The organism is uncultured Pseudokineococcus sp. (assembly GCF_947495735.1).
GTDB lineage: Bacteria > Actinomycetota > Actinomycetes > Actinomycetales > Quadrisphaeraceae > Pseudokineococcus.
Map to the genome: position 1 here is coordinate 57462 of NZ_CANMAA010000011.1, position 55594 is coordinate 113055.

Sequence of the window (55594 nt, forward strand, 5' to 3'; positions counted from 1 at the left end):
GCGGCGCCGCCCCGCGCCCCGGGTCAGCGAGCGGGCAGGGCGTTGTCCGCCGCGACGCCCGAGTACCAGCGGGCGCTGTCCTTGGGCGTGCGGACCTGGGTGTCGTAGTCCACGTGCACGACGCCGAAGCGCTTGCTGTAGCCGTAGGCCCACTCGAAGTTGTCGAGCAGCGACCACACGAAGTAGCCCCTGACCGGCGCACCGCCCTCGACGGCGTCGCGCACCGCGGCGAGGTGGTCGTGCAGGTAGGCGATGCGGTCGTCGTCGTGGACGACCCCGTCCTCGCCGACGACGTCGGGGGCCGCCATGCCGTTCTCGGTCACGTACAGGTCGACGCCCGGGGCCTCCTGCGCCAGGCGCAGCAGCAGCTCGGTCATGCCGCGGGGGTCGATGGCCCAGCCCATCTCGGTGCGCGGCCCGGGCAGCTCGACGAACTCGACGTCCTCGCACGCCACCCACGGCGACCCCGTGCCGTCCCCGTGCCCGTCGGCGCTCTCCTTGGCGCCCTCACCGCTCCAGCGGCGGACCACCGTCGGCGAGTAGTAGTTCAGGCCCACGGCGTCCAGCGGCTGGCGGATGATCGCCGTGTCGCCGTCCTGCACGAAGGACCAGTCGGTGACGCCCGCGGTGTCCTCGAGCACGTCGGCGGGGTAGGCGCCGCGCAGCATCGGGCCGAGGAACACCCGGTTCTGCAGGCCGTCGACGCGGCGCGCGGCGTCCCGGTCGCCCTCGGAGGACTCGTCCTCGGGGCGGAACCACCCGAGGTTGAGGGTGACGGCCACCTCGGCCCCCGGCGCGTGCTCGCGGACCGCCTGCGCCGCGAGGCCGTGCGCGAGGTTGAGGTGGTGCACCGCGGCGAGCGCGGCGGCGGGCTCGGTGCGCCCCGGGGCGTGGACGCCGGCCGCGTAGCCGAGGTAGGCGGCGCACCAGGGCTCGTTGAGCGTGATGAAGGTGCGCACCCTGTCGCCCAGCGCGCCCGCGACGACGGCGGCGTACTCGCCGAAGCGCTCCGCGGTGCGCCGGTCGGTCCAGCCGCCGACGTCCTCGAGCGCCTGCGGCAGGTCCCAGTGGTAGAGCGTCACGGCGGGGGTGATCCCGGCGGCGACGAGCTCGTCGACGAGGGCCGAGTAGAAGTCGAGGCCGCGCTGCTCCACCGAGCCGAGCGCGTCGGCGCTCACCTGGGGGGTGATCCGCGGCCACGCCACCGAGAAACGGTAGGACTGCAGCCCCAGCTCCTTCATGAGCGCGACGTCCTCGCGGAACCGGTGGAAGTGGTCGTCGGCGACGTCACCGGTGTCCCCGTCGAGCGTCTTGCCCGGGGTGCGGGAGAACGTGTCCCAGATCGAGGGCGTGCGGCCGCCCTCGTCCACCGCCCCCTCGATCTGGTAGCTCGCGGTGGCGGACCCCCACAGGAAGCCGTCGGGGAAGGCGGTGGTGTCGGACGTCGTGGCAGGCACGAGGACTCCTTCGTCGGTGGGGCACGGCGCCGCGAGGTGGCGACGCGCACGATCTTGCCGGGACGGCGCGCGTCGCCGCCAGCGCTCAGCGCCCGCCCTGCGGGTTCTCGCGCATCCGGGCGCTGTGGGCGGTCATGAGCTCGGCGACCGGGCTCGGGTAGACGACGCGGTGGCCGTCGTAGTCCGGGTAGGGGGTTCCGTCGTCCTGCCGGGCGGTGAGGATCCAGAACTGGCTGCCCTCCCCGCCGTCCTCGACCGCCGACGTCCAGACGGGCGCCGCCTCCTCGAAGGCGCCCCCCAGCCCGTACTCCTCCAGGACGACCGGCTTGCGGACCGACCGGTCGTCGATGTGACGGCGGATGTACCGCTCGCCCCAGGCGATCTGCTCAGACGTCGACAGGTCGCCCTTCCAGTACTCCGGGTACAGGTGGAGCGTCCCGTAGCTGATGAAGGGCAGGTTGGTCAGCTCCGCCCAGCGGGCGCCCTCGTAGTCGGAGTACGGGTAGTCCGCGCTCCCCGTCTCGCCGAGGAAGCCCTCGTCCCCGACCGCGACCATCTGGCGCGGGGCGAGCCGGGCGATGAGCCGGCTCGTGCGGTCGACGAAGGTGCGCAGCGTGCGACCGCTCTGGTCGGACCGGCAGCGCGGCTCGTTGGCCACCTCCCAGGTCATGACGGCCGGGTCGTCGACGTAGCGCACGCCCGTGTAGCGGTTGGTGCGTCCGACCAGGTGGCGCACCCACGCCTGGAAGCAGGCCTGGATCTCGGGGTCGGTGTAGAAGAGGTCGTGCGAGGCGCCGCCCGCCTCGGCGACGTCCACGCCGCGGAACCACTGCACGTACTGCGCCATGCCGCCGTAGTCGTCCCAGTTGTTGACGACGGGCAGCACCATCCGGATGCCGAGCTGGCCGGCCTTCATGACGGCGTAGTCGAGGCTGTCGAAGGCCTCCTCGTCGTAGACGTACGGCTCCGGCTGCAGCGCGCGCTCGGTCCGCTCCGTGCCGTCGGCGAACGCCCACGCACGCACGACCTGCAACCCCATGGCCCTCGCGTCGTTGAGGACGCTGTCGACCATGTAGTGCGACTTCTGGTGCAGGTAGTAGCAGTTGGTGCCCCCGAAGCGCCACGGACGGCCGTCGAGCAGGAAGCTGCTGCGCCGGCTCGTGACGAAGGAGGTCACCTGGTCGCGGTAGGGGCTGTCGGCGAGGGCGGCGGGGCGCCCGCCGGGCGCGGCGGCGGCCGGGGTGGCCGCAGCAGCGGCCGCGAGCGGGTGGGCGAGGCCGCTCAGCCCCCCGGCGACGGCGCCGGCGGCGCCGCCGGCCCCGAGGAGCAGACCTCGTCGTGACGGGGCGCCCGTCCGGGCGCCGTCCCCGGGGCTGCGCCGGGGCTCGCTGCGGCCGCGCTCGGTCATGGACATCTCCTTCGACGTCGGACCCTCCGTCGGCGGTGACGGCGGGGTGGTGCAGCACGGGCGAGCGGGGACCTGCGGGCGGCGCCCTGCCGATCCGCCGCGGGTCGCGTGCGCGACCCGCGGCCTTCCGACCTCAGCTGGGGCGCTGCTGCGGGGCGTTCTGCGCCGTGCGGCCCGGGTCGGTGACGACGGCGTCGCCGAGGGCCTCGTCGATGCGCGCCATGACGTCGGCGGGGATCTCCACCCCTGCGGCGGCGGCGTTGTCGGCCACCTGCTCGGGGCGCGAGGCGCCGATGATCGCGGTGGCCACGTCCTCGTTCTGCAGCACCCAGGCGATCGCGAGCTGGGCCATGGACAGGCCCAGGTCGCCCGCGACGGGCTGCAGCTCCTGCACGCGGCCGAGGACGTCGTCGGACATCCAGCGGGCGATCATGTCCTTGCCGCCCTTGGCGTCCGTGGCGCGCGAGCCCTCCGGCGCCTGCTGCCCCGGGCGGTACTTCCCGGTCAGGACGCCCTGCGCCACCGGGGAGAACACCACCTGCGAGATGCCGAGCTCGCGGGAGGTCGGCACGACCTCGCCCTCGATGACGCGCCACAGGGCGGAGTACTGCGGCTGGTTGGAGACGAGCTGGAAGCCCAGCTGGCGGGCCAGCTCGTGCCCGGCGCGCAGCTGGTCGGCGGTCCACTCGCTCACCCCGACGTAGAGCGCCTTGCCCGACCGGACGACGTCGGCGAAGGCCTGCATCGTCTCCTCGAGCGGCGTCTCGGTGTCGTACCGGTGCGCCTGGTACAGGTCCACGTAGTCGCATCCCAGCCGGCGCAGGCTGGCGTCGATCGACTCCATGACGTGCTTGCGGGACAGCCCCGAGTCGTTGGGCCCGCCGGGGCCGGTCGGCCAGTAGACCTTCGTGAGGATCTCGAGCGACTCCCGCCGCTCCCCCTGCAGGGCCCTGCCGAGGACCGTCTCCGCGGCGCCGTTCGCGTAGGCGTCCGCCGTGTCGAACGTGGTGATGCCGGCGTCCAGCGCCGCGCGCACGCAGGCGGTCGCGGTCTCGTCCTCGACCTGGGAGCCGTGGGTGAGCCAGTTGCCGTAGGTGATCTCGGAGATCTTCAGACCCGAGCGGCCGAGGTGTCGGAAATGCATAGCTCGCACCCTAGGCGCCGCCCGCGCCGAGGAGCAATACCGGTTCAGCGATCGATTTCTCGACGCTGGCGCAGAGCCGTGGCGAAGGACGGGTGCAGCGGGAGGTCGCCCACCAGGCACGCCTGGAGGGCGTGGTAGACGTCGGGCTTGCCCGACCAGGTGGCGCTGGACGGGCGGTTGGCGGCGTCGAGCTCGTGGCGCCAGGACCCGCGCTCGTGGTCGACGACGACGTCGTCCACGTAGGCCCACCAGCGGTCGGTCCAGCGCCGCCACACCGGGTCACCGGTCGCGCGCTCGAGCGCCACCCCCGCCCCCAGCGCCTCCGCGACGACCCAGTGCATGCGGTGGCGGACCACGGGGGCGCCCTGCCAGTCGGTCGTGTAGACGAACCCGGGGGCGCCGTCGACCTCCCAGCCGTCGGCGACGGCCCGCTGCGCCAGGGCGGTCGCGGCCTCGACGGCCCAGGGCAGCCCTCCCTCCCCCGCGGCGCGCAGGGCCGCGTCGACCTGGAGGACCAGGCGGGCCCACTCGAGGGCGTGCCCGACCGTGGCGCCGTAGGGCCGGAAGGGATCCGCCGGCGCTCCGACGTTGTGCTCGAGCAGCGGCTCCCAGCGGGCGGTGAAGTGCTCCGGGACGCGCCAGTCGTTCGCGCGCGCCCAGCCGTGCACGACCCGCCTGGCGATGCGGGCGGCCCGCCGGCGCCACGCGCCGTCGCCCGTCACGTCGCTCGCGGCGAGGTAGGCCTCGACCGTGTGCATCGCGCCGTTCACGCCGCGGTAGTCCTCGCAGGTGCCGAAGGACCGGTCCCAGGCCTCGCGGACCAGCCCCTCCCCCTCCTCCCAGAAGTGGCGCTCCGAGACCGCGAGGGCCTCCTCGAGCAGGAGGCCCGCGCGCTCGTGGCCGGCCGCCGCCGCGCTCGAGGCCGCCAGCACGACGAAGGCGTGGCCGTAGCCATCCTTGCGGTCGGAGGTGGCCGCCAGCGACGTCCGCGACACCGCCGCGTACCACCCGCCGTGCTCGTCGTCGCGCAGCGGCCCGAGGAGGGCGTCCAGGCCGTGCTCGACGAGCGCGGCGCACGAGGGGTCGCCCAGCAGCTCCCCGAGCGCGGCGCAGTGCGTCATCCGGCAGGTGATCCACAGCTGCACGTCGCGGTCGGTGGGGCGGCCGTCGTCGTCGAGCCAGGCGCTGCCCCCCGGCACCGCCGAGGCCCGGGAGAAGTCGACCAGCGCGGCGGCGTGGGCCCGCAGGTCCGCGCCGCCGACGCGGGGCTCGCCGCCGCCGCCCGCCCGGCCGTCCGTCCTGCCGCTCACGCCCGTCCCCCCGTCGTGGCGCGCGGTCGGACGGGCCCGCCCGGAGGCGGGCCGGAGCTGGCCCGCTCGTGCAGCCGGGGGGTGTGCGCGAGGACGGGGTCGGGCGGGGACCCGTCCAGCAGCTGGAAGAGGCGCTCCGCCACGGCCGCCCCGTAGGCGACGACGTCGTGCCCCACCGCGGACAGCCTCGGGTGGGTGACCCGGCACAGCGCCGAGTCGTCCCACGCCAGGAGCGTCACCTGCTCCGGGACGGAGACCCCGGCCTCGTTCAGCGCGGAGAGCCCTGCGACGGCCATGAGGTCGTTGTCGTAGAGGACCGCCGTGGGCGGGGAGTCCCCGAGCACGAGGTCCTTGGTCACCTGCCCGCCCTGCTGGCCGGAGAAGTCGGTGTGCAGGGTGAGCGCGCTGACCCCGGCGGCAGCGGTCGCCGCGGCGAAGGCCAGGTCCCGGATCTGGACGTGCCCGAGGTCGGCGCTGCCGGCGACGCGCGCCAGCCGCCGGTGGCCGAGCGCGACGAGGTGCCCGACCGCCTCCTCTACCGCGGCGGCGTCGTCGGTCCACACGCAGGGGAGGCCCCCGGCGAGGGATGGGTCCCCGACGACGACGGCCGGCAGCCCGAGCTCCCGCAGCAGGGGCACCCTCGGGTCCCCCACCCGCAGGTCCACGACGACGACCGCGTCGACCCTCCTCTCCGCCGACCACGTGCGCAGGGTCGTCATCTCGACGTCGAGGTCGTGGGCGACCTGCAGCAGGAGGGCGTGGCCGCGCGGACCGAGCACGCGCTCCAGGCCCGCGACGAACTGCATGAAGAACGGCTCGTTGCCCAGCGTCTCCGGCTGGCGGGTGAGCACGAGGCCGAACGTCGCCGTGCGGGCGCCGGAGAGCATCCGCGCGGCGCTGTTGGGGCGCCAGTCGAGCTCGGCGGCGACCTGGAGCACCCGGGCCCGGGTGGCCTCGGAGACCCCCGGGCGACCGTTCAGGGCGTAGGAGACGGCTCCCTTGGACACGCCCGCCCGCTGGGCGATCTCCTTGATGGTCACGCGCGGCACGGGGACCTCCTGGTCCAGGGGAGCTGGGTTGTGGTCGACTATGCCACTGAACCGGTCAAGCACAGCGAGTCGTCGAGGAGGGGCATGACCGTCGAGCCGGACGCACCGCGCACCCGCGTCGTCCTGACGGGCGACAGCATCACCGAGACCGGCCGGCACGAGGACGCGTCCGGCCTCGGCACGGGCTACGCCCGCCTCGTCGCCGAGCGGCTGGCCGCCTCCGCCCGGGCGCGCGGGGGCGACGTCCCGCACGTGGTCAACACCGGGGTCGGCGGTGACCGCCTCGTGGACCTCGAGCGACGCTGGGACGAGGACGTCCTCGCCCACGAGCCCGCGCTCGTGTCCGTGCTCGTGGGGATCAACGACACCTGGCGCCGCCACGACGGCGGGGAGCCCTCACCGGCGGACGCCTTCGAGGCACGGCTCGACGGCCTCCTGCGGCGGACCACCGCAGCGGGCGCTCGGCTCGTCCTGCTGGAGCCCTTCGTCGTCCCGGTGGAGCCCGGCCAGGAGCGGTGGGAGGACGACCTCGGGCCGCGACGGTCCGCGCTCCGCGCCGTCGCCGACCGGCACGGGGCCGTGCTCGTCCCCACCGCTGCGGCCGTCGCCGAGGCTGCCGGCAGGCGCTCCGCCGTCGCCGTCGCCGCCGACGGCGTGCACCCGACGCCGCTCGGCCACCGGGTGCTCGCCGACGCGTGGGTGGCGTCCGTCGAGCGCTCGGGGCTGCTGGACGCGCTGCTCGGCGCTCGGTCCGGATCACCGCGATGACCGAGGGCGGGGGTGCCGCCGCTGCGGCCGGACCGCCCGGGGCTGCTGCCCCTCGAGCGGGTGCGACGGACGAGCCTGATGACGCCGCCGCCTCGACCCGGCGCGCCTGGGAGCGGGCGTCCGCGAAGCACGTCCGCGAGCACGACGAGCTGCTCCAGGAGGCGCGCCGCGCCCGGCTGCTGCCGGTGGAGGAGGCGCTCCTGGCCCCCGTGCTGCGGGCGCGACCGCGGGTGCTGCACCCGCAGAGCGGGCACGGCGTCGACGACCACGCGCTCGCGCGAGCCGGCGCGCGGGAGGTGCTGGGCCTCGACTACAGCCCGACGGCGGTGGGCGCCGCGCAGCGGCGCGCCGACGAGCTGGGCGCGTCCTGCCGCTACCGCGTGGCGGAGCTGCCCCCGTTCCCGGTGCCCGACGGCGGCCACGACCTCGTCTACACCGGCAAGGGGGCGCTCATCTGGCTGCCGGACCTCGACGGGTGGGCCGCCGAGGTCGTCCGGGTGCTGCGCCCCGGTGGCCACCTCTTCCTCCACGAGGCGCACCCGCTGGTGCCGCTCTGGGCCTGGGACCCCGACGAGGCCCGCGTCCGACCCGACCGCAGCTACTTCGCCGCGCACCACGTCAACGACACGTTCCCGGCGCTGGGCGCCGTCGAGCACCAGCACCCGCTCTCCGACGTCGTCATGGCCGTCACCCGGGCCGGCCTGGCCCTCCTCGAGCTCGTCGAGCACCCGGACCCGTTCTGGCGGCCCGCCGACGTGCGCGCCGCGGCCTGGGACGGGCGGCTGCCGAACAGCTTCAGCCTGCTGGCCCGCCGGCCCTGAGGGCGCGGCGCGCTGACGGAGCGCGCCACGCCCTCAGGGGCCGCTCAGAGCAGGTCGTTGGCGCAGCGCAGCACCGGCATGCGCACCAGGGACCGCTCGTCGAGCTCGTCGGACGTCACCCGGAACACGTGCCGCTCGCCCGCGACGAGCGTCACCATCCCGGTGCCGACCCGGGCGGCCGGGTCGAGGCGGTCGGGGAACAGGCACAGGTCCTTGACCAGCGCCGACGCCTCGACCGTGACCTCGTAGCCCTCCGGCGTCCGCGCCGCCACGGCCGACAGCGCCTGCGGCGGAGCGAGCACCTGCAGCCGGGTGTCCTCGACGAAGTACCAGAACGCCGCGTCGGCCGTCCCGTCGCACGTCACCTGCAGGAGCTCAGCGGTCTCGTCCCCCGGTCGGCGCACGTCCTCCCCGAGGGGGAGCGTGACCGCGCCGCGCGCGGGCACGTCGAGGACCAGCACCTGGCGGGCCAGCTCGGGAGAGCCCGCGCCGGTGCCCCGCCGCGTGACGACGAGCTCGCCCGCCCACGCCTGCGCGGAGTCGTTGTGCACCACCACCGCCGGGGCGCCGTCCCGCGGCTGGACCGTGACGAGCCGGTCGGCGAAGACCCGCCGGAGGCTGTGCCACAGCGGCTTGCGGATGCCGCACCCGTCCACCGCCGCCCACGAGACCACGGGCCAGTTGTCGTTCAGCTGCCAGACGACCGCTCCCGTGTTCAGCGGGGACAGGCTCCGGAAGTGCTCGATGCCGTACGCGACCGCCCGCGCCTGGTTGAGCTGGGTCGCCCAGTGCCAGCCGTCGACGTCGGACCACCGGGGCAGGTGGTCGCCGAGCCCACGCTCGAGCTTGCCGTTGCCGTCGTCGGCCTTCTGGTGCACCAGCATCTGCGGGCCGAAGGGGTCCAGCGGCTCGTCGTGGACGACCCCGGCGAGCGTCGACCAGGCGGGCGGGCCCTGGAAGCCGAACTCGGCGACGAAGCGGGACCGGTAGTCGCGGTAGACCGTGTAGTCCACCTCGTTCCACACGTCCCAGATGTGGGTCGTGCCGTGCCGGGGGTCGTTCGGGTGGATGAAGTCCCCGTAGGAGAAGGGGCTGCCCTCCGAGTAGGGCGTCAGCGGGTCCAGCTCGGCCACGACCCCCGGCAGCAGGTCGGTGTAGTAGCCCGCGCCCCACGTGCGGCCGGCCAGGGGCGCGCGCCAGCCCCACTCCACGTACCCCCAGATGTTCTCGTTGCAGCCGTTCCACAGCACGAGGCTGGCGTGCTGGGACAGCCTCGTGACGGCCTCGCGCGCCTCGGCCTCGACCTCGCCGCGCAGCGGCTCGTCCTCGGAGTAGGCGGCGCAGGCGAAGAGGAAGTCCTGCCACACGAGGACGCCCTGCTCGTCGCAGGCGCGGTAGAGGTCCTCGCTCTCGTAGATCCCCCCGCCCCAGACCCGCAGGAGGTTCATGCCGGCGTCGACGGCGTCGGCCACGGACGCGGCGTACCGCTCCGGCGTCATGCGGGTGAGCAGGGCGTCGTCCGGGATCCAGTTCGCCCCGCGCACGTAGACCGGCTCGCCGTTCACCGAGATCGTGAAGGGCGTCCCGTGCTCGTCGGGAGCCGTGTCGAGCTCGACGGTGCGGAAGCCCACCCGTCCGCGCCACCCGTCCGACGCGGGGGCGCCAGCGGTCGCCAGCGCGACGTCGACGTCGTAGAGCGGCTGCGCGCCGTGGCCCCGCGGCCACCAGAGGTCGGCGTCGGGGACGTCGACGCGCACCACGGCCGAGGTCCGGCCGGCGTCGACCACGACCTCCCGCCGACGACCCGCGACCTCGACGGAGACCGTCGCGGACGAGGTCGTGGGCGCCGCGGTCCAGGCCAGGTCGACGTGCGCCTCGAGCACGCCCGCCCCCGCCTCGACGCGGGCCAGCGGGCGCACCGCCGCGATCCGCACGTCGTTCCAGGACTCCAGGTCCACGGGGCGCCAGACGCCGGCGCCGGCCACGTCGATCCCCCAGTCCCACCCGTAGCTGCTGGCCATCTTGCGCAGGGCGTTGAAGGGGTGCGGGTTGACGTGCGGCCGCCGGCCGGTCTCGACGTCGAGGCGCTCGGCGGCGTCGACCGGGGCCTCGACCTCGACGACCAGCTCGTTGGCCCCCTCGACGAGCACGTCGGTGACGTCGAAGCGGTAGGTGCGGTGCTGGTTCGCGGTGCGGCCCAGCTCGGTCCCGTTGAGCCGGACCGTCGCCATCGTGTCCAGGCCCCGGGCCACCAGCTCCTGGCGCGCACGACCGTCCGCGCTCCAGGCGAAGGAGGTCGAGAAGCTCCAGGTCGTGCGGCCGATCCACGCGAGGAGGCTCTCGTTGTCGCCGTCGAAGGGGTCCGGCACCAGCCCGGCGGCCATGAGGTCCGTGTGGACCTGACCGGGCACCGTCGCGACGAGGCCCTCCGCGAGGTCGCCGGCCAGGGCGTCGGGCACGGGACCGCCGACGGCCCGCACGGTCCACTCCGCGCCGGCGCCGGTGGTGAGGGAGGTGCGGACCAGGGCGGTGGTCCCCGCGTCGGCGCCGTCCGCGCGAGGGTCGGTGGAGAGCTGGTGGAGGCTCACGTGGCAAGTCTCTTCTCGGGGTTGGGCGAGGCGTCCAGCAGCAGACGCGTGTACTCGTGCTGGGGGTCGAGGATGACCCGGTCGGAGGGCCCGCGCTCCACCACGCGACCGTCGAGCATCACGAGGATCTCGTCGGAGAAGTGGCGGGCCGTGGCCAGGTCGTGGGTGATGTAGAGGACGCCGAGGTCGCTCTCCCGCTGCAGCGTCGCCAGCAGGTTGAGCACCCCGAGCCGGATGGAGACGTCCAGCATCGACACGGGCTCGTCGGCCACGAGCACCGACGGCTGCGGCGCCAGGGCGCGCGCGATGGCCACGCGCTGGCGCTGGCCGCCGGAGAGCTCGTGCGGCTTGCGCTGCGCCACGACCGCGGCGGGCTCGAGCCGCACCCGCTCGAGCAGGTGGTGGACCTCCCGCTCGACGTCCTCGGCCGAGCGGGCCCGCCCGTGCAGCCTCAGCGGTCGCTCGAGGTGGTGGGCGATCGTGTGGAAGGGGTTGAGCGAGGCGAACGGGTCCTGGAAGACCATCTGGACCGCGCTGCGGTACTCCCGCAGCGCCCGGCCGCGCCGGCCGACGGGCCGCCCGTCCAGCAGCACCTGGCCGGACGTCGGCCGCTCGAGCTGCATGAGGATCTTGGCCACCGTGGACTTGCCGCTGCCGCTCTGGCCCACGAGCGCGACCGTCTTGCCCGCCTCGAGGACCAGGCTCACCCCGTCCACGGCTCGCAGCGTGCGCCCGCGCAGGCCCTCGCCCCTCAGGCGGTACTCCTTGGTGACGTCGCGGAGCTCCAGGACGCTCATCGACCGACCTCCTCGGTCGTCGGGACCACGTCGCGGTCCATGTCGTCGAGGGAGACGTCCTCGCCTCCCCGGATGAAGTCGCCGCGCTCTCCCGTGAGGCTCGGGAAGGAGGCGAGCAGCCGCTGGGTGTACGGGTGCTGGGGCCGGCTGTAGACGTCAGCCGCCCTGCCCAGCTCCACGATGCTGCCCTCGCGCATGACGGCGATCCGGTCGCTGATCTCGAGGAGCAGCGGCAGGTCGTGGGTGATGAAGATGACGGCGAACCCGAGCTCCGCCCGCAGGCGGGTCACCTCGCGCAGGATTTCCCGCTGCACCACGACGTCGAGCGCGGTGGTCGGCTCGTCCATGATCATGACCTGGGGTCCCAGGGCCATCGCCATGGCGATCATCACCCGCTGGCGCATCCCGCCCGACAGCTCGTGCGGGTAGGAGCGCAGCCGGGAGCGGTCGACGCCGACGCGCTCGAGCAGGTCGCCGGCGGTGCGCCGTCGCTCCTGCTTGCTCATCTCCGGGCGGTGCGTGGTGAAGATGTCCTCGAGCTGGGCCCGGATGCTGATGACCGGGTTGAGGGAGTTCATCGCCCCCTGGAAGACCATGGAGATGCGGTCCCAGCGGAAGGCGCGGAGGTCATCGCCCTCGAGGGCGCCGAGGTCGACGTCGAAGCCCTCGCGCGAGTGGAAGACGGCCCTGCCCGAGACGATCCTCGCCGGTGGCTTCAGCAGGCGGGTGATGCCGTAGGCGAGGGTGCTCTTGCCGCAGCCGCTCTCCCCGGCGAGCCCCAGGATCTCGCCCCGGCCGAGGACCAGGTCCACGTCCTTGACGGCGTGCACCGTCGTCTCGGCCTCGTAGTCGATGCTCAGGCCGTCGATGGTCAGGACGGCGCCGACGCCGCCGGGGTCGGGGTCGACGGTCCGGTGCGCGCCGCTCACGCCCGGGCCCCCGCGCCGCCGGAGGACCCCACGTCCGACGGACGGCGCCAGCGCCGGCGCGCCGCCCTCGTCTGCAGGCGCAGCTTCGGGTCGATGATCTCGTCGATCGCGAAGTTGATCATCGCCAGGCCGGCGCCGAAGAGCGCGATCATCAGGCCCGGGGGCACGAACCACCACAGCGCGCCCAGGCGCAGCGCGAGGCCGTTGCCAGCCCAGAAGAGCATGGTCCCCCAGGTCCAGGAGCCGCTGGCGCCGAGGCCGATGAAGGCCAGGCCCGCCTCGCCGAGGATGGCCCCGATCACGGCGAAGATGAACAGCGAGGCCAGCAGCGGCACCAGGTTGGGCAGGATCTCGACGAGCAGGATCCGCCACGTCCTCTCCCCCGACACGCGGGAGGCCGAGACGTAGTCGCGGCTGCGCAGGCTGAGCGTGACGCCCCGCAGGACGCGCGCCCCGCCCGCCCAGCTCGTGAGCGCGAGCACGAGGGCGATGAGCCAGATGCTCTTGTCCGCGACGTAGCTCGAGATCACGATGATCAGCGGCAGGCCGGGGATGACGAGCATCACGTTGCTGAACAGCGAGAAGCCCTCGTCCACCCAGCCCCCCGCGTAGGCGCCGATCACGCCGAAGACCGCCGCCAGCCCGACGGCCAGCAGGCCGACGACGAGGCCGATGACCAGCGAGCCGCGGGTCGCCCAGGCGAGCTGGGCGAAGACGTCCTGGCCGGTCTGGGTGGTGCCCAGGAGGTACCCGCCCCCGGGGGGCGCCAGCCCGACGTTGTCGACCGCGTCGGGATCGCCGACCACGAGGGGTCCGACGAGCCCGAAGAGCGCGATGAGGCCGCAGATGGCGAGGCCGACCCCGAGCTTGGGCGAGGGGAGCCGCAGGCCCCGCCGCCGGCGTCCTCGGCCCTCCGGCAGCGCCCGCGCGACGACGTCCGGGTCGGTGGCCGTGGTGGTCATGCGTGCTCCTCGGCAGGTGCGCGACGACGGCGTCGCGGGGCGGTCGATGGCGACCCCGGTCGGGTCATGCCCGTGCTCGCGTGCGCGGGTCGATCAGGCTGTAGAGCAGGTCGACGGCCAGGTTGGCTCCCAGCACCGAGACGGTGATGACGAGGAAGATGCCCTGCATCAGCGCGTAGTCGTTGTTCTGCACGGCGGACAGGAGCGTCTGCCCGATGCCGGGGTAGGAGAAGACCTGCTCGGCCACGATCGACCCGGCGACGACGAAGCCGAGCGTGATGGCGAAGCCGGACAGGGACGGCAGCACCGCGTTGCGGGCCGCGTACGTCGTCATGATGCGTCGCGGCCGCAAGCCTTTCGCCTCGGCGGTCGTGATGTAGTCCTCCGACAGCGTGGACACCATCATGTTGCGCATCCCCAGCATCCAGCCGGCCACCGACGAGAGGACGATCGTCAGGGCGGGCAGCGTGCCGTAGTAGACGGCGCTGCGCAGGAACGGCCAGTTGAGCCCCGGGGTCGTCCCGTAGACGTCGTACCCGCCGTTCGTCGGGAAGACGGCGAAGACGCTGGAGAACAGGTACAGCAGCACCAGGGCCAGCCAGAAGTACGGCACGGCCTGGAACATGGTCGCCACCGGGATCAGGTTGTCCAGGAAGGACCCGCGCTTCCATCCCGCCAGCTGTCCCAGTCCGACCCCGACGACGAAGGAGATCACCGTGGCGATGCCCATCAGCGCGATCGTCCACGGGAGGGTCTGGGCGATGGTGTCCGTCACCGTCTGCGGGAAGTACGTGACGGACAGCCCGAGGTCGCCCGTGAAGACGTTGCCCAGGTAGGAGAAGTACTGCGAGATCAGCGACTGGTCGGTCTCGGTGCCGAGCAGGAGCGCGATGCTCTGGCGCGCCTCGGGTGTCACCGGCCCCCGGGCCGACAGCTTGGACAGCAGGATGTCCACCGGGTCGCCCGGCATGAGCCGGGGCAGGGCGAAGTTGATGGTCAGCGCCGCCCAGAGTGCGACGGCGTAGAACCCCAGCTTCTGGACGTAGTACCTCACGACTCACGCACCTCCTCGTCCTGCCCCGGCCCCCGCCTCACTCCGGCGCGACCAGCTCGAGGTTCTTCAGCACGATCCCGTTGTCCCAGCTCTTCCAGCTCGCCGGGAAGGCGTAGGTGTCCTCGTCGGTCGGCCAGCCCGTCGCCCGTGCGGTGCTGAACTCGGTGAGGGTCGAGCCGATCACCACGGGGATGTAGGGGAGGTCGGTGGCGATCTGCTCCTGGATGACCGCGTACTGCTCCGCCTTCACCGCCTGGTCCTCCGTCCCCGCAGCCGTGGCGACGGCCTCGTCCACCACGGGGTTGCTGTAGCGGGAGAAGTTGTTCGAGCCGACGGACTCCCCGACCGGCAGCGTGTTCGCCGTCGTGTACTTGGGGAAGTACGTGTAGTAGGGGTCCGTGGAGGGCGTGAAGCCGATCGAGTCCATCGACAGCTGGAACGTCCCGTTCTGCTGGTTGGCGTTCCACTCGTTGTAGGCGAGCTGCGTCGAGGAGAGCTCGATCCCCGCGGCTGCGAGCTGCTGCGTCATCGCGTCGATGGCGGAGATGAAGTCGCTGTAGCCGCTGACCACCTGGATCGTCATGCTGAGGCGCTCGCCGTCGCGCTCGTAGATCCCGTCGGCGCCCTCGGTCCAGCCGGCGGCCTCGAGCGTGGCCCGCGCCGCCTCGACGTCCGGGGTCTCGGGGGCGAGGGTCGCCTCGGGGTCGGCGATCCACTCCTCGTCGCGGTCGGGCAGCAGCATCGTCGTCGACGGCATCTGCGCGATGCCGGCGAAGGCGAGCTGGTTGAGCTGCTCGCGGTCCAGCGCCTGGTAGATCGCCTGGCGGACCGCCGGGTCGCTCTGCGGCCCCTCGCAGCCCAGCTCGGCGTTCGAGCAGGTGTGGATCGTCGTGGTCGCGCCCGGCGTGTTGATCCACGAGAGGTCGGGCTCGTCGGCGAGCACCTCCTGGAAGCCGGGGAAGAAGGCGCTCATCCAGTCGACCTCCCCGGCCAGCAGCGCCGAGCTGGCGGCGTCGGCCGTGGCGAGGGCGATGTACCGCACGTTCTGCACCTCCGGTGCACCACCCCAGTAGTCCGGGTTGGCAGCGAGGGAGTAGCTCTGCGGGCTGAAGGTGTCCACCGTGTAGGCGCCCGTGCCCACCGGGTCCGTGTTGATGTCCGTCGCCGGGTCCGCCTTGTCGGCCCAGACGTGCTCGGGGACGATCGCCTGGTTGCCCAGGATCTGCGCCTCCTGGACGAAGGACGTGGTCGGGAACGTGAAGACCACCTCGGTGTCGCTGGTGGCCTCGGCCTCCGCCTCGATCCCGGAGGTGTTGAGCTCCGGGGTGCCCCACAGCAGGTTGAAGGTGAACGCCACGTCGTTCGCCGTGAAGGGCTCGCCGTCCGACCAGGTCACGCCCTCGCGCGTGACCACCGTCAGCTGCGTGCCGTCCTCGTTCCAGGAGAAGCTCTCCCCGAGCAGGGGCTCGGGGTCACCGCCCGCGGCGAGGTTGTAGTAGAAGAGCGCCTCGTGGACGACGCCCAGCGTGGGCTGGAGCGCGGTCGGCGAGAACGGGTTGAAGTTCTCGGCGACGGTGCCCGTCGAGCCGTTGAAGACGGTGATCGCCCCGTCACCCCCCGCGGGCTGCGGACCCCCCGCACCGCCGGAACCGTCGCCGCCCCCGGAGCAGGCGGACAGCGCGAGAGCCGCACCGGCCATGGCCGCCACGAGAGCGCGGCGGGACGTGCGAGGGCTGAACTGGTTCATCCGAGAACTCCCAGGGTTGTGTGCGTCACGACGTCGTGATCGCACCGCGCAGCGCGCGGCGACCAGTCCGCTCCTTCTCCACATCGAGTGGCGGCTGGTCTGGCGGACGTTACTGTACCGGTTCAGCACATGTCCACCCCTCCCGTCGGCAGCGGCGGGCCGTGATCACCAGGAGGCCCCGTGGGGCGCGAGCTCGTCACCCGAGACGCCACCGAGGGAGCGCGCGAGCTCCTCGCCCTGCTCGAGCACCTCGACGGGCGAGCCCTCCTCGCCGGGCAGCACAACCAGCCGGTGCACGGCTCGGCGTGGACGGACTGGGCCACCGGGACCGGGGGCGCCGTGCCGGCGCTGTGGGGCCAGGACATCGGCTTCTCACCGCCGGGGACCCTGGACGGGATCGACCGCCGCGGGGCCAACGTCGAGGAGGCGGTCGCCTGGCACCGGCGGGGAGCGGTCGTCTGCCTGACCTGGCACGCCGTCTGCCCGCTCGACGACGAGCCCGTGGAGTTCGAGGGCGGTGTCCTGCGGTCGGTGGACGAGGGCGTGATCGAGGAGGTGCTGCGCCCCGGGTCGGCCCTGCACGACCGGTGGGCCGCGCAGGTCGACGTCGCGGCGCGCTTCCTCCTCGACCTCCAGGAGGCCGGGGTCCCGGTCCTGTGGCGGCCCTACCACGAGATGAACGGCCCCTGGTTCTGGTGGGGAGGACGGCCCGAGCCGCTCCGCGCGCTCTGGCGGCAGCTGTTCGACCGGCTCGTCCACCACCACGGCCTGCGGAACCTGGTGTGGGTGTGGAACCCCAACTCCGCCTACGACAGCGCCCTGCCCTTCGCGCCCTTCTACCCGGGCCACGACGTCGTCGACGCGCTCGCCGTCGACACCTACGGGGGGCACTGGGAGCAGGAGCACTACGAGGAGCTGCTCCGGCTCGCGGACGGACGCCCCGTCGGCCTCGGCGAGGTGGGCGAGCTGCCGTCCGCGGCCGTCCTCGAGGCGCAGCCCCGGTGGTGCTGGTTCATGGCGTGGCCCGACGTCGTCGCCGAGGCCAACGCGCCCGAGCAGGTGCGGGCCCTGTACGAGCACGAGCGCGTCGTGGACCTCGAGGCCCTCCGCCGCCACCGAGCCGGCTGAGGCACCACCTCCGGGGGAGGCGGCGGCCCCGCGCGGGGCGCTCGCGCGGGGTCGCGGTGGGCCCGCGGTGCTGGCGGCGGTGGGCGGCGGGGCCGCCCACCGCCGTCAGCCCTTGACGGACCCGGCGAGCAGCCCCCGCACGAAGAAGCGCTGGAGGCCGATGAAGACGACCAGCGGGACGAGCATCGTGAGGAAGGCGCCGGCGGAGAGCAGGTACCACGCGTTGCCGCGCGTCCCCGCGAGGTCGGCCACCGCCGCGGTGAGCGGCGTCGCGTCGTTCGAGGCGAACGTCAGGGCGACGAGCAGGTCGTTCCACACCCACAGGAACTGGAAGACGCCGAAGGCGGCGATCGCCGGGACCAGCAGCGGCAGGAGCACCTTGAAGAAGATCGTGACGTGCCCCGCGCCGTCCATCCGCGCCGCCTCGACGAGCGAGGGCGGCACGTCCTTCATGAAGTTGTGCAGCAGGAAGATCGCCAGCGGCAGGGCGAACATCGAGTGCGAGAGCCACACGGTCCAGAACGACCCGGCGACGCCGGCCCCGACGTAGAGGTTGAGCAGCGGCACCAGCGTGACCTGGATCGGCACGATCTGGAGCGCGAAGACCGCCACGAAGAGCGTGTTGCGGCCGCGGAAGGGGATCCACGCGAACGCGTACGCCGCCAGCAGGGCCAGCGTGATGGGGATGAGGACGGCCGGGAGCGTGATGGCGAAGCTGTTGATGAAGTTGGAGGCCAGGTCGCTGTCGACCAGGGCCGCCCGGTAGTTGAACGGCGAGAAGAGCGGGTTGGTGACGGCCGTCCACCACCCCGACCCCTGGATGTCGTCGACCGTCCGGAAGGACGTGACGAAGAGCCCCAGCGTGGGCACGCTCCACAGCACCGCGATGATGATCGCGATGGTGGAGGCCGCCGGCTTGGAGAGGCGCTCGGCCGCCGCCTCGGCGCGCCGCTGCCGGCGGCGCGAGCGCCAGGACCCCTGGACCGGTGCGTCGATCTTCCCCGTCGCGTTCGTGACGGTGCGCTGGCTGACGTCGCTGGCGGTCAACGGATCTCCTCGGAGAGGCGCAGCTGGCGCACGTTGTAGGCGATGATCGGCACGACCAGCACGAAGAGCAGGACGGCGAGCGCGGCCCCCAGGCCCTCGTTGCCCTGGCGGAAGGTCTGCGAGTAGAACTCGTTGGCGATCACCGAGGTGCCGAACTGGCCGCCCGTCATCGTGTAGACGATGTCGAAGACCTTGAGGGTGGAGATGGCCACGGTCGTCAGCACGACGACGAGCGCCGGTCGGATGCTCGGCACGGTGACGTAGCGGAACATGCCGATCCCGGAGACGCCGTCCAGGCGCGCGGCCTCGGTGATGTCGTCCGGAATCGCCTTGATGGAGGCCGAGAGCACCGTCATCGCGAAGCCGGCGTTGATCCAGATCATCACCGCGATGATGAAGAAGGTGTTCTGCGGCTGGTTGAGCAGGAACTGCCGCGGCTCGAGCCCCACCCACACCAGCAGCTGGTTCAGGAGTCCGATCTGGTTGATGCCCGCCTGGTCCGGCCGGTACTCGTAGACGAACTTCCAGATGATCCCGGCGGCGACGCCGGAGATCGCCATCGGCAGGAAGACGAGCGCCTTGGCGAGGTTCTCGAACCGGGTGCGGTCCACGAGGTAGGCGTAGACGAGGCCGAACAGGGTGGCCACGAGCGGCACGAGGACCACCCACAGCACGGTGTTGCGCAGCACGAGCAGGAGCTCGGGGTTGGTGAAGACCGCCGCGTAGTTGTCGACACCGACGAAGTCCTCGCCGTCGCGGCCCTGGAAGCTGCCCACGAGGGTGCGCAGGGCCGGGTACACGAGGCCCACCAGCAGCAGGAGGACCGGCGGCCCCAGGAAGCCCAGCACGACGACCCACTGGGGCACCCGCTTGGGCTTGTCGACGGCGAAGAGGATGGCGCCCATCACGAGGGCGAAGAGGGCGATGGCCAGGACCATCAGCGCGAGCTTGTGCGCGGTCGTCTCCGCGTCCAGGAACCAGTCCACGAGTCCTCCGAGAGGTCCGGGAGCCGGGCCCAGCGAGCACCCCGCACCGCGCCCGGCGCCGACCGGGGGTCGGTCGGCGCCGGGCGCGGTGTCAGCGGGGCGTCACTGGGGCCAGGCGGCCTCGATGTTGGCGAGGGTCACGTCGTCCGGCTGGTCGCTGGCGATCCAGTCGGTGAGCTGCTGCCACTCGGCGTCGGAGCCCACCTGCGCGGGCATGAGGTCGGAGGCGTCGAAGCGGAACGTCGACTCCGGGTCCTGCAGCTGCTCGACGGCGAGCTGGTCGATCGGGCTCTGCAGGTTGCTCGCGTCGAGCTCGAGGTTCGCCGAGAACCAGCCGGGCTGGGACGCCTGCGCCTTGAGGTTGGCCCAGTCGCCGGTGGACAGCCAGTACTGCACGGCCTGGGTGGCCGGCTCGTCGTTGAAGGCCGCGACGAACTCGCCGCCGCCGACGATCGCGCTGCCGACGCCCTCGTCGATCACCGGCGTCGGGAAGGCGAAGACGTCGCCCTCCTCGGAGACGTCGGTGCCCGCGGGCCAGTTGGCCTGGTAGAAGCTGGCCTGGCGGTGCATCCAGCAGTTGCCGTCGAGGATCGGCAGGCCCGCGTCCTGGAACTCCGTCGAGGCGATGGAGCGGACGTCGCCCAGGCCGCCGTTGACGTAGTCCGGGTTCTTGAGGATGCCGCCGGCGGTGGCGAGCGACTCGGCGATGGCCGGGTCGTCGAAGGGGATCTCGTGCGCGACCCACTGGTCGTAGACGTCGGGGCCCTGCTGGTGCAGGACGACGTCCTCGAGGAAGTCGGTGGCCGGCCAGCCGGTGGCCTCGCCGGAGCCGATGCCCGCGCACCACGGCTTGCTCTCGGGGTGGTCGGCGACGATCTGGTCGGACAGCGCGAGCATCTCGTCCCAGGTCTCGGGGACCTCGTAGCCGGCCTCGGCGAAGGCGGTGGGCGAGTACCACACGAAGGACTTGACGTTCGCGCCCAGCGGCGGGGCGTAGAAGGTGCCGTCGACCGTGCCGTAGGACTTCCAGTCCTCGCTCCAGAACTCGTCGACGTTGTCGACGACGGCCTGCGCGGGCTCGGCCACCTGCCCGGTGGCGACCATGCGCTCCAGGAGGCCCGGCTGCGGCAGGAAGGCGATGTCGGGGGCGTTGCCGCCCTCGACGCGCACGGGCAGCTGCGCCTCGAACTGGCGCGAGCCGTTGTAGTTGATCTCGACGTCGGTGCACTCCGTGAAGGGGCCGAAGGCGTCGATGAAGGACTGCGACTCGGGGTCGACGATGGTCGTGTAGACCTCGACCTCGGAACCGGCGATGTCGCCGAACTGCTCGAACTGCTCGCAGTCGATCTCCGAGCTGGCGATCTCCGCGCCGGCGGTGTTCTCCGAGGTGGCGACGCCGGCCTCCTCCTGGGAGGCGCAGCCGGCGAGGGCGACGATGAGGCCGAGCCCGCCGGCCACGGCCGTCGTGCTCCTCTTCCGCGTACGGGGGGACATGGTTCTCCTCTCGGGGCGGCGTCGTCGCCGCGCGCCAGGGGATGACAGCACCCGGCCAGCCCGCCGATCAACTCGGGCCGGTAACGATCAGGCCTCGGGCGCCGGCGCGTCCCGTCAGCCCGCCGCAACTCGGACGTGTGAGCGCGCACCTCCGGGGGACGTCCGCGGCGGCGGGGCCGAACGGGTGACGGTCCCGCCGCCGCGGCCCTGGAGGAGGGGGGGCCGGGCGGGCGCGTCAGCGGCGCGCGGCCCGGCGCTCCCGCTTGACCTCGTACATGCGCTGGTCGGCCTCGTGCAGCAGGTCGCCGAACGTCGAGCCGTCCCCGGGGTGCACGCCGATCCCGACGCTGGCACCCACCGCCAGCTGCCGCCCGCCGAGGTCGACGGGCCTCGACAGCGACCCGGCGATGCCGTCGGCGACGCGCTGGGCGTCCTCCACGGCCCGCTCGGGGTCGAGCGCCGGGAGCGCGACGAGGAACTCGTCCCCGCCCAGGCGCGCGAGCAGGTCGGTGCGCCGCACCGTCTCGCGCAGCCGCTGGGCCAGCACCACGAGCAGCTCGTCGCCGACCGCGTGGCCGTGGCGGTCGTTGACGGCCTTGAAGCCGTCGAGGTCGCAGAACAGCAGGGCGAGCGAGTGGCCGCCGAGGCGGGCCTCCCACAGGGCGGCCTCGACCCGCTCCTCCAGGCGCCGGCGGTTGGCCAGCCCGGTCAGGGGGTCGGTGTAGGCGAGGCGCTCGATCCGCTCGAGGTAGGTCTGCGCGCGGTCCCGCTCCTGCTCCAGGGCGCGCTGGGCGTCCACCCGCGCCGTGACGTCGTTCTGGACGCCGATGTACTGCAGCACCCGCCCGGCGGCGTCGAGGACGGGCGCGAGGTAGATCTCGTTCCACCACGGCTGCCGCTCGGGCCCGCGGTGGTTGAGCAGGGTCGCCCGGAACTCCCGGCCCTCCCGGATGGCCGACCGGATGGCGTCGACCACGCCCGGGTCGGTGTCCGCGCCCTGCAGGAAGCGGCAGTTGCGCCCCAGGACGTCCTCGGCGCTCATGCCGGACAGGTGCTCGAACGCGTTGTTGACGTAGATCAGGGGCTGGTCGGGGCGCCGCATGTCGGCGATGGTCACGCCGCTCGTCGTGGCGGCGAGCGCCCGGTGCAGGAGCGCCTCGCCCGCGGGCGTGGTGCGCACCTCGGCCGTCGAGCGCGCCGGGACGCCCGTGGGGTGGTCGTGGCCGCCGAGGACGCGGAGGTCGGCGCCCGCCACCGGCGGCAGCCCGGTGCGCGGCGCCACGCGCGACAGCAGGCACCGGGCCGCGTCCACGACCGTGCTGCGCTCGTAGGTGAGGGCGTACTCGAACGTCCGGTCGGCGTCGCGGCCGGTCTCGCCGAGGTCGCGCGCGAGCAGGGCGGCGCTGAAGTGCGGGCCGAGCACGACGACGTCCCACTCCCCGCGCACGGCGTCGTCCGGGGCCAGGGTCGCGCCACGCAGGCCCGGCAGCGGCTCCTCGGGCAGGCCCTCGCCGAGCGCGCAGACGAAGCCGGTGCGCTCCGCGAGGTCGCGGTAGCGCGCCGCCGTCGCCGGGGTGAAGTGCTTGGCCTCCTGGAAGGTCGCGGCGACGACGGCGGTCTCGCCGAGGCGCAGCGCCTCCCGCTCGAGCTGCTTGCTCAGCTCGATGAGCAGCGACTTCGGGGAACGGCGCAGCTCGTGGTGCGGCTGCAGCAGGGCGAAGGGCGAGGTGCGCGCGACGTCGCCCGCGCCCGGCGCCGGCAGCACGAGCTCGCCGACGTCGTACTGGGTCGCGGGGCCGGGCGCGGGCCGTCCGAAGGCCCAGCCCTGGCCGAGGCGGGCGCCGAGGGCGCGCCCGACGCGCAGGTGCCGCTCGTCCTCGATGCCCTCGGCGAGGACGAGGGCGCCCGAGGACTCGGCGTAGGCGTTGACCGCGTTCATGATCTGCGCGACGGCGGGCCCGGGGCGCTCCTGGACCAGGCGCAGGTCGAGCTTGACGACGTCGGGGCGCAGCAGGGGCATGAACGCCAGCGACAGCGCGTCGGCGCCGACGTCGTCGATCGCCACGCCCCAGCCGATCTCGCGCACGCGGTCCACGGTGCGCAGGAGCTCGGCCGGCCGGTGCGCGAGGGCGCGCTCGGTGATCTCCACCACGACGCGCAGGTCGCCGCCCGCGTCGCCGGCGATGGCGAGCAGGTCGTCGAGGGGCGCGCTGTCCAGCACCTCCGGCTCGACGTTGACGAAGAGGGTGAGCGGGGCCAGCAGCCCCTGCTCGAGGGCCCCGCGGAAGGCGGCGGCCCGGCACGCGGCGTCGAGCTCGGCGAGCAGCCCGTGGGTGCGGGCGGCGGCGAACAGGTGGTCGGGGCGCTCGAGGGCGCCGCCCTGCGGCCCGCGCGCCAGCGCCTCGTAGGCCACCACGCGCCCCGAGTCGAGGTCGACGATGGGCTGGAAGACGCTGCGCACGCCGCCGTCGACCACCGCCCGCACGTCCGCCGCCGTCGCCGCGCCCGCCGTCTCCACCATCTGCCCCGTCCCGTGCTCTCGAGCCCCACCGGCCCCGCCGCCGGTGGACGGGCTCCCGCCCTCCTGTCGGCCGGGACGGGTCCGCTCTGCGGGCATCGTCCCCCGCGTCACCCGGACGCGCGTGCAGGCCCCGGGCTCCCGCGGCGCACGCGCGCCGGAGGTGGGTCCGAATGGGTGATGGACGCCCCGGCGACTCCCCCCGGCGGCCGCCCGTCCCGACCGACGGCAGGAGAAGGGGGCCACCAGCGCCCCTCCAGAGCAGCCTGGAGGCTGGCGATGTCGTGGTTCCGTGGGCTCCGAGTGGCGCACAAGCTGTTCGCCGGCTTCGCCGCGGTGGGCCTCCTGCTCGTCGTCGTCCTCGCGCTGGGCCTCTCGCGCATGCAGGAGGCCCAGTCGGACCTCGAGGACCTGAGCTCCTCGGGCGTCGCGGCCGTGGAGACGACGGGAGGGGTGCGCGCAGCGTTCCTCCAGCTCCGCCTGGACCTCTTCAACCTCGCCCTCGCCTCCGACGGGGCGGCCGTCGCGGAGGCCCGGGAGAGGCTCACCGAGTCCGACGCCCTCCTCGACGACGCCTGGGCCGCCTACCTCGCCACGGGCCCCGCCAGCACCCCGGCGCAGCGCGACGCCTTCACGCAGCGCCTGCAGGAGTACCGCGACGTCCGCGTGGAGCAGATCGCCCTGGCCGAGGCCGACGACCTCGAGGGGTTCGTCGAGTACCGCGAGACCGTCGCCCGACCGGTCGTGGCCGCGCTCGCGGAGTCCGTCGACGAGCTCGTGGAGGTCGAGGCCGGCTCCGCCGCGGCCCAGGCGGCGGACAGCGGCGCGGAGAACGACCGGGCCGTCGTCATGATGCTGCTCGTGGGCGCCACCGCCCTGGCGCTCGCCGCCGCGGCCGCCGTGGTGATCTCCCGCTCCGTCTCCCGCCCCCTCGCCGAGGCCGTCGCCGTGGTGGAGGGCCTGGCCGAGGGGCGGCTGGACCAGCGGACCACGAGCACGAGCCGGGACGAGGTCGGCCAGCTCTCCCAGGCGCTGAACGTCTCGCTGGAGCGGCTCTCGCAGGTCGTCCGGGACATCGCGGGCGGCGCCACGACCCTCGCCGCCTCCTCCGAGGAGCTCACCGGCGTCGCGACCCAGCTGTCGGCCGGGGCGCAGGCGGGCGCCGGGCAGGCCCAGGTCGTCTCCGCCGCGACGGAGGAGATCTCCACCAACGTCGCGACCGTGGCCGCCGCGGGCGAGCAGATGACGGCGGCCATCTACGAGATCGCGACCTCCACGGCCGAGGCGTCCACCACCGCCGCCACCGCGGTCGTCGCCGCGCAGGAGGCCGGCACCACCATCGAGCGCCTCGGGGTCTCCAGCCGCGAGATCGGCGACGTCGTCAAGCTGATCAACTCCATCGCCGAGCAGACGAACCTGCTCGCCCTCAACGCCACGATCGAGGCCGCCCGCGCCGGGGAGATGGGCAAGGGCTTCGCCGTCGTGGCCGGCGAGGTCAAGGAGCTGGCCCAGCAGACCGCCCGCGCGACCGAGGAGATCGTCACCAAGGTCGACGCCACGCAGTCCGACGTGGACGCCGCGACCAGCGCGATCGCCCAGATCTCCGACGTCATCGCCCGCATCGACGGCCTGCAGTCGACCATCGCCGCGGCGGTCGAGGAGCAGTCGGCCACGACCAGCGAGATGGTCCGCAACGTCACCGAGGTCTCCGCCGGCACCCAGGAGATCTCGCGCAACATCTCCGGCATCGCCACCTCCGCCGCGGAGACCGACACGGGGGCCACCCGGACCGCCACCACGGCCGAGGAGGTCTCCCGCACCGCCCACCAGCTCAACGGCCTCGTCAGCGGCTTCCGCCTCTGAGCGCAGGGCCGCCGGTCGCGCCCCGAGGGGCGACCAGCGGCGGTGGAGGCCGCTCGGCCGGCCCGGGCACGACCACCGGGCCGGCGCGCGCTCAGGCGCGGCACGCCTCCCGCACGACGACGGCGCCGCCGGCCGGCACCTCCACCGCACCCGCGTGCTCGCGGCCGGTGAGCAGGTCGGTGCCGGTGGCCCCGAGCGCCGCGGGGACGCCGGAGTGGTTCAGCGCGAACACGTAGTCGGCGTCCTCGCCGCGCCGTCGCACCACCTCCAGGTCGCGGGCGAGCCCGCTCGCGGGCAGGCCCGCCGCGTCGAGCACCTCGGCCAGCAGGTCGCGCAGCCCCGCGACGGGCAGCCGTGTGGCGACGTACCAGGCCGTGCCCGCGCCGCGGGAGTGCCGCGTCACCGCGGGGTGCCCGGCGTCCGGGCCGTCGGCGAAGGTGCGCAGCACCTGCGCCCCGCGCGGGCGGACGCGCTCGGACCAGACGTCGCCGACCGGCCCGTCCGCGCCGCCGTCGTCGCCGGAGAGGGCGACGCGCTGCCCCGCGCGCAGCGGGTGCCACTCCTCGACGTCGAGCCCCAGGACCTCCCTCAGCTGCCCGGGGTAGGGACCGTCCGGGACGGTGTCGGTGGCGTCGACGATGCCGGAGAAGAACGGGACGACGAGGTGCCCGCCCTGCTCGACGTAGGCCGCCAGCACCGCCGCCGCCCCGTCGGGGACCAGGTAGGCCTGCGGCAGCACGAGCACCGGGTAGCGCGCGAGCCGCTCGAGCTCGGCGTCCACGGGCACGACGGCGACCGTGCGGTGCAGGTCGTGCAGCGCCTCGTAGGTGGCCGCCGCGCGCTCCTCGAAGCCGAGGTCGACGGTGGGGCGGAACTCCAGCTCCAGGGCCCAGCGCGAGGGCCAGTCCCAGACCATCGCCACCTCGTCCTGCACGACGCTGCCGCGCACCTCGGCGAGGCGGCCGAGGTCGGCGCCGAGGGCGACGACGTCGCGCCACAGCGCCGAGTCGGTGCCCGCGTGCGGGACCATCGCGGAGTGGAACTTCTCCGCCCCGGCGCGAGAGGCCCTCCACTGGAAGTACATCGCGCCCTCGGAGCCGCGGGCCACGTGCGCCAGGGCGTTGCGCCGCATCTCGCCGGGGCGCTTGGCGACGTTGCGGGGCTGCCAGTTGACCGCGCTCGTGGAGTGCTCGAGCAGCAGCCACGGCCCTCCCCCGGCGAGCCCGCGCGTGACGTCGGCCGACATCGCGAGTCCCAGGTGCGGGCGCTCGTCCTCGGCCGTGAGGTAGTGGTCGTTGGTGACGACGTCCACCTCGGGCGCCCAGCGCCAGTAGTCGAGGTTGGCGCACGTCGTCGCCATGAAGTTCGTCGTGATCGGCACGCCCGTCCCGTGCGCCCGGACGGCGTCGCGCTCGCCCGTGAAGCAGGCCAGGTGCTCGTCGGAGGCGAAGCGCAGGAAGTCCAGCTGCTGGCTGGGGTTCACCGGCATCGGCGCGACGCGCGGGGCGGTGATCTCCTCCCACTCGCCGTACCGCTGGCTCCAGAAGGCGGTGCCCCAGGCGCGGTTGAGGGCGTCCAGGTCGCCGTAGCGCGCCTGCAGCCAGACGCGGAAGGCCCTCTCGCTCACCGGGCACCAGCACCGGCCGACCTGGGCGCCGAACTCGTTGCCGATGTGCCACAGCGCGAGCGCCGGGTGGTCGCCCAGCTCCCCCGCCAGGTGGGAGGCCAGCGCCTGCGCCGCCCTGCGGTAGTCGGGGCTGCTGGCGCAGTAGTGCTCCCGCGCGCCGACGCCCAGCCGCACGCCCTCGCGCGTCATCGGCAGGGACTCGGGGTGCGCAGCGGAGAACCACGGCGGCGGCGAGGCCGACGGCGTCGCGAGGTCCACGCGGATCCCGGCGCCGTGCAGCCGGTCCATCACCCGTCGCAGCCAGGCGGTCTCGTAGCGCCCCTCCTGCGGCTCGAGCAGGGCCCAGGAGAAGACGCCGACCGTGACCATGCTGACGCCGGCCTCGACCATGAGGCGGACGTCCTCCTCGTGCACCTCCTCCGGCCACTGCTCGGGGTTGTAGTCGCCGCCGAAGGCGAGCCGGTCGAGGCGGGGCACCACGGCCTGGGGCATGCGGGTCTCCTCCGGGGGCGACCGTCGTCGTCGACGGCCTGGGAGCGCTCACAGTAGCGAGGACCCCGGCGTGGGGCCGCTCCCGCGCGCCTAGCCTCTCCGGCTGTGCCCCCCGCTCCTCGCCGCCCCACCATCGACGACGTCGCCGCCTCCGCGGGGGTCTCGCGCGGCACGGTCTCCCGCGTCCTCAACGGGGGCCGGTACGTCTCGGCCGCGGCCTCGGCGGCGGTCGAGCGCGCCGTCCTCGAGACCGGGTACGTCGTCAACTCCAGCGCCCGGAGCCTCGCCACGCGCCGCTCCGGCGCCGTCGCCCTCGTGCTCGCCGAGTCCGCCGGCCGCCTCTTCGAGGACCCCAGCTTCCCGGTGCTGCTGCGCAGCTGCACGCAGGCGCTCGCCGAGCGCGACCTCGTGCTCATGCTCCTGCTGGCCGGCAGCCCGTCCGAGCGCGACCGCGTCCTGCGGTTCCTGCGCGGCGCGCACGTGGACGGCGCCCTGCTGGTCGGCGTCCGCGCGGGCGACCCGCTGCTCGAGGAGGTGGGGCGCAGCGGCCTGCCGGTCGTCACGTCCGGGCACGTCGGGGAGCCCGGGGGCGGCCCCTGCTCGGTCGCGGCCGACGACCGCGGGGGCGCCCGCGCGGCGGTCGAGCACCTGCGCTCCCGCGGGCGGCGCCGCATCACGACGGTCGCCGGGCCGCAGGACACCTCCGGCGGCGTCGAGCGCCTCGCCGGCTTCGTCGACGTCCTCGGGCCGCGGGCGGGCGCCGCGGACGTCGTCGCCGCGCAGGACTGGACGCACGCGGCGGGCGAGCGCGCCACGACCGAGCTGCTGCAGCGGGTCCCGGACCTGGACGCCGTCGTCGCCGGCTCCGACGTCGTCGCCTCGGGGGTGCTCGCGGCGCTGCACCGCGCCGGGAGGGCCGTCCCGGACGACGTGGCCGTCGTCGGCTTCGACGACGCGCCGGTGGCCGTCCAGCTCGACCCCCCGCTCACCACGGTGCGCCAGCCGCTGGCGGAGGTCGGGCGACGGATGGTGGACCTGCTCGCCGCCCGGCTCGCGGGCGAGGACCCCCGCTCGCTCGTCCTGCCGACCGAGCTCGTCGTCCGCGCGTCCACCTGAGCGGGGGTCGGGCCCGGGCACCGGAGGGGCCGGCGACATCAGGACGCGCCGGGGGACCGCCCGGGCAGCGGGCCGCCCCCGCCCACCAGCTCCTCGAGCAGGTCGGCGCAGCGGACCGGCGCGTCGAGGTCGGCGTACTCGGCGGCCAGCTGCCGGGCTCGCTCGCGGTACCGGGGCTCGGTCAGCACGGCGTCGACGCCGCGGCGCACCTGCCCGGGCGTCGGTCGCTGCACCCGCAGGTCGACGCCGACGCCGGACCAGGCCACGCGCGCGGCGATCTCCGGCTTCTCCTCGGTGCGCCCCGCGACGACGAGCGGGACGCCCGCGGCGAGAGCCGTGTGCACCGCGCCGAACCCGCCGTTGGTCACCAGCGCGTCGGCCAGCGGCAGCAGCTCGCCGAAGGGCAGGAGGTCCCCCACGCGCACGTCCGCCGGCACCGGGTCGAGCGGCAGGGTCGTGACGCCGCGGCGGCCGGTCGTCACGACGACGAGGTGCCCGGCGCCCGTCAGCCCCCGCACGGCGGGCAGCAGCAGGTCCTCGGGATCGGTGGCCAGCGTGCCCTGCGTGACGACGACGACGCGCCGGCCCTCCGCGCGCGCGGCCGCGACGTCGCCCCACCACGGCGGCAGGGGCACCTCGCCGGCCGGTGGCGCGAGGTGCCCGACGAAGCGCACCGACGAGGGCATCGCCCGCCGCGGGTACTCGAGCGACGAGACGCCGGACTGCAGGTGCAGGAAGGGCGAGATCGGCCCGACCTCGGACGCCGCCGAGTCGGGGGGCAGGCCGAGCCCGACCCTCTCCTCGCGCAGCGCCCGGACGACCGGTCGCAGGAGCGTCCGCGAGAGCGCCTCGTGCAGGACCCGGTGGCGCAGGCGCCCCAGCGTCCCTCGCGCCGGTGGCAGCCCGAGGCCGTAGGGCCCGGTGTCGTCGTCGCGCAGCAGCAGCGGCGTGACTCCGAGGGCGGCGAAGCGCGGCCCGCCGCGCTCGTGCACCGCCCGGGCCGCCTCCACCAGGCCGACGTCGACGAGCACGACGTCGGCCGCGGCGCCGGCGAGCTCGGCCTCCAGGTCGGCGACCCACCCCGGGATCGTGCGCACGAACAGGTGCTCGAAGTCCTGCGCCACGCGCCGGGCACCCGGAGGGCGCCGTCCGGGCAGCGCCTCGAGCCACGCGGTGCCGTCCTCGTCGCGCGCCGCCCTCAGGGGCAGGTGCCGCGCGCCGGTCCGACCCACCGCCTCGGCGTGGCGCGCGCTCGTCAACCACCGGACGTCGTGGCCGCGCGCGACGAGCTCGCCGGCCACGGGCAGGGCGGGCGCCACGTGGCCGCGCAGCGGGGTGGTCGCCAGCAGGACGCGCACGGGCCCGCCGGCTCGGACGCCGGCCGGCTCTGGCGGGCTCACGCCGGCCCCGCGTACAGCCAGCGCCCGCCCTCGCGGACGAAGGCGCTGCGCTCGCGCTGCACGTGCCGCCGGCCGTCCACCCGCGCCACGGCCTCGAACTCCACGACGCCCTCGTCGTCGAAGGGGCCGCCGCGCTCGACGTCCAGGACCGCCAGGTGCAGCCAGCGCACGTCCTCGTCGAGGTCCAGCTCGTCGGGCCGGGCGCCGGCGTGCCAGGTGCGCCGCAGGTGCGGGGCGTCGCCGACGGCGAAGGCGCTGTAGCGCGATCGCATCAGCGCCTCGGCCGTCGGCGCCTCCCCCTCCTGCCGGTGCAGGGGTCGGCAGCACGCGGCGTAGGGCTCGCCCCAGCCGCACGGGCAGGGGGCGGAGCCGTCGAGGGCGGGCACGGCCCCATCCTCGCGGTCACCGCGCCCCGGCGGCAGCAGTCAGCCGAAGCGGGCCAGGCTGCGCTGGCGCGCCTTCTCCGCCTCGACGGCGCGGTCGCGCGGCGGGGCGCTCGTCACCAGGCCCTCGAGCAGTCGCGTCGTGGCCGCCTCGACCTCGGCCACCGCGCGGTCGAAGACCTCCGCGTTGGCGCGCGAGGGGCTCGTCGTGCCCGCGATCTTGCGGACGTACTGCAGGGCGGCGTCGTGCACCTCGCCCGGCGTCGCCGGCGGCGCGAGGTTCTGCAGCGGACGGATGTTGCGGCACACGGGCGCCTCCTCGACGGGTCCGGGACCGCCAGGCTCCGCCCGCCGCGCGCCGGCGGTCAAGAGGCCACCGGCGCACGATCGCGGTGGCGCTACCAGCTGGACTTCGTGATCCCCGGCAGCTCGCCGTTCAGCGCCATCTGCCGGAAGCGCACCCGGGAGAGCCCGAAGGTCCGCAGGTGCCCGCGCGGGCGCCCGTCGACGGCGTCGCGGTTGCGCAGCCGGGTGGGGCTGGCGTCGCGCGGCATGCGCTGCATCGCCAGCCGCGCCGCGGCGCGCTCGGCCTCGCCCGCGTGCGGGGAGACGGCGACGCGCTTGAGCTCGGCGCGCCGCTCGGCGTGCCGGGCGACGACCTCGCGACGCTGGGCGTCCTTGGCGATCTTGCTCTTCTTGGCCATGGGTCAGCGCTCCTCGCGGAAGTCGACGTGCCGGCGCACCACGGGGTCGAACTTCCTCAGCACGAGGCGGTCGGGGTCGTTGCGGCGGTTCTTGCGGGTGACGTAGGTGAAGCCCGTGCCCGCGGTGGAGCGGAGCTTGATGACCGGGCGCACGTCCTGGCTCTTGGCCATCAGACCTCCTCCCCCCGGGCCCGGATCGCCGCGACGACGGCGTCGATGCCGCGGCGGTCGATGGTCTTGATCCCCCGCGCGCTGACGTCCAGGCGGACCTTGCGGCCCAGACTCGGGACCCAGTACGTGCGGCGCTGGACGTTCGGGTCCCAGCGCCGCTCGCTCCTGCGGTGGGAGTGGGAGATCGAGTGGCCGAAGCCGGGCTCGGCTCCGGTCACCTGGCAGCGGGCGGGCATGGCGCTCCTCGAGGGGGGTGAGCAGGTCCGGCGTGCCGGGGTCGACGCGGACGTCGGCCCCCGCTGACGCGAGACGGTAGCGTAACGGGAACCGTTCTCGATAAGGAGTCGCCGTGAAGCCCGACACCCACCCCGTCTACGGCCCCGTGGTCTTCCGCGACCGCGGCGCCGGGGTCTCGTTCCTGTCCCGCTCGACGATCGCCGGGCGCTCCGGCGGGCCCACCGTGGAGTGGGAGGACGGGCGCACCTACCCCGTCGTCGACGTCGACGTGTCGTCCGCGAGCCACCCGTTCTGGACCGGGACGGCCCGCGTCCTGGACAGCGAGGGCCGGGTGGAGAAGTTCCGCCGCCGCTACGGCCAGAAGACGCAGCCGTGAGGTCCCCGCGCCCGAGGTCCCTGCGCCCGCGCCGGGCCACGACGCCGGTGACCGTCGTGACGTCCTGCGACGTCGTCCTGCGGGAGTCGGCGATCGCCGACCTGCTGTGCGACCAGCCCGACGTCGTCGTCGTCCGCCACACCCTCGGGCCGCGGCGCGACGACGGCCTGCGCCGCACGGTGCTGGACGCCGCCGGCGTCGTGGAGGACGTCCGCGTCGACCTCGAGCACAGCTGCCTGGGGTGCGCGCTGCGCGAGGACGTCCTGCCGGCCGTCGTGGCCGCGGCGGCCTCGGGGCGGTGGAGCCGGGTGGTCGTCGCCCTGCCCGTGACGGCCGAGCCCGTGCCCGCCGTGCAGGCGCTGACCGCCGGGGAGGTCGACGGACGGCCCGTCTCGGTGTCCGTGCACGTCGACGGCGTGCTCGCCGTCGTGCACGGCCCGGCCCTGGAGGGAGACCTCTTCGGCGACGACCTGTGGGTCGAGCGCAGCCAGGGCCTCGACGAGGCGGACGCGCGGTCCGTCGGCGAGGTGCTGGCCCGCCAGCTCGAGGAGGCGGACGCCGTCCTCGTGGGGGGCGAGGCGCCGCCCGCGGCCCGGGCCGCCGCCCGGCACCTCGCGGGCCCCCGCGTCGACCTGCTGGCGCTGCACGAGAGCCCGGGCGCCCGGGTGCTGCAGCCCCGCCCCGTCCCGCCGCCGCGAGCGGTGCCCGCAGCGGCGGGCTGCTGGACCTGCAGCACCCGGGCGCGCTCGACGAGCACGGCGTGTGGACGGTCCTGCTCGACTCCCCGCTGCCGATGCACCCCAGGCGGCTGCTGGAGCGCGTCGAGGAGCTCGGGGGCGGCTCGCTGCGCACCCGCGGGTCCTTCTGGCTGCCCACCCGCCCCGGCACGGCCTGCGCCTGGGACGGCGGCGGCGGGCAGCTGAGCATCGGCGCGCTGCGCGCCTGGCAGGCGGGCGAGCGGCGCTCGCGGATCCTCGTCACCGGACGGGGCGAGGCGAGCTCGGAGCGGGTGCGCCGGGCCTTCGCCGAGGCGCTCGCCACGCCCGAGGAGATGGAGCGCAGCGCCTGGCCCGCGGCGGACGACGACGGCCTGTCCCCGTGGCTCGGCGCGCAGGAGCCGGAGGTCGAGGGCGCCGGGGGTGACGCACCCGGCCGGGGCTGGATCGCCTGACCGACCCGACGACCGGCGCGGCCCGGCGGCGGCGCCCCGGCACGGCAGCGGCCCCGCTCCCCCGGACATGGTCATCGGGGGGCGGGGCCGCTGCGGGCCGTGCGACGCACTGCGCCGGCCGACGACCGGGCGCCGGGCCTCAGACCTCGAGGACCGCCGCGGGCGAGGAGCTGTCAGTGCTCGTCGTAGTGCCCGTCGTGCGCCGCGTGGCGGTGGGCGCCGTGGACGTAGTCCACGTGGTCGTCGTGCTGCAGGGTCTCGTGGCCGCAGCCCTCGCCGTGGGCGTGGTCGTGGGCTCCGTCGACCACGTGGGCCTCGACGGGGTGCTCGTCGTAGTGGCCGTCGTGGTCGCTGTGGGCGTGGCCGTCGTGCAGGTAGTCCACGTGGTCGCCGTGCGGGACGACGGCGTGGCCGCAGTCCGGCGCGTGGGCGTGGTCGTGGGCGTCGTGGACCTCGTGGGTGAGGGTGCTCATGGGTGTCCTCCGGACGTGACGGGGCTCGCGGCTGCGGGCCCGGGTGCGGGATGAGGGGGGCGTGCGGGAGCGGCGCCGGTCAGCCGCCGTCGGGGTCGTGCTCCTGCGGGCGGGCGTCGTGCTCCCGCTCGTGCTCGAGGGCGTCGGCGACGACGTGGGCCACGTGCTCGTCGACGACCTCGTACGTGACGGTCCGCCCGTCGCGCCGTCCGCGGACCAGCCGCGCCTGGCGCAGCACCCGCAGGTGCTGGGAGACCAGCGGCTGGGGGACGCCGAGGTCCTCGGCGAGCTCCCCCACGGCGGCGGGCGCCTGCGCGAGGCGCTCGACGAGCGCCAGGCGCCGGGGCGAGGCCAGCGTCGCGAACAGCTCGGCCGTCCGCTCGTAGACCTCGTCCTCGACCACGTGAGGACCATAGGTGCGCACGTGCGCATGTGTCCACCCCGGTGCGGCCGGGCGGGTGCGCCGAGACCGACGGACGGCGCGCTCTCCGCCCCGGGGACCTGCCGTCCGTCGGTCTCGACAGGACCGGTGGGGGGACCGGCGGGCGGGAGCGGCTCCCAGCGCAGGGCCCCGCCCTCGCGGCCTAGGGTCGTGTGACCGCTCCCACCCCTCGAGAGGACGACGACGTGCCCCGACTCACCGACCCCGCCGACCGCTACCGGCCCGCCCCCGACCGGTACGAGGCCATGACCTACCGGCGCACGGGCCGCAGCGGCCTCGACCTGCCGCTGCTGTCCCTCGGCCTGTGGCACAACTTCGGCGACGACGTCCCGCTGGCGACCCAGCGCGCGGTGCTGCGCCGGGCGTTCGACCTCGGCGTCACGCACTTCGACCTCGCCAACAACTACGGCCCGCCCTACGGCAGCGCCGAGGCGAACTTCGGCCGCGTGCTCGCTGAGGACCTCGCCTCGCACCGCGACGAGCTCGTCATCTCTTCCAAGGCCGGCTACGACATGTGGCCCGGTCCGTACGGCCAGGGCGGCGGCGGGCGCAAGTACGTCCTCGCCAGCCTCGACCAGTCCCTGGAGCGCATGGGCCTGGACTACGTCGACATCTTCTACAGCCACCGCTTCGACCCCACGACGCCGCTCGAGGAGACGATGGGGGCGCTCGACACCGCCGTCCGCTCCGGTCGCGCGCTCTACGCGGGCATCTCCTCGTACTCCCCCGAGGACACGCGCCGGGCCGCCGCGATCCTCGCCGACCTGGGCACGCCGCTGCTGATCCACCAGCCGTCGTACTCGATGCTCAACCGCTGGGTCGAGACCGAGGGCCTGCTCGACGCGCTCGCCGACGTCGGCGCCGGCTGCATCGCCTTCTCCCCGCTCGCGCAGGGGATGCTCACGAGCAAGTACCTCGACGGCGTCCCGCAGGGCTCGCGCGCCTCGCAGGGCAAGTCGCTCTCGCCGGACCTGCTCACCGAGGAGTCGCTCGCGCACGTGCGGGCGCTGGACGGCATGGCGCAGAACCGCGGGCAGTCCCTCGCGCAGATGGCGCTGGCGTGGGCGCTGCGCGACGAGCGCGTCACCTCGCTCGTCCTGGGCGCCAGCAGCGTCCACCAGCTCGAGCAGAACGTGGCCGCGCTGGAGAACCTCTCGTTCTCGGACGAGGAGCTGCAGCGCATCGACGAGCACGCGGTCGAGGCCGGCATCGACCTGTGGAAGGGCTCGCGGAAGGGCTGACCGAGGGCCACGGCCCCGCCGCGCACCTCGTGCGCGGCGGGGCCGTCAGGCGCGGCGCAGGAGCACGGCGAGGCCGAGCGCCGAGGTCGTGCTGGCGCCGGCGAGCAGCACCCACGGCAGGCTCGCCGCGGGCCCCGAGACGCCCGCCGGGGCCAGCAGCGCCCCGACGGCGGAGCTGCCGACGAGCACGACCAGGCCGCCCACCGAGGCGAGGACGCCGTAGTGGGCGCCGACCGAGGCCTCCTGCGCCATCCGCGGCACGAGGTCGCGCACGACGGGCGCCGCGAGCACCTGGCCCAGCGAGAGCAGCACCACCAGTGCGGCCGCCGGCGCGAGGGCGGCCGGCCCGCTCGGCGGCTCCAGCGCGGACGCCCCGGCCACGACGGCGAACGCCGTCGCCGTGACGAGCGCCGCCAGCGGCAGCACCCGGCCGGGGCGCGCGCGACGGGTCCGGCGCGCCACCGGCACCTGCAGCGCGATCGTCACCGAGGCCGCCAGCACGAGCAGCCAGCCGAGGGCCGCCTGCGAGCCCGTCGAGCGCTCGAGCTCGGCCGGGAGCGCCAGGTAGAGCTGGTTGTGCGCGAGCAGCGCCGTCGACTGCAGCAGGCACAGGGCGAGGAAGCGGCGGTTGCCGAGCACCCGCCGCCACCCGGTGAGGACCGCCACGGCGCCGCCCGCGGGCGGGGTGCGCGGCGACCACCGCAGGGTCGCCAGCAGCACCAGGACGAAGAAGCCGGCCGAGACGACGCACAGGGTCCCGAAGGGCACGAAGAGCAGGGCGGCGCCCAGCGCCGGCCCGAGCAGGCTGCCGGTGCGGGAGACGACCTCCTCGAGGGCGAAGAGCTCGGTGCGCGTCGTCGTCCCCCGGCGCTCGAGCTCGCGCCCCTCGTGCGCCAGCGCCGCCTCGACGGCCGGGCTGAACAGCGCCGCGGCGAAGCCCGTGAGCACCGTGCCCACCACGACGGCGGGCAGCCCGTCGGCGACCGCCAGCACGAGCAGCCCGGCGACGCGGACGAGGCAGCCGGCGAGGACGACCGGGCGCGTCCCGTAGCGGTCGGCGAGCGCCCCGCCGACGAAGAACAGCCCCTGCTGGCTCGCCGTGCGCAGCCCGAGCACGAGCCCGACCAGCCACCCGGCGAGCAGCAGGCTCTCGGTGAGGTGCTGGGCCAGGAAGGGGATGACGAGGTAGAAGCCGATGTTGAAGGCCAGCTGGCTCGCCAGCAGGAGGCGCACCGGTGGCGGCAGCTCCCGCAGGCGCGCCCGGCGCCGCAGCGGCTGCGGCACGGCGAGGGCCGGAGCCGTCGGCTGGAGCGGGTCCTCGGTGGGCACCCCGGTGCCCTCGGGCGCGGGCGGTCCGTGCGTCAGGGCTGCTCGATCTCCTCGGGAGCGCGGCGCGGGAGCGCGCGGCGGCGTGCGGGCCGCAGCGCGGACGCGGTGACGGCGAGGACCGACAGTGCCACGAGCGAGGCGGCGGGCGCGAGGACGACCCAGGGGGCGCGCTCGACGTAGGGCATGCCGCCGGCGAGCACGAGCCCCCAGTCGGGGGCGGGCGGCTGCGGGCCGAGCCCGAGGAAGCCGAGCGCGGCGAGCGCCAGGGCGATGCCGGGCAGGCGGATCAGCGCGTTGCGCACGACCGGCGGCAGCACGGCCGGCAGCACGTGCAGCAGGAGCCGCCGGGCCGGGCCGACGCCGAGGACCTCGAGGACGGCGACGTGCGGCTGCGCCCGCGCCTCGCCGACGAGCGCGGCGGTGTGCGCCGCGAGCGGCGCCCAGCTGACGGCCAGCACCGCGACGGCGGCGCCCGCGGCGGAGGGCCCCGCGACGGCGACGACGAGGATCCCCGCGATGACCGGCGGAGTCGCGTTCGTCACCTCGACGAGGCCCGTGCTGGCGCGCGGCAGCAGCCCGAGGGCGACGCCGAGCACGCACCCGGCCGCGGTGATGAGCAGCGCGAGGGCGATGGTCGAGGCCGCGCCCTGGCCGAGCCGCGCGAGCAGGTCGCGCCCGGAGGCGTCCGCGCCCAGCAGCAGGTCCGCCGACGGCGGGCTGAGCCGGCCCCGGTCGGCGCTGTAGGCGTCCCCCGGCAGGCCGAGGCCGATGACGAGCAGCAGGACGAGCGCGGCCAGGGCGGGCACCACCCACGGCGCGCGCCCGGACGGCGGCGGCGCGGGGGGCGCGGGCAGCGCCGACGCCCGCAGCGCGGCCCCGAGCACGAGCCGCCGCCCCAGCTGGGCGAGGACGCCGAGGACCGCCGCGACGGCCAGGAGCAGCAGGACGCCCACCTGCAGGGCCGGCAGGTCCTGCGTGGCCGCGGCGCCCAGCGTGGCGCGCCCGAGCCCGGGGATGGCGAAGACCTGCTCGACGGCGACGGCGCCCCCCGTGAGCCCGACCAGGACGAGGCCGACCTGGGGCAGCAGCCCGGGCGTCGCGCGCAGGAGGAGCCCGCCCGCGAGCCGCGCGCGGGAGGCCCCGGCCGCCGTCCACGTGGCGAGCCACGCCTCGGTGGCCGCCGCGGCGACGGCGTCGGCGAGCAGCAGCCCGACCAGGCCACCGGCGGGGACCCCGAGCGCGACGGCCGGCAGGACCGCGTACGAGAACCCCTGCCAGCCGTACGGCGGCAGCAGCCCGAGCCAGACGGCCACGACGACGAGGAGCACGGACGCGAGCAGGAACTCCGGCAGCGCCGTCAGCGTCGCCGCGAGCGCCCCGCCGGGCCGGCGCGGCCGGCCGTGGACCGCGCCGTGCAGCGTCGGCGCCACGAGGGCCATCGCCACGAGGGCGGCGACGACGGCGGCGAGGGCCATGAGCGTCAGGCTCACGCCGAGCGCGGAGACCATGCCCGCCGCGACCGGGGCGCCGCTGACCCAGGACGTCCCGAAGTCCCCCCGGACGGCGTCGGCCAGCCAGCCGGCCAGGAACGCCCACGGGCCCGCGTCCAGGCCCAGGTCGGCGCGCACCGCGGCGAGCGCCTCGGGGGTCGCCGCCAGCTCGGCCGAGCGGCCCCGCAGGACGGTGAGCGCCGGGTCGGTGCGCGAGAGCCAGGGGACGAGGCCCACGAGGACCACCACGCCCGCGATCGCGAGCACCCGGGAGGCGGGCGCGACGAGGTCACCCAGCAGCCGGCGGGCGCGGTGGGGGTCGGCCGGCACCGGCGGCCGCGGGGCGCCCTCGTCGAGGACGCGGTGCTCGACGGGGGCGCGGGAGGGCACGGGTCAGCCCACGCTGGTCTCGGACGTGACGAGCGCCCGCTCGCGCGGGTCGCGGGCCGCGCCCGCGAGGCGGTCGGACTCCCCCTGGATGACCCGCTCGTGCAGCATCGGGATGCCGGCGTCGGCCTCGAGGACGAGGCGCTCGGCCTCCAGGGCCGCCGCGCGGCGCTCCTCGCCCGGCGGGGTCTGGGCGGCTTCCTCCAGCGCGGCGTCGACCTCCGGGTCGCACAGCTGGGAGATGTTGAAGGAGCCCTCGCAGGCGAAGTCGGAGTACATGTACGCCACCGGGTCGCCGGAGTCGAGGACGGTCGCGCGCGACAGGATGAAGGCGTCGAAGGCGCCCGACAGCGCGTCGGCCTCGATCTGGGCGTACTCGCGCACCTCCTGCGTGACGTCGAAGCCCGCCGCCTCGAGCTGCTGCTCGAGCTGGACGGCGACCTCGGGCAGCTCGGCGCGGTCGGTGAAGGTGCCCAGCGTGATCGGCGTGCCCGGCGGCACCGTCCCCGCCGGCGTCGGCGTGCGGTCGGGACGCCCCTGCGCGGCCCACGGCAGAGCCGGGCCGAGCAGGCCCTCGGCGACGTCGGCGCGGCCCTCGTACACCGTGTCGACGATCGTCTGCCGGTCGATCGCCTCGCGGGCGGCGGCGCGCACCGCCGGGTCGGCGAAGACGCCCGTCTCGGTGTTGAGGTAGAGCGTGTTGGTGCGCGGCATCGGCACCTCCTCGATCTGGTCCTCCTCCAGCAGCGACGCCTGGGAGACGGGGATCGCCTCGACGACGTCGGCGGTGCCCGTGCGCAGGGCGGCGGCGCGCGCGGTGCCGTCCGAGACGTAGGTGACGTCGAGGCCCGCGGCCGAGGCCGTCTCGCCCCAGTAGTCGTCGTAGCGCTCCAGGGTCGCGCCGCTCGTGCCGTCGCGGACGGTGAGCTCGTAGGGCCCGGTCCCGGTGCCGACCGGGTCGACGACCCCGTCGGCGTAGGCGCTGGCCGCGAGCACCGTCAGCTGCGGGCTCGACATGCGCTGCGGCACCAGCGGGTCCGGCTCGGCCGTGGTGACGAGGACGGCGGAGTCGGGCGCGCCCGGGTCCACCTCGGCGGTCAGGTCGACACCGTCGAGGATGCGCGGCGGCGGCACGGCCTCCGCCGCGGCGGTCAGCGAGCGCACCACGTCCTCGGGGGTCAGCGCGGTGCCGTCGTGGAAGGTGACGTCGGGGCGGACCTCGAAGCGCCAGGTCGTGGGCTCCACCTGCTCCCAGGCGGTCGCGAGACCGGGCTGGGCGTCGCCGGCCTCGTCGAGGACGACGAGGGTCTCCCCCGTCGACCAGCGCGAGAGCTTGAAGGCGTCGTCCGACAGCGGCGACAGGCCCGAGCGCGGCGGCTGGAGCATGGCGATGCTGATGCGGCCGTCGGAGCCGTCCTCGCCGGCGGAGCCTGCGGCGGCGCCGTCCTCGGCGCTCGGGGAGAAGCAGCCGGTGAGCAGGGCGGCGGTCAGGACGAGGCCGCCGGCGCGGGCGGCGGTGGTGCTGCGGGTGGGCACGGGATCTCCAGGGGGCGTCGTGCGGGTGGGGGCAGAGGGGAGCCGGCGCGTCGGCCGGGCCCGGGCGTGCAGGAGCGGCCGGGCGTCGAGACCGGCTGGGGCGGTGGGTCGGGGGTGGTCGGTGGGTCGGGGGTGGTCGGAGGCGTCAGCCGACGGGGACCGGCGCCGCGGCGTCGACGAGCGCCCGCGCGGCGGACGAGGAGGGCGAGGCGAGCACCTCGCCGCTGGGGCCCTCCTCCACGACGCGGCCGGCATCGAGGACGAGCGCGCGCTCGCACAGCGCCGCCGCGGCGGCCAGGTCGTGGGAGACCACCACGAGCGCGGTGCCCTGCTCGCGCGAGACCCGCTGCAGGAGAGCGAGGGCGTCGGCGCGGCGGGGCGGGTCGAGGCCGCTGAGCGGCTCGTCCGCGAGGAGCACCTGCGGCCCGGTGACGAGCGCGCGGGCCAGGGCCGCGCGCTGCGCCTGCCCGCCGGAGAGCTGCCCCGGGCGGCGGTCGCCGAGGGAGGCGTCCAGGCCCACCGCGTCGAGCACCTCCGCCACGCGGGCGTCCTGCGCGCGCCGGCCCGTGCCGGGCTCGAGCCGGCGGACCGGCTCGGCCAGGAGGTCGCGCACGCTCGCGCGCGGGTCGAGCGAGAGCGCCGGGTCCTGGGGGACGTACTGCACGAGGCGCCGGTACCAGCGCAGGGCGCTCGTGCGCCCCGGCCGCACCGGGCGCCCGGCGCAGGTGACGTCCCCGGCGTCCAGCGGCTGCAGGGCCAGCAGCGCGCGCACCAGCGTCGACTTGCCCGAGCCGGAGCGGCCGACGAGGGCGACGCGCTCGCCGGCCCCCACGGACAGGTCGACCCCGGCGAGGGCGTGCACGGGCGCGGAGCGCCGCCGCCGGTGGACCACGTGCAGGTCCCGGGCGACGAGCAGGCTCACGCCGGCACCCCGCCGCGTGCGGAGCGCGCCGTGTCGAGGGTCGCGGAGCGCGCCGTGCCGAGGGGCGCGTCGGAGGCGCTCGCCGTCGTGCCGGAGGCCCGGGCAGCGTCGACGAGCGCGCGCGTCGCGGGGTGCGCGGGGGCGGCGAGGACGTCGGCGAGGGAGCCGGACTCGACGACGCGCCCGTCGGCGACGACGACCGCGCGCGAGCACAGCGCGGCGGCGACCGCCAGGTCGTGGGTGATGAGGAGCAGCGCCGGGCCGCCGGGCCCGGTGCGCTCGCCGAGCACCTCCAGGACGGACGCCTGCGTCACGGTGTCGAGGGCCGTCGTCGGCTCGTCCGCGACGAGCAGCGGTGCCTCGCAGGCGAGCGCGAGCGCGATGGCCGCGCGCTGCCGCTGGCCCCCCGAGAGCTCGGCCGGGCGGCCGTCGGCCACCCGCGCCGGGTCCTCGAGCCCCACGGCGGCGAGCAGCTCCAGCACCTCGGCGCGCACCTCGGCGCGAGGGGTGCGGCGCGCGCGCAGCGGCATCGCCACCTGCGCGCCGACCGCGACCAGCGGGTGCAGGGCCGCCGAGGGGTCCTGCAGCACGGCCGCGGGGCGCAGCCCTCCCGGCCGCCGGGCCCCGGGGACGTCCAGGACCTCCTGGCCCAGCACGCGCAGGCTCCCGCTCGACCGCAGACCGGCGGCGAGCTGGCCGCGGACGGCGGCCGCGGTGAGGCTCTTGCCGGAGCCCGAGGCGCCGAGCACGGCCACGCGCTCCCCCGCCCGCACCTCGAGGTCGACGCCGTGCAGCAGCGGCACCGCCGAGACGCCGCGGCCGGCGCCCACCTCGACCCGCAGGTCGCGGGTCTCCAGGACCGCCTCGCCGCCGCCGCTCGCGGAGACGTGCCCGCGACCCCGGTACCCCGACGCCGGCTCCGCCGCCCGGTGCTGCCGCGCCGAGCCGCCGGGATGGCTGCGCAGGACCGCGGACGCGGGCGAGCGGCGGGAGTGCACGGGAGGACCTCCGAGACGTCGAGCAGGACGTCGCGGACGCTAGCGCATACGGGAGTCGTTCTCGTTACCGCGCCAGAACTCGGTCACCGGCCTCAGGAGCCCGACGCCGGGGCGAGGCTGTCGAGCAGGTCGGCGAGGCCGCCGGCCGCGCGCCCCCGCGTGCGCCCGCTCGTCGTCACCCGCGGCTCGAGCGGGCGCACCACCGCGCCGCCGGCGCGCTCGACGGCCGCCAGCAGCGCCGCCTCCTCGCCCGTGGCCACGCGCGGGAAGCCGCCGGCCGCCCGCCAGGCCGACGCCCGCACCCCGAGGTTCGCGCCGTAGACGTGCTCGTGGGTCTCGCCCCGCACGCGCGAGTGCAGCAGCTCCTCGTAGCGCTCGCGCGCCGCCGGCGGCAGGCGCGGGTCGTCGTCGAGGCGCAGGCCCCCGGCGACGAGGTCGGCGCCCCGGCCCGCCCAGCGCAGCTGCTCGGCCAGCCAGTCCTCGGGCACGAGCGTGTCGGCGTCCGTGCACGCCAGCCAGACAGCGCCTTCCGTCGCATGGAGACCGGCGGCCGCCGGGTCGTCCTCGTCGCCGGAGCGCACCGGGGGCAGGGCCGCGAGGCCCGCGCCGACCGCGGCGTCGCGCACGTCGGCGACCGTCCGACCCGGCGCCGGCCCCCCGAGCTCGACCACGACGGCGCCCGTGCCCGTGCCCGTGCCCAGCACCTCGTCGACCCGGGCGCGCGAGGCGTCGGCGCAGCGGTCGAGCGCCACGGCCACGACGACCACCACCTCCGCGCGCGCCGCCGCTGCGAGGACCGACCGCAGGCACGCGGCCACCCGCGCCTCCTCGTCCCGCACGGGCACGGCGACGACGACGGCGCGCACGCGCGGGCGCTCCACGCCGCCCACCCCGGCCCCACGCTCAGGCACCGGGCCACCGCCAGACGTCGAGCAGGAACGGCTCCTCGACGTGCGCCACGAGGCGCTGCGCGCCGAGCGCCTCGAGGCCGGCGAGGCGCCGGTGCACCTCGTCGCCCGGGACGGCGAGGGTCTCGCCGTCGCGGCGCCAGTGGACGGCGAGCAGGTCGGCGCCGGGGGCCAGGACCTCCGGCAGGCGGGCGAGCAGCTCGTCGAGGTCCGCGGGCGCCAGGAAGTAGCCCACCTCGGAGACGACGACGAGGTCGACGACGTCCTGCGGCAGCTGCTCGGGCACCCGCGCCCGCAGCACGGCGACGTCGCCCGCCCGGTCGTCCGCGCGCGCGACCTCCTCGCGCGCCAGCCGGACGGCGGTGGCCGAGGCGTCGAGCGCGGTGAGGCGGGCGCAGCGCCGGGCCAGCTCCGCCGTCATCACGCCGGTCGAGCACCCGACCTCGAGCGCCCTGGGGTACGTCTCGCGCGGCAGGCTCGCCAGGGCCAGCGCCCGCTTGCGCCGCTCGTACCAGTCGGTGCGCACCCGCCACGGGTCCTCGTCCGCGGCGTACAGCTCGTCGAAGTGCGGGCCGTCGAACCGCCGGTCGTCGGGCCGCCGGCCATCGGGCCGCCGGCTGCCGGGGGCGGGGCTCACGGGACCACCACGAGGCCGTCGCCCGCCAGGGCGGTGAGGGCGCCGGGCGCCAGCAGCGGACCGGCCCCCTCGAAGCCCACGACCTGGCTGGCGTGGGCGGCCAGGGCGCGGGACAGGCGCTCCCGGGCCTCCTCGCCCAGGGGCACGCGCGTCACCGAGCCCCAGGGCACCCGCTCGTCGCCGGAGGCCCACCACACCCGCGCCCACAGCGGCGCCCGCACGGACGGGACGCCGAGCTCGGCGGCCAGCGCCGCGGCGGCCCGTGCGGCGCAGGCGTGGTCGCGGTGGGGGTCGTGCTCCCACAGCCCGAGCACGAGGTCGGGCGCCCCGCCCGCGGCGGCGGCGCGCACCACCGCGCTGCGCACCTCCTCCTCGACCTCGGGGAGCCGGGTGTCCGGCAGCCCGGCGCGCAGGACGCGCCCCCGCTCCGCCAGGCCGAGCCGCTGCCAGGCGGCGTCGAGCTCGGCGCGCCGCACCGCCGCCAGCCGGCGCCCGGCGTCCGCGCCGAGGCCGGGGTAGGAGGCCTCGCCGTCGGTGAGGACGAGGAGGTCGACGGCCCACCCGCGCGCCGCGAGGGTCACCAGGACGCCGCCCAGGGCGAGCACCTCGTCGTCGGGGTGCGCCGTGACCGCGAGCGCGCGGCCACCCCCGCGGCGCTCCGGCGGCTCCCACGCGCGGCGCGCCGCGAGCCGCGCCGCCCAGGACGCCCCGGAGGCCGCTCCGGCGGCCGTCACGCCTCGTCCAGGACGGCGCGGCCCAAGCGCTCGAGGTCGCCCTCGGCGTGCTGCTGGCGGACGTAGGCGGTGAGGTCGGCCACCCGGCGCGCGTGGTCGGCGTCCCGGCACAGCGGCGTCGCGCCGCTCGCCCGGCCGCTGCGCCGCAGGACCTCCTCGACCACCTGCTCGACCTCGTGGCGCACGCGCAGCGCCCGCGTCCGGTGGCGGTCCTCGGGGGAGGCGTCGACGGCGGCGGCCGCCTCGGCGAGGAGCGCCGCGCCGCGCTGGACGGCGGAGGACGCGGCCCCGAGGTGCGCCAGCTGGTGGGGCGTCGCCGCGCGTCCCGCGGCCTCGCCGCGGGCCAGGACGGCCGTCAGGGAGCGGACGACGCCGCGGGCGCCGCCCCACCAGAGGGCTGCCACGCCGAGGCCGCCGATGTGCAGCCCCGGCCGCTCGACGTAGAAGCCGGGCGGGCCCACCACCGCCTCGCCGGGCACGACGACGCCGTCGACGGCGACGTCCAGGCTGTCGCTGTCGTCCATCCCGACGGCCGCCCACGTCCCGGGGCGGGCGTCGACGCCGGGCCGGCGGACGTCGAGCAGCACGAGGTGGCGCAGGCCGTCGTCGTCGGTGGCGGTGACGAGCGCGGCGTCGAGCACGCGCGCGCCGCTCGCGTAGCGCAGCACGCCGTCCAGCCGCAGCCCGCCGTCCGGGAGCCGCGCGGCGCGCAGACCCGTCCCCTCGCTGGCCGAGGCCCACACGCCCAGCAGCGCGCCCTCGGGGGCCGGGGACCCGGCCTCGGCGAGCACCGCCACCGCGTCGGTGTGGCCCTCGGCCAGCCGCGCGAGGACGAGGTCCTCCCCGCCCCAGTCCGCGAGCGCCGCCCACCGCTGCGCCGTCCGCCCGCCCGCGGGCAGCGGCAGGTCGAGCCCGCCCGCGTCGCGCATCTGCTGCAGGTGGGCGCGCTGGGCGGCCACCACGTCGGCGGTCCCGGCACGGCTGCGCGGGAAGGGCCGGGCTCGAGCGGGTCCTGGTCCGGTCGTCACAGCTCGTGTCTAGTCCCCGCCCCCTTGCTCCCGCCCGCCGGGCCGGGCCTGCCGGCACCCACCTGCCGACCCCGCCCCACGTCCCGGGGCGGCGGCGGGGACGGGGCGTCCTTCCCCGAGGCCGGGTCGTGTCAGCGCCGTCTGCCCGCCGAGGAGTCCGATCCGTCGCCCTCATCGACGCCGACGACTACCGCTGGTGGGCCGCGGCGGGCACCTGAGCCGTGGCGAGACGAAGCGCCTCACCTGGGTGAAGCCTGATCACCGTTCGGACTCGACATCGCCGAGGACGCCTGGGCGTTGGCGCACGTCTCCTACCGTCACCGGGTCACGCCCACACCCAGAAAGGGTCCCATGTCGTTCGCCCAGTCCGTCAAGACGGTGCTCAAGAAGTACCGGGAGAGCGCGCCACTCGGAGTTCTGGTGGTTCTACCTGTTCACCGTCATCGTGAACATCGTGGCCACCGGCGTCGACATCGCCATCTTCGGCGGGCGCATGGAGGACCCCGCCCCGATCTCCCTCGCGCTGACCCTGGCGCTGCTGCTGCCGTCGCTGGCCGTCACCGTCCGCCGGCTGCACGACATCGACCGCACCGGGTGGTGGATCCTGATCGCGCTCATCCCGATCATCGGGTGGATCGTCCTGCTCGTCTTCCACGTGAGCGACTCCGACTCCGACAACCGGTTCGGCATCTCACCCAAGGGCTACCAGGGCACCGTCGCCGTCTGAAGCAGCCAGACCGCCGCGAGCACCTCGAGGTGCCCGCCTCCCGCCGGAGGCGGGCACTTCGTCGTCACCGCCGACGCGCGCCCTGGCTGACGACCCAGTCCTCCGGGGACGTCAGCTGGCGTCAATGGTGGCGATGACACCGTGTCAACTGTTGACACCGACATCGGCCGGCCCCCTGGGGCGCGCCCGACGTCATCCGCGTACCCCGAGACGGCCCCGGTGATGGCCCTGGCGACCGCCCGGCGTAGACCTGAGCCATCGCTACTCTGACCGGGTGCTCGCCGCTTCGCTCGCTCTCGGGCTGGGCCTGGTGGCGGGCGTGCTCAGCGCACGCCTGCAGCGCTGGCGCGGCGTCGCCGTCACCCTGAACGCCGCGTGGTGGGTCTGTCTCGCCGTGGCGCTGCCGGACGGCATCACCGACGCCGAAGCCCGCACGCTCGGACTCACCCTGGCCGCCGGCGTAGTCGGCTTCTCGCTGACAGCGACCCCAGCCAGACTGCGGCCTCGACGTAGAACGCCGCCTCGGGCACCGAAGACCACCACCCCGCTCGCTCCGCCACCCGCGACCACCACGCCGCGATGAAATCACCGGCTGCAGGCCAAGCTCGTCGCGGCAGGCAGCGCCAGACCGGTCGAGTCGCACCTCCAACAAGCAGGGAGAGAGCAGGGCCGTCTTGAGCATTAACTCTGTCATAACCTAAGTTGTCGGCTGAAAGCATGGCGGGCCGTTGCCGCCAACGGCACTACCGCCCGAGTCCACTGCCGATGAGAGCCCTGGCCCGAGTGAGAATCAGCGCCTAGGCGACTGGATCCGTCGATAAGCAGGAATTCAGCAAGTCGTGATGCATCGAGGCTAGGCGACCTGAACGCCCGAGCCAGGCTTGGGTGCGCGCTTGGCGCTGTAGAAGGACATCACCCATTTAGCGGGGCCGGGCGCGAAGGGGTCTTCCATGCCCATGGGGACCTGTCGAACCCCATGAACAAAAACGGCTTGGTGCGGGTCCACCATCACGCAGAACGCATCGAGCTGCTCGTAATCCCCCTCAGGGTGACGATCGCGACGGTAGGACCAGACGTACTCGGGCCTGACCGTGTTGTGCCCGAAGCCGGCACTCAGCATCTCTTGAGCCTTCGTGGGCAGGTTGCCGAGAAAGCCAGCAAAGTCGTTCGGCCAGCGCCCGTCCCAGGGCGCCTTCCGCAGCGGGGCCGCGGTGAGCCTCGGACCTCGACCGCCCGTTCCAGCGGGTCGGTGCGGGGCCGCCATCTCCCGCTCGCTGTAGATGTGGCTGTCAGGAAGCAGAGGGACGACCCAGACGCGCCAGCCCTGATCCTCCTTGGTGGCCACGCCGACTTGCTCTCTACGCAAGACTCCGGCGCGGCGGCGGTCGGCCCACCAAATCTTCAGGGCCGAGTCGTCGTCATCGGGCCAGAGTTTTATCTGCACCCGTTCCGGCAGCAGGTCAAAGCCCTTCTCGTCCGTGACGCCCTCCTCGAAGCCGAGCTTGCTTGGCACAAAGGTCCGTGGGGTGCTCGCCTGCGAGGGCTGCACACGTCCACTGTCGCTACTGCGCCCGTCGTGGCGCTCGACGCCCCGTCGGCCCGGCAGCTCATTCGATCCCGCCATCGTTTGCCCCCCACGCCCTCACCCGCTGTGGCCGCAGCGTGCCAGGAAGTGGTACGACTCGGCGCAAGATGGCGAGATCGCTTGCCGTGCCCCGTGGAGGCCTGTCGCCGCAGACCTGGCGCGCGCCGTGGCCCGCGCTGTGGCCCACGGCGCAGGTCACCGGCCATCGCCTTGAGCGCCGGTGGCGCCGCGCTCGTCGCCCTAGCCGAGCCGCCGTGGATCATCGGCAGCCAAGACTTCGGCCTTGGGCCATGGGTCGTCGCCATCGTCACGACGACGGCCAGCGTTATCGCTCCCACAATGGTGGCTCTCGGCGTCTACCTGGCCCCGCGCCGGCTCGGGGACCACCTCGACGGCAGGCGACCCGACCAGGCACCGACGGCGCCGCACGGCGGGGGAGAGGCCCGCGCATCGGGTCTGACCAGCCCTTATGTCATAGTCTAGCTTATCGGCTAGACACCGAGAGGGGCCGGACAGCGGATCCGGTCAGCCCCAGAAGATGCTGGTGGGGTCGCGGTCGACCTCGGCGAGCAGCGCCTCGACGTCCGGGGAGGGCGCGAACGCGAACTGCTCGTCGTAGGCGTGGAAGCGCATGTGCCGGTCGCGCCAGTACAGCGACCAGGTGCCCCTGGTCTTGGTGTACCGCAGCCGGGCGATCGGGAAGCTGGTCCACTCGGGCCCGAACTGCTGCTCGTCGTAGGGCGCCCGTCGCTCCACGATCGTCAGGTGCCGCGGGGCGACCTCGCACTCGACCCGCATCTCGTGCCGCACGCGCTCGGGCACCCGGGCGGCGCACCAGCGCTTGACCCGGGCGACGTCCAGCTCGGGCAGCGTCGAGGCTTGCGCCCCACCGGTGGGCGAGGTCGGGTCGGTACCGCTCACGGTGTCCCGAAGCGCTGCTGGGCGGCCTGCTTGCTGATCCCCAGCGCGGCCCCGACGTCGGTCCAGGAGCTGCCCTGCTCGCGGGCCATCGCGACGGCCTGGCGCTCCAGCACGTCCAGGCCCGTGCGGGCGGCAGCGACGGCCTCGAGCGCGAACTGCCCCTGGCCGGCCTCCAGCCGGAGCCCGATCGCCGCGTACGCCTGCGCACCGATGCTCGCCGCGCTCGACCTCGCCAGCCCCACCACGTCAGCCATACCGTCAAGGGTTCTTGACGATGGGCTGGGAGTCAACCCCAGCCACGCCGTCCGCCTCGGACACCGGGTCACCGCGCACGGACCCGCCGGGGTCCGCCAGTGGGTTGGGTCCGCCCGCGAGACTGGGCCCCGTGCCCTCCCCCGCGCCACGCCAGCCCCCGCTCTGGGAGCCCGCGACATCACGGGCTCCTCGAGCACCTGAGGTGGCCCCGACCCCGCGGCCAAGCGCGCAGGCCAGGCGCCGCGACGAAACCTCTGGCGGCCCACCGAGCCAGGCTCCGCACGCCCTGGATCTTGCCGACCGCGTCCACCGCGAGTGGGACATCGTCATGACCCGCGACGAGCGCTGGGTTCGCGTGAGCACCGCCATCACCGACCCCGAGGAGGTCCGCCGCCAGCTCGAGATGTACCGCCTGAGCAACAGCTCGGTCACCTTCCACGTCATCGAGCGCACGACGACCCTGCACGAGGTCCTCGTCGACGAGAACGCCGCCCTCCATTCCTGAACGCCGCTCACTCGAGGACGCCACCGAGCCCGGCGGTACGCGTCAGCAGGAGCGGGCGGCGACCAGCGCGGCAAGCTCCCGGTCCGGGCTGACGTGGCGCTGGAACAGCGGCCCCAGGGGTGCGGTGGCCAACTGCAGCGACAGGTCCAGCAACTCCTGCTGGCCGGTTGTGCCCGGGCCGGCGAGGTAGGCCAGCTCGGTCACGACGCCGACGACGCTGCGGTTGGCCGTCGGCGCCAGACGCGCCGGAGACATGGCGGAGTGCTCGGCTTCGACGACGCCGGGAGGCACATGGTGGGCGCCCAGCACCTCGGCGAGGGCATCGGGGAGCCGCTCGAGCAGCGTCCTGGCGGGTGCCAGCGGCAGGACCGCGGGCAGCAACTGCCGAACTCTTCAGCCAAGGACCTTGATGCGACCGCGCAACAGGCGGATCCTGCTGTCAGCAGGAGCGAGCCACCCGGGGAAAGGTTGTCTCATATGCGTTGGCGGCGACCGAGACTTCGCTCCAGACGAATAGAGATAGTTCCCTTCGAGGGGGATGCGGCCAAGTCGCTGGCCACACATGGCCAGACTTCCATTTGGCCCACTATTCCGTCAAGGCGCAAGAGAGCTATCAAGGCCTTAGGCGTCGGCAGCGTGGTCGTCTATATCCTCTCGCAGGTCACCGCGCCAGTACTCGAGGCCGGCACACAGTACGTACTGGACCAGATCTGGCCAGCTGAAACGACGGAGACCGAGTTAATAACCGCCAATCCAGTAGCACCTGATGGCGCACTGGCCAAGCCGTACTCCATAGACGAGGTGCACAGTGCATCATCCTGCCTAGCGGTAAGTAACCACACGGCAAATCCAGAGGCGCAGCGATGCTTCGCTGACTACATATACGACCCATGCTTTCCTGCCACCGACACGGGCGACATAGTGTACTGCCTCATCGCACCGTACCAGTCCGGCGTCATACAGTTGGACGTCCAAGATCCAGCACCCGCGTTGAGCGAAGGCGTTTTAGTTGAGGACCGCGAGGCAGCGGCCGCCTGGGCTCTAGAACTAGAGGAACCCGGCAACCCACGCGACTCCTGGTACTGCTGGGCAGCTACCGGATCCATAAGCACGGTGGAGGGCTATGCGTCGCGTTGGGAGTGCGCCAGTGGGCCCAACTTTGACGATCCGATCGTGGCCAATGGCCTGGGCGAAGTACACATAAGCCCCGGCGCGCCCCGGCTGTGGCAGCTACTAGTGCGCCGAGTTGACGCGGGGGACAACGGCACCTACGCCAACGTAAAAAGACTCTGGTTTTGAGACAGAGGCGGATCTTGAAGCAGATGCAGCAAGACCGGCCGCGGGCGCGACCGCGGCCTGGCCTGCCTCGGGTCGGCCGTCGTCGCAGGCGCAAGCGCCCCACCGGCCGCCGCAGTCGACAACATAATGCCGCTTATGGTGACCGCGCGACTCCAGCGGGCGATATCTTTAACGCAGGAGGACTCGAAGGGTGGCCGAAACACAAGGGTGGCAACCAAAACCACATCTAGCGATGACACATCGAGACTGGCATCGCCAATGACTGCAGGCGCGTTGCCGCGCTAAGATGATTGGTGTTGAGATTACTTGAACAACGTACTGACCTTAGGCCGGCGCGCTATTCGGCGCGTTGGCGGCGTCGTGCGAAGAAACACACCTCCTCGCAACTGGGTGCCTCTTTTTGCACTTACCCTAGCGTGGGCCGCGGTGGCGACTTTTGGCTGGGCAGCGGACTATCGCCCACTTCGGTCCTGGGATTGGGGAAACGTTCCCTCTTGGGTGCAAACGGGCATCGCCGCGGCGGCGGCACTCTTCGCTTGGCAACAAGTCGTAGACCTTTTAGAGCGCCGCGAGCGGGAGCGTAGGGCTCCACTGCTGATGCGAGCGAAGACGCTCGTGCTGGACAGCAAAGTAGTAGGCGAGACCGCCGACGGGGTTGCTTTCCACGTGCAGTTGACGAACCGCGGGGACGAGGCGTTCCGGAACATTGACGTTGCGGCACGCTATCCATCCAAGGCGTACGGGCGCGGAGCCGGCGGTTCTTGGGCCTTCATCCGTCCCGGCCAGGCCAAGGAAGGCTCCGACGTCTCTTACGCGCTAAGGCGGGTGAGCGGAGCCCCCTTAACGTGCATGTGGTTCCTCGATGCGGAAGGCCATGAGTGGTACCACGAGTTCGATAGTTACCATCTGCAAGGCGATGCAGGCTATAAAGAGCGTCCCGCCCATTCATACTGGGCGTCGCGACTAGGGGACCTGTGACCTGAGGCAGGACAGGTGCCACCTGGTCGCTGCCTGACGTAGGCACCCCGCTCACCAGGCATTATGTCATAATTTGGATTATCGGCGGACTGGTCACGAGGCCGGTCGCGGTCAGCCGAAGGCTCCGGCGAGTGCCATTTCAGTGACCGCGCCCACCACGCCGCCGACTGAGGTGGATAGGGCCCCGACGCCAGCTCGCTCCGCCAGCGCACGCAACTTGCCGGCCCTGCTAAGTACCTCCGCACCCTGTGGGTGCTTCTGCAATAGCGCTTCGCGCAGCTCGCGGACAGCAGCCACGACGTCCTCGGCGAGATCCGGCGGAGCAGAGCCGGCCTCAGCGGACGCTTGCTCCAGCAATTCGAGCACTTCGGCGAGACTGCTCCCAGACGAAGCCTGGGCCCCCTCACCGATGGCCGTTGGGCCACTCGGATTGTTGATAGTCGTTGTATACGTGTTAGTGCTACCAGTCACCCGCGCCCGGAAGGCGTCGTCGACGCTCGTCTTGCTCGGCAACTCTTCAAGAGGCGTAGACGCAGTAAGATCAGCCACGACGTCGACTAGTTTAGTGCGAATCTGCCCGATCACCCCAGCCAGATTCGTGCCCGACACGCGGTAAGACAAGTTTACGACGCTCTGATATGGGCCCAGCTGGCGATTCCAAAGATTCATGGCGTACCCCATGGCTGGCGTCGTAAAGGAGACTGAGTCCTGGCCCATCATGGCTTCGAGTGACTCAACGGGCTGCCGAAGGATCAGCTCCTCCGGCAGGTACTCCCTCACCTGGCCAGGCACCTGGAAACGAGTGACCACCTGCCCGGTTGCCCACGTGTTCCCGGAGATCGAGTCCATCGACATGGGAACGTTGCTGAATCTCCGGTACTCCGGCGCCACATCATCGTCGCCGTAGCCGTTGAGTTCACGCCGCGCCCAATCACGCAGACTCGCGGACCCCGTCTCGGCCCCCAGCATCAAGCACACCCTTAAGAGGCCAGCCAACGGCTCTGCCTCATCGAGTACACGAAGCCGAAGCGAGGTCAGCAGCGTTCCCGTCACTTCGCAACTCTAGATGAGTGGCGTGCACGGGGGCTTGTCGCAGCCATCCTGATCCACCGGCACCCGGTGGTCTTATCGCTCGTTCCCCTCCCCCATCGCGTGGCGCCGCGGGCGCTGGCCCGCTCGTGCCGGGTCCGGGTCACCCGCCGCGCGCCGCTCCACGAGGGCTACCGGCACCCGCCGGCCGCTCGAGCACCGCACCGACGCTTGCCCAGCCGTCCCGCTCGGGATCGCTGGCCGAGACGGCCACACCGGCGGCACGGCCTTGCACTGCCGACCAGCGTGCGCGAAACCCCGCCTCACCTTGAGCGCACGCCAGCCGCGAAGCACCACCCAGCGAACGCGAACCTGTAAGGATCAACCGTGGCCGGCGCCCATGACCTACGGTCATAGGCCCTCGCCAGTAGATGTCGCAACGGCGGCCACCGCCTCCGTCGAGCACGTGGAGCGACTGTCAACGCAAGTCGAGGAGGGAAGCGTCATAGACGCCGTGGACCGTGCCATCGGACGACGACGCGCCTGGCAGATCGCCGTAGTCGAAGCACTCGCATGCTTGGCCGTGGTCGTAGGCCTAGGACTACTCGCCGGCCGCGGAAGCGCCACGCCCGAGGTGCCACGACGAGACGACGGCCTCGCGGTGTCGACCTGGGAGCCCGAGGGTCTGGGCCTCACCGGGGACAACCCCACCCTCACCGGCACCCTCGAAGGTCTCGACGGCTGCCTCGTCATCCGCGCGAACGAGGAGAACGCCGGCGCGATCTACGTGCCCGTCTTCGACCTCGGAGCTTCCAATCTCGACTCCGCCCTCCTCGAGGTCGGCACGACCGTGCAACTGAAGGGCGCCTGGGTCTCTCCGAGCACCGAGCTCTCGGTGCCGAACGCGTGCGCAGGACAAGGTCGACTTTGGCGAGTCGCACGGGCGTGACCCGCCCTTGCCCCTGACCGCCGACCACCCGCAACGCCGTCGCGCTGTCGATCGTCGTCCGGTCAGCGTCCCGCTGACGATCGTCAACCGGAGCAGCGACGTCGGGGACGTGGGCACGCTGGGTGGCAGGTCGCTTCCACTGCTCTGGGTGAGGTGCCATGCTCGATGGCGTCAGGTGTCTGCCTGGCCGCATCGAGACCGCCCGGCCAGGGAGCCTGCGCGCCGTCCGCTGCGTCGTCAGCGCCCGTCGCGGCGATGACTCCTGACGTGAGACCCACCGCCCTCAGGCGCACGGGGACCTTCACGTCCGGCAGGGCCGCGAGAGGCCTCCGCCCGTGTCGACGACATCCCCGAGCTCTGACTCCGCTTCATCGCCTGCCGTGCGGGGCGACGGCTCCTACCGCGCGCTGTTGGCCCTGCCCGGTGCAGCCGGGTTCTTCTTCGCCGCGAACAGCGGTCGGGTCGGTGTGGCCGCCACCGGCCTGGGCTTGATCTGGCTCATCACCGGGTCGGGTGGCTCCTTCGCCGTCGCCGGCCTCGTCGTCGGCGCCTTCGCCGCCGCTGAGGCCTTGGTCGGCCCGCAGGTCGCGCGACTGATCGACCGGTGGGGCCAGACCCGCGTCCTGCCCTGGATGCTCACCGTCCACGCCGCAACCGTGGTGGCGACGGTGGCCGCCGTGCTGGCGGGGTCGCCCGTCGTCGTCGTTGTCTTGGCCGGCGCGGTCGCCGGCGCCAGCACGCCCCAGCTCGGGGCGCTGTCCACGGCCAGGTGGGCTGCCCTGCTGGGCGACCGACGCGGGTGGCTGCCGCGCGCCTTCGCCTTGGAGTCCCTGGCCAACGCGGTCGCCTTCCTCCTCGGCCCGGTCCTGGTCAGCGTGGCCGCGACTACCGGGCCCGCGTGGGCCGGCACGGCAGGTGCGGCCGTCGTGGTCGTCATCGGCGGCTCTGCGCTCGCGCTCCAGCCCCGCACCGCACCCCCCGTGGCGACGCTGATCACCAGCTCGAGCACCAGGAGTCCCCGGAGTAGTGAGGCCGCCGCCGGTCACGGTCTGCGCAGTGCTCGTTTCGCGCTGCTGGTCACCCTCACCGGGGTGCTGGGGCTGCACTTCGGTGCGGTGACGTTGTCGATGACCGCCTGGGCTACCGAGCAGGGCAGCGCAGCGATGGCCACGGGCTTGATCGGGGTCTCCAGCGCAGCGGGCCTGGTCGGGGCCTGGGCGTACGGCCTGCGACGCTGGCAAGCGCCGCCCGTCGTCCAGCTCTGCTGCGCTGCCGCGGTCATGGCCCTTGGCTGTGCCGGCGCGGCCGTCGTCAGTGGCCTCGACGCCCACGACGCACCCTTGGTGGCGCGCCTGGTCATCCTGGGCGCCTGCATCGCCCTGACCAGCGTCCTGGTGCCCGTGATCATCGTGCAACTGACCGTCCTGACCGAAGCCGGCTTGGCCCGGGCGGTCCTGACCCAAGCGCTGACGTGGGCCAACTCCGCCAGCGCCGCCGGCAGCGCCGCAGCAGGAGCGCTGGCCGGCGTCCTCATCGACACGACCGGCGCCCGCGGCGGCTTCGCGCTCCTGACCGCCGTCAGCACCTTCCTGCTGCTTCTCGCCCTCACCAGCCGAAGGCGACTCAGCTGAGCCGCCGGCTACGGGCCTCCGTGCAACTGCAGAACGGGAGGGACGGGATGGCGGCCCTCCCGCAGACGATCGCTGGTCGGACAGCGTCCCGCTGTCGATCGGCGACTGGGACGGCCAGACCGGAAGGGCCTTGCTCGACGACGGGTAGCAGGCGAACCTTGGATCGACGGCCGCGTCGTCAAGGGCCTATGGGAACGCAGGCGCTCAAACCCATCGCGGTGGAGTAACCCTCACGGGGCGAGCCGGTTCGAGTCCGGCATTCGGCGCGGCCGTCTTCCCCCGGGGGGCCACCACCCGTAGTCTCGCTGCCCATCGCTGGCCGGACAGCGTCACACTCGCTCGTTAGGGGTTCGGCGGCCGCGGCGGCTCTCGACGTCTGCGGCCTTCGACGGCCGTCGTGAGGATGCCTACCGCGCCCAAGAGGCAGACCGCCAGGACGACTCCCCAGTCGACGACGCCGAGAAGCCAAAGCACCACAACGATCACGACCACCGCAGCAGTGATGAACCGCCAGACAGTCTCGGGCTTCGCCATCGACATCTCCTCCCGGGGGCGACGAGGCGGATCATCCGACATCGACACCCTGGCGAGCATGCTGCAACCGCGTGCAAGCGGCAGCCCCTGCACCGCACAATCGACCCGTTTGAGGTTGTCCGATAGCCGACCGCCTGGCGGCACCGTCGCGGCCGCGCGAAGCCGGCGCCCCAGCGCCCCCCGCGGCCGTCCCACATCCGATCGACAGCGGGACGCTGTCCAGCCAGCGATCCCCGGATCCTCGCGGTGGTCGCAACAGCCGAAGCCACCAGGGGACGGCGATGGTCAGGTTCACTGCCGTGATGGACA

At 74.3% G+C, this 55594-nt stretch carries 54 protein-coding genes; 15 read left to right on the forward strand and 39 right to left on the reverse strand.

Annotated elements, in window-relative coordinates; all coding sequences use genetic code 11:
* Positions 1 to 23: 23 nt before the first annotated feature.
* The 5 genes from Q0848_RS14165 to Q0848_RS14185 all read right to left on the reverse strand — a co-directional run bounded on the left by Q0848_RS14165 (position 24) and on the right by Q0848_RS14185 (position 6368).
* Positions 24 to 1457, reverse strand: a complete 1434-nt coding sequence (locus Q0848_RS14165) for a GH1 family beta-glucosidase (RefSeq protein WP_299038645.1) — start codon at positions 1455 to 1457, stop codon at positions 24 to 26.
* An 85-nt stretch (positions 1458 to 1542) separates the two neighbouring features.
* Positions 1543 to 2865: a cellulase family glycosylhydrolase gene (locus Q0848_RS14170; RefSeq protein WP_299038647.1), complete on the reverse strand. Its 1323-nt coding sequence runs from the start codon at positions 2863 to 2865 to the stop codon at positions 1543 to 1545.
* A gap of 133 nt (positions 2866 to 2998) precedes the next feature.
* On the reverse strand, positions 2999 to 4009 hold the full coding sequence (locus Q0848_RS14175; RefSeq protein ID WP_299038649.1) for an aldo/keto reductase family protein: 1011 nt from the start codon (positions 4007 to 4009) through the stop codon (positions 2999 to 3001).
* Positions 4010 to 4053: 44 nt separating this feature from the next.
* Positions 4054 to 5319 carry an AGE family epimerase/isomerase gene (locus tag Q0848_RS14180; protein WP_299038651.1) on the reverse strand — a complete coding sequence of 422 codons (1266 nt, stop codon included), beginning with the start codon at positions 5317 to 5319 and terminating at the stop codon, positions 4054 to 4056.
* On the reverse strand, positions 5316 to 6368 hold the full coding sequence (locus Q0848_RS14185) for a LacI family DNA-binding transcriptional regulator (protein WP_299038653.1): 1053 nt from the start codon (positions 6366 to 6368) through the stop codon (positions 5316 to 5318). The genes Q0848_RS14180 and Q0848_RS14185 overlap by 4 nt, the downstream gene beginning before the upstream one ends.
* An 84-nt stretch (positions 6369 to 6452) precedes the next feature.
* Between Q0848_RS14185 and Q0848_RS14190 the strand changes: the two genes are divergently transcribed.
* Together Q0848_RS14190 and Q0848_RS14195 are read left to right on the forward strand one after the other, a co-directional pair.
* Complete coding sequence (locus tag Q0848_RS14190) at positions 6453 to 7136, forward strand: GDSL-type esterase/lipase family protein (protein WP_299038655.1); 684 nt, start codon at positions 6453 to 6455, stop codon at positions 7134 to 7136.
* Entirely contained in the window at positions 7133 to 7957 is an 825-nt protein-coding gene (locus Q0848_RS14195) for a bifunctional 2-polyprenyl-6-hydroxyphenol methylase/3-demethylubiquinol 3-O-methyltransferase UbiG (protein ID WP_299038656.1), read from the forward strand. The genes Q0848_RS14190 and Q0848_RS14195 overlap by 4 nt, the downstream gene beginning before the upstream one ends.
* Positions 7958 to 8001: 44 nt before the next feature.
* On the opposite strand, the gene Q0848_RS14200 is transcribed toward Q0848_RS14195, so the two are convergent.
* From Q0848_RS14200 to Q0848_RS14225, 6 genes are all read right to left on the reverse strand, one after another.
* Complete coding sequence (locus Q0848_RS14200; RefSeq protein ID WP_366146618.1) at positions 8002 to 10437, reverse strand: glycosyl hydrolase 2 galactose-binding domain-containing protein; 2436 nt, start codon at positions 10435 to 10437, stop codon at positions 8002 to 8004.
* Positions 10438 to 10541: 104 nt separating this feature from the next.
* On the reverse strand, positions 10542 to 11342 hold the full coding sequence (locus Q0848_RS14205; RefSeq protein ID WP_299038660.1) for an ABC transporter ATP-binding protein: 801 nt from the start codon (positions 11340 to 11342) through the stop codon (positions 10542 to 10544).
* A complete protein-coding gene (locus Q0848_RS14210; protein WP_299038662.1) occupies positions 11339 to 12271 on the reverse strand; it encodes an ABC transporter ATP-binding protein in 933 nt (310 codons plus the stop codon). Before Q0848_RS14210 ends, Q0848_RS14205 begins: the two co-directional genes overlap by 4 nt.
* Entirely contained in the window at positions 12268 to 13233 is a 966-nt protein-coding gene (locus Q0848_RS14215; protein WP_299038664.1) for an ABC transporter permease, read from the reverse strand. Before Q0848_RS14215 ends, Q0848_RS14210 begins: the two co-directional genes overlap by 4 nt.
* A 64-nt stretch (positions 13234 to 13297) precedes the next feature.
* Complete coding sequence (locus tag Q0848_RS14220) at positions 13298 to 14287, reverse strand: ABC transporter permease (RefSeq protein ID WP_299038666.1); 990 nt, start codon at positions 14285 to 14287, stop codon at positions 13298 to 13300.
* Positions 14288 to 14324: 37 nt separating this feature from the next.
* Positions 14325 to 16034, reverse strand: coding sequence for an ABC transporter substrate-binding protein (locus tag Q0848_RS14225; protein WP_299038668.1), 1710 nt, complete (start codon positions 16032 to 16034; stop codon positions 14325 to 14327).
* 180 nt (positions 16035 to 16214) lie between these two features.
* Here Q0848_RS14225 and Q0848_RS14230 point away from each other — a divergent pair, with 180 nt between their 5' ends.
* A complete protein-coding gene (locus tag Q0848_RS14230; RefSeq protein WP_299038670.1) occupies positions 16215 to 17162 on the forward strand; it encodes a glycosyl hydrolase in 948 nt (315 codons plus the stop codon).
* A 105-nt stretch (positions 17163 to 17267) separates the two neighbouring features.
* On the opposite strand, the gene Q0848_RS14235 is transcribed toward Q0848_RS14230, so the two are convergent.
* The 4 genes from Q0848_RS14235 to Q0848_RS14250 all read right to left on the reverse strand — a co-directional run bounded on the left by Q0848_RS14235 (position 17268) and on the right by Q0848_RS14250 (position 23210).
* Positions 17268 to 18158, reverse strand: coding sequence for a carbohydrate ABC transporter permease (locus Q0848_RS14235; protein WP_366146619.1), 891 nt, complete (start codon positions 18156 to 18158; stop codon positions 17268 to 17270).
* Positions 18159 to 18205: 47 nt separating this feature from the next.
* Positions 18206 to 19195 (reverse strand): carbohydrate ABC transporter permease, encoded by a 990-nt coding sequence (locus Q0848_RS14240; protein WP_299038673.1) that lies wholly within the window; start codon positions 19193 to 19195, stop codon positions 18206 to 18208.
* Positions 19196 to 19297: 102 nt separating this feature from the next.
* Positions 19298 to 20689 (reverse strand): ABC transporter substrate-binding protein, encoded by a 1392-nt coding sequence (locus tag Q0848_RS14245; protein ID WP_299038678.1) that lies wholly within the window; start codon positions 20687 to 20689, stop codon positions 19298 to 19300.
* A 235-nt stretch (positions 20690 to 20924) separates the two neighbouring features.
* Complete coding sequence (locus Q0848_RS14250; RefSeq protein WP_299038681.1) at positions 20925 to 23210, reverse strand: diguanylate cyclase domain-containing protein; 2286 nt, start codon at positions 23208 to 23210, stop codon at positions 20925 to 20927.
* Between the two features lie 276 nt (positions 23211 to 23486).
* Here Q0848_RS14250 and Q0848_RS14255 point away from each other — a divergent pair, with 276 nt between their 5' ends.
* Complete coding sequence (locus Q0848_RS14255; protein WP_299038684.1) at positions 23487 to 25070, forward strand: methyl-accepting chemotaxis protein; 1584 nt, start codon at positions 23487 to 23489, stop codon at positions 25068 to 25070.
* 91 nt (positions 25071 to 25161) lie between these two features.
* On the opposite strand, the gene Q0848_RS14260 is transcribed toward Q0848_RS14255, so the two are convergent.
* Positions 25162 to 27189: a beta-galactosidase gene (locus tag Q0848_RS14260; RefSeq protein ID WP_299038686.1), complete on the reverse strand. Its 2028-nt coding sequence runs from the start codon at positions 27187 to 27189 to the stop codon at positions 25162 to 25164.
* Positions 27190 to 27294: 105 nt separating this feature from the next.
* Between Q0848_RS14260 and Q0848_RS14265 the strand changes: the two genes are divergently transcribed.
* Positions 27295 to 28305 (forward strand): LacI family DNA-binding transcriptional regulator, encoded by a 1011-nt coding sequence (locus Q0848_RS14265; RefSeq protein ID WP_299038688.1) that lies wholly within the window; start codon positions 27295 to 27297, stop codon positions 28303 to 28305.
* A 38-nt stretch (positions 28306 to 28343) separates the two neighbouring features.
* On the opposite strand, the gene Q0848_RS14270 is transcribed toward Q0848_RS14265, so the two are convergent.
* The 6 genes from Q0848_RS14270 to rpmB all read right to left on the reverse strand — a co-directional run bounded on the left by Q0848_RS14270 (position 28344) and on the right by rpmB (position 31199).
* Positions 28344 to 29705, reverse strand: coding sequence for a nucleotide disphospho-sugar-binding domain-containing protein (locus tag Q0848_RS14270; protein ID WP_299038690.1), 1362 nt, complete (start codon positions 29703 to 29705; stop codon positions 28344 to 28346).
* On the reverse strand, positions 29702 to 30091 hold the full coding sequence (locus Q0848_RS14275; protein WP_299038691.1) for a YchJ family protein: 390 nt from the start codon (positions 30089 to 30091) through the stop codon (positions 29702 to 29704). Before Q0848_RS14275 ends, Q0848_RS14270 begins: the two co-directional genes overlap by 4 nt.
* Before the next feature lie 39 nt (positions 30092 to 30130).
* On the reverse strand, positions 30131 to 30397 hold the full coding sequence (locus Q0848_RS14280; RefSeq protein WP_299038693.1) for a DUF2277 domain-containing protein: 267 nt from the start codon (positions 30395 to 30397) through the stop codon (positions 30131 to 30133).
* An 89-nt stretch (positions 30398 to 30486) separates the two neighbouring features.
* Positions 30487 to 30792 (reverse strand): 30S ribosomal protein S14, encoded by a 306-nt coding sequence (gene rpsN, locus Q0848_RS14285; RefSeq protein WP_299038695.1) that lies wholly within the window; start codon positions 30790 to 30792, stop codon positions 30487 to 30489.
* Between the two features lie 3 nt (positions 30793 to 30795).
* Positions 30796 to 30963, reverse strand: coding sequence for a 50S ribosomal protein L33 (gene rpmG / locus Q0848_RS14290; RefSeq protein ID WP_299038697.1), 168 nt, complete (start codon positions 30961 to 30963; stop codon positions 30796 to 30798).
* Positions 30963 to 31199, reverse strand: coding sequence for a 50S ribosomal protein L28 (gene rpmB / locus Q0848_RS14295; protein ID WP_299038698.1), 237 nt, complete (start codon positions 31197 to 31199; stop codon positions 30963 to 30965). Before rpmB ends, rpmG begins: the two co-directional genes overlap by 1 nt.
* 113 nt (positions 31200 to 31312) lie before the next feature.
* Between rpmB and Q0848_RS14300 the strand changes: the two genes are divergently transcribed.
* The 3 genes from Q0848_RS14300 to Q0848_RS19065 are packed head-to-tail and all read left to right on the forward strand — an operon-like array spanning position 31313 to position 32747.
* On the forward strand, positions 31313 to 31576 hold the full coding sequence (locus tag Q0848_RS14300) for a type B 50S ribosomal protein L31 (RefSeq protein ID WP_299038700.1): 264 nt from the start codon (positions 31313 to 31315) through the stop codon (positions 31574 to 31576).
* Entirely contained in the window at positions 31573 to 32499 is a 927-nt protein-coding gene (locus tag Q0848_RS14305) for a GTP-binding protein (RefSeq protein WP_299038702.1), read from the forward strand. The genes Q0848_RS14300 and Q0848_RS14305 overlap by 4 nt, the downstream gene beginning before the upstream one ends.
* Complete coding sequence (locus Q0848_RS19065) at positions 32388 to 32747, forward strand: GTP-binding protein (protein WP_366146620.1); 360 nt, start codon at positions 32388 to 32390, stop codon at positions 32745 to 32747. Before Q0848_RS14305 ends, Q0848_RS19065 begins: the two co-directional genes overlap by 112 nt.
* A 173-nt stretch (positions 32748 to 32920) precedes the next feature.
* Here the strand turns inward: Q0848_RS19065 and Q0848_RS14315 are convergent, their stop codons facing one another.
* Positions 32921 to 33220, reverse strand: a complete 300-nt coding sequence (locus Q0848_RS14315; protein WP_299038706.1) for a hypothetical protein — start codon at positions 33218 to 33220, stop codon at positions 32921 to 32923.
* A 79-nt stretch (positions 33221 to 33299) separates the two neighbouring features.
* Entirely contained in the window at positions 33300 to 33623 is a 324-nt protein-coding gene (locus tag Q0848_RS14320) for a helix-turn-helix transcriptional regulator (RefSeq protein ID WP_299038708.1), read from the reverse strand.
* Positions 33624 to 33847: 224 nt separating this feature from the next.
* On the opposite strand from Q0848_RS14320, the gene mgrA reads away from it, so the two are divergent.
* Positions 33848 to 34903, forward strand: a complete 1056-nt coding sequence (gene mgrA, locus Q0848_RS14325) for an L-glyceraldehyde 3-phosphate reductase (protein WP_299038710.1) — start codon at positions 33848 to 33850, stop codon at positions 34901 to 34903.
* Positions 34904 to 34948: 45 nt separating this feature from the next.
* On the opposite strand, the gene Q0848_RS14330 is transcribed toward mgrA, so the two are convergent.
* The 9 genes from Q0848_RS14330 to Q0848_RS14370 form a co-directional block, all read right to left on the reverse strand.
* A complete protein-coding gene (locus tag Q0848_RS14330; protein ID WP_299038711.1) occupies positions 34949 to 36232 on the reverse strand; it encodes an MFS transporter in 1284 nt (427 codons plus the stop codon).
* 32 nt (positions 36233 to 36264) lie between these two features.
* Complete coding sequence (locus Q0848_RS14335) at positions 36265 to 38112, reverse strand: ABC transporter permease subunit (protein WP_299038712.1); 1848 nt, start codon at positions 38110 to 38112, stop codon at positions 36265 to 36267.
* 3 nt (positions 38113 to 38115) lie between these two features.
* Positions 38116 to 39645, reverse strand: a complete 1530-nt coding sequence (locus Q0848_RS14340) for an ABC transporter substrate-binding protein (protein ID WP_299038713.1) — start codon at positions 39643 to 39645, stop codon at positions 38116 to 38118.
* Positions 39646 to 39790: 145 nt separating this feature from the next.
* On the reverse strand, positions 39791 to 40567 hold the full coding sequence (locus tag Q0848_RS14345; protein WP_299038714.1) for an ATP-binding cassette domain-containing protein: 777 nt from the start codon (positions 40565 to 40567) through the stop codon (positions 39791 to 39793).
* Positions 40564 to 41565, reverse strand: coding sequence for an ABC transporter ATP-binding protein (locus tag Q0848_RS14350; RefSeq protein ID WP_299038715.1), 1002 nt, complete (start codon positions 41563 to 41565; stop codon positions 40564 to 40566). The genes Q0848_RS14345 and Q0848_RS14350 overlap by 4 nt, the downstream gene beginning before the upstream one ends.
* A gap of 92 nt (positions 41566 to 41657) precedes the next feature.
* Positions 41658 to 42476 carry a glycosyltransferase family 2 protein gene (locus tag Q0848_RS14355; protein ID WP_299038716.1) on the reverse strand — a complete coding sequence of 273 codons (819 nt, stop codon included), beginning with the start codon at positions 42474 to 42476 and terminating at the stop codon, positions 41658 to 41660.
* A complete protein-coding gene (locus Q0848_RS14360; protein WP_299038717.1) occupies positions 42469 to 43110 on the reverse strand; it encodes a class I SAM-dependent methyltransferase in 642 nt (213 codons plus the stop codon). The genes Q0848_RS14355 and Q0848_RS14360 overlap by 8 nt, the downstream gene beginning before the upstream one ends.
* Entirely contained in the window at positions 43107 to 43844 is a 738-nt protein-coding gene (locus Q0848_RS14365; protein ID WP_299038718.1) for a PIG-L deacetylase family protein, read from the reverse strand. Before Q0848_RS14365 ends, Q0848_RS14360 begins: the two co-directional genes overlap by 4 nt.
* Positions 43841 to 44806 carry a hypothetical protein gene (locus tag Q0848_RS14370; protein ID WP_299038719.1) on the reverse strand — a complete coding sequence of 322 codons (966 nt, stop codon included), beginning with the start codon at positions 44804 to 44806 and terminating at the stop codon, positions 43841 to 43843. The genes Q0848_RS14365 and Q0848_RS14370 overlap by 4 nt, the downstream gene beginning before the upstream one ends.
* 511 nt (positions 44807 to 45317) lie before the next feature.
* Between Q0848_RS14370 and Q0848_RS19070 the strand changes: the two genes are divergently transcribed.
* Positions 45318 to 45599: a DUF805 domain-containing protein gene (locus tag Q0848_RS19070; RefSeq protein ID WP_366146615.1), complete on the forward strand. Its 282-nt coding sequence runs from the start codon at positions 45318 to 45320 to the stop codon at positions 45597 to 45599.
* A 274-nt stretch (positions 45600 to 45873) separates the two neighbouring features.
* On the forward strand, positions 45874 to 46182 hold the full coding sequence (locus Q0848_RS14380; protein WP_299038720.1) for a hypothetical protein: 309 nt from the start codon (positions 45874 to 45876) through the stop codon (positions 46180 to 46182).
* Positions 46183 to 46452: 270 nt separating this feature from the next.
* On the opposite strand, the gene Q0848_RS14385 is transcribed toward Q0848_RS14380, so the two are convergent.
* The 3 genes from Q0848_RS14385 to Q0848_RS14395 form a co-directional block, all read right to left on the reverse strand.
* Positions 46453 to 47112 carry a hypothetical protein gene (locus Q0848_RS14385; protein ID WP_299038721.1) on the reverse strand — a complete coding sequence of 220 codons (660 nt, stop codon included), beginning with the start codon at positions 47110 to 47112 and terminating at the stop codon, positions 46453 to 46455.
* A 597-nt stretch (positions 47113 to 47709) separates the two neighbouring features.
* Complete coding sequence (locus Q0848_RS14390; protein WP_299038722.1) at positions 47710 to 48105, reverse strand: DUF3024 domain-containing protein; 396 nt, start codon at positions 48103 to 48105, stop codon at positions 47710 to 47712.
* Positions 48102 to 48359, reverse strand: a complete 258-nt coding sequence (locus Q0848_RS14395) for a hypothetical protein (protein WP_299038723.1) — start codon at positions 48357 to 48359, stop codon at positions 48102 to 48104. The genes Q0848_RS14390 and Q0848_RS14395 overlap by 4 nt, the downstream gene beginning before the upstream one ends.
* Positions 48360 to 48688: 329 nt before the next feature.
* Here Q0848_RS14395 and Q0848_RS14400 point away from each other — a divergent pair, with 329 nt between their 5' ends.
* Positions 48689 to 48865 carry a hypothetical protein gene (locus Q0848_RS14400; RefSeq protein WP_299038724.1) on the forward strand — a complete coding sequence of 59 codons (177 nt, stop codon included), beginning with the start codon at positions 48689 to 48691 and terminating at the stop codon, positions 48863 to 48865.
* A 42-nt stretch (positions 48866 to 48907) separates the two neighbouring features.
* Here Q0848_RS14400 and Q0848_RS14405 read toward each other — a convergent pair whose 3' ends face one another.
* A complete protein-coding gene (locus Q0848_RS14405) occupies positions 48908 to 49246 on the reverse strand; it encodes a DUF6933 domain-containing protein (protein ID WP_299038726.1) in 339 nt (112 codons plus the stop codon).
* A gap of 255 nt (positions 49247 to 49501) precedes the next feature.
* Here Q0848_RS14405 and Q0848_RS14410 point away from each other — a divergent pair, with 255 nt between their 5' ends.
* Entirely contained in the window at positions 49502 to 50164 is a 663-nt protein-coding gene (locus Q0848_RS14410; RefSeq protein ID WP_299038728.1) for a hypothetical protein, read from the forward strand.
* A gap of 1089 nt (positions 50165 to 51253) precedes the next feature.
* On the opposite strand, the gene Q0848_RS14415 is transcribed toward Q0848_RS14410, so the two are convergent.
* On the reverse strand, positions 51254 to 52195 hold the full coding sequence (locus tag Q0848_RS14415) for a hypothetical protein (protein WP_299038730.1): 942 nt from the start codon (positions 52193 to 52195) through the stop codon (positions 51254 to 51256).
* A 637-nt stretch (positions 52196 to 52832) separates the two neighbouring features.
* Between Q0848_RS14415 and Q0848_RS14420 the strand changes: the two genes are divergently transcribed.
* On the forward strand, positions 52833 to 53120 hold the full coding sequence (locus Q0848_RS14420) for a hypothetical protein (protein ID WP_299038732.1): 288 nt from the start codon (positions 52833 to 52835) through the stop codon (positions 53118 to 53120).
* Between the two features lie 380 nt (positions 53121 to 53500).
* Positions 53501 to 54751 (forward strand): MFS transporter, encoded by a 1251-nt coding sequence (locus Q0848_RS14425; RefSeq protein ID WP_299038734.1) that lies wholly within the window; start codon positions 53501 to 53503, stop codon positions 54749 to 54751.
* A gap of 342 nt (positions 54752 to 55093) precedes the next feature.
* On the opposite strand, the gene Q0848_RS14430 is transcribed toward Q0848_RS14425, so the two are convergent.
* Positions 55094 to 55285, reverse strand: a complete 192-nt coding sequence (locus tag Q0848_RS14430; protein WP_299038736.1) for a hypothetical protein — start codon at positions 55283 to 55285, stop codon at positions 55094 to 55096.
* Positions 55286 to 55594 lie beyond the last annotated feature (309 nt).

Bases quoted from the DNA above. Each gene is read 5' to 3' on its own strand.
- Q0848_RS14170 (WP_299038647.1), bottom strand. From the start codon at position 2,865: ATGACCGAGCGCGGCCGCAGCGAGCCCCGGCGCAGCCCCGGGGACGGC.
- Q0848_RS14175 (WP_299038649.1), bottom strand. From the start codon at position 4,009: ATGCATTTCCGACACCTCGGCCGCTCGGGTCTGAAGATCTCCGAGATC.
- Q0848_RS14190 (WP_299038655.1), top strand. From the start codon at position 6,453: ATGACCGTCGAGCCGGACGCACCGCGCACCCGCGTCGTCCTGACGGGC.
- Q0848_RS14195 (WP_299038656.1), top strand. From the start codon at position 7,133: ATGACCGAGGGCGGGGGTGCCGCCGCTGCGGCCGGACCGCCCGGGGCT.
- Q0848_RS14205 (WP_299038660.1), bottom strand. From the start codon at position 11,342: ATGAGCGTCCTGGAGCTCCGCGACGTCACCAAGGAGTACCGCCTGAGG.
- Q0848_RS14215 (WP_299038664.1), bottom strand. From the start codon at position 13,233: ATGACCACCACGGCCACCGACCCGGACGTCGTCGCGCGGGCGCTGCCG.
- Q0848_RS14225 (WP_299038668.1), bottom strand. From the start codon at position 16,034: ATGAACCAGTTCAGCCCTCGCACGTCCCGCCGCGCTCTCGTGGCGGCC.
- Q0848_RS14245 (WP_299038678.1), bottom strand. From the start codon at position 20,689: ATGTCCCCCCGTACGCGGAAGAGGAGCACGACGGCCGTGGCCGGCGGG.
- Q0848_RS14250 (WP_299038681.1), bottom strand. From the start codon at position 23,210: ATGGTGGAGACGGCGGGCGCGGCGACGGCGGCGGACGTGCGGGCGGTG.
- Q0848_RS14255 (WP_299038684.1), top strand. From the start codon at position 23,487: ATGTCGTGGTTCCGTGGGCTCCGAGTGGCGCACAAGCTGTTCGCCGGC.
- Q0848_RS14260 (WP_299038686.1), bottom strand. From the start codon at position 27,189: ATGCCCCAGGCCGTGGTGCCCCGCCTCGACCGGCTCGCCTTCGGCGGC.
- rpsN (WP_299038695.1), bottom strand. From the start codon at position 30,792: ATGGCCAAGAAGAGCAAGATCGCCAAGGACGCCCAGCGTCGCGAGGTC.
- rpmG (WP_299038697.1), bottom strand. From the start codon at position 30,963: ATGGCCAAGAGCCAGGACGTGCGCCCGGTCATCAAGCTCCGCTCCACC.
- rpmB (WP_299038698.1), bottom strand. From the start codon at position 31,199: ATGCCCGCCCGCTGCCAGGTGACCGGAGCCGAGCCCGGCTTCGGCCAC.
- Q0848_RS14315 (WP_299038706.1), bottom strand. From the start codon at position 33,220: ATGAGCACCCTCACCCACGAGGTCCACGACGCCCACGACCACGCCCAC.
- Q0848_RS14395 (WP_299038723.1), bottom strand. From the start codon at position 48,359: ATGGCTGACGTGGTGGGGCTGGCGAGGTCGAGCGCGGCGAGCATCGGT.
- Q0848_RS14400 (WP_299038724.1), top strand. From the start codon at position 48,689: ATGACCCGCGACGAGCGCTGGGTTCGCGTGAGCACCGCCATCACCGAC.
- Q0848_RS14430 (WP_299038736.1), bottom strand. From the start codon at position 55,285: ATGGCGAAGCCCGAGACTGTCTGGCGGTTCATCACTGCTGCGGTGGTC.